The following is a 57,671-nucleotide window of genomic DNA, read 5'->3' as shown; positions in this document are numbered from 1 at the left end:
CACGACCGCTTCCAGGGTGTTGTCGTAGATGTAGAGCCCGGCGACGTCCTTGATCTTCACGTCGCCCTGCGGGAACACCGCGGTACGGCTGAACGGCGCGGCGATGGACAGCACCGGAAGTGACGCGTGAGCGCCGCCGGCCAGCGCCGCCGTGACGATGTCGGTCTGCACCTTGTTGATGTAGTCGAGGATCGGCGTGTCCTCGTACCGGCTGGTCGCCGCGGAGAGCTCCACCGTCGAGGCGGCCACGACCTGGTTGACGTACGCCACGGTCTTGTCGTGCTGCTTCTTCACCACGGCGAGGACCTTGGGGTCGGCCTCGACCGTGTTGGTGTTCAGCGCCGCGGCGGCCTTCGACGTGATCTTCCACTTCCCCTTGACCCGGGTGATGTCGAAGTCCATCTTGGTCAGCCGCTGACCCCACTTCGACGGCTCGGAGAGCAGCACCTGTTCGCCGGTCTTCTGGTTGGTGACGAACCGCTGCGGGACCTCGCGGTGCGCGTGCCCGAAGAGGATCGCGTCGATGCCGGGCACCTGCTCGGCGATCAGCGCTGTCGGGTTCTCGTTGGGCAGCTCGGGGCCGTAGCTGGAGGTGCCGCTGTCGCCGCCGTGCGCCGAGATCAGCACGATGTCGGCGCCCCGGGCCCGCATGATCGGCACCCACTTGGCGGCCGTGGCGATCATGTCGGTGAATTCGATCCGGCCCTCGACGTTCGCGCGGTCCCAGATCGCCGAGCCCGGGTTGGTGAGCCCCAGGATGCCGACACGCAGCGTCGGGGCATGCCGGCCCAGAGAGACCTTCTTGATGATGTACGGGGTGAACGCCGGCCGTCCGGTCTTGGCGCTGATCGCGTTGGCGGCCAGGGCCGGGAAGCCGAGCTGGCGGATCCACAGGTTCAGCAGCGGCAGACCGTAGTTGAACTCGTGATTGCCCAGCGTGACGGCGTCGTAGTGCAGCACGTTCATGGCGCGGGCCATCGGGTGCTTCTCACCGGTCGCGGTGATCGGCTCCTGCTTGGCGTAGTAGGTGGCCAGCGGCGTGCCCTGGATCGTGTCGCCGGCGTCGAGCACCAGGACCGGGCCGTTCGCCTCGGCGCGCAGCTTGTTGACCAGCGCGGCGAGCTTGGCCACGCCGACGTCGTTGTGCGCGCTGTCGTCGTACTCGGCGTCGCGGTAGTAGTCCCAGTTGTAGACGTTGCCGTGGGTGTCGGAGGTGCCCAGCACGGTCAGGCGGTAGGTGGTCGTGCCACCGCCCTGATGGCCGGCCTGCGCCGCCTCGGAGACCATCAACGGCGCGGCGACGCCGGCCGCGGACGCGGCCAGGACGCTCCGCCGCGATATGCCGGTGGGGTTGGTCATAGCGGACCTCTCAGCATGGAATCAGGTGACGCCTCGTGGGCGCGGAAGACTGAACCCTAACGGCCGATAAGTGAATCGGTCGATGGAAGGCGGGTTGCACGGAGGTCAAATCTGCTCAAGGGCCTCGATACCCAGCAGAAACATTCCGGTGTGGAGGGTCCGTGCGGTGAGGTCGGCCAGGCCGAGCCGGCTCGCCCGCACCTCGGCGTCGGCCCGCAGCACCGGGCACCGTTCCCAGAAGACCGAGAACGCCACGGCCAGGCCGTGCAGGTGGACCGCGAGCCGGTGCGGCTCGGCCGAAGCGGCGGCGGCCCGGACGGCCGGCTCGAACCCGAGCAGGGCGAGAGCCAGCGCCCGTTCGGCCGGTTCAGTCACGGTGACGGTGCCCGGGCCGCTGCCGGCTTTCCGGAACAGCGACCGGATCCGGGCGTAGGCGTACTGGAGGTAGGGGCCGGTGTTGCCGGTGCTGGCCAGCATCCGGTCCCAGTCGAAGACGTAGTCGCCCATCCGGTCGCCGGACAGATCCGCGTACTTGATCGCCCCGATGCCGATCGCCGGTTCACTGGCCCGCGCGACCGCCTCGTCGAGCAGGTCGGCGAGTTTGATCGTGTCACCGGCCCGGGACTTCAGCATCTTGCCGTCGGAACCCAGGATCGAGCCGAACCCGATGTGCTCGGCGGTCACGTCGTCCGGCAGCCAGCCCGCCTCCCGGGCGACCGCGAAGACCATCCGGAAGTGGATCCGCTGCGGGCTGCCGACGACGTAGAGCATCCGGTCGGCGCCGAGTTTCCCGACCCTGTGCCGGACCGCGGCCAGGTCGGTCGCCGCGTATCCGAATCCGCCGTCGGCCTTCCGCACGATCAGCGGCAGCGGAGCGCCGTCCCGCCCGGTGAACCCGGCCGGGAACGCGCAGAGCGCGCCGTCGCTCTCGGTCAGCAGATCTTTCTCCAGCAGGTCGGCCACCACGCCGTCGAGGTCGTCCTGATACCGGCTCTCCCCCGCGAAGTCGCCCGGCCCGAGGGTCACACCGAGCCGGGCGTAGACGTCCAGGAAGTACCGCTCCGACTGAGCCACCAGGTCACGCCACAGTTCCCGGGAGAGCGGGTCACCGGACTGCAGGGACACCACCCGCAGCCGGGCCCGGGTCCGGAAGTCGTCGTCGGTGTCGAACTTGGCCCGGGCCGCCTGATAGAACGCGGTCAGGTCGCCGATCGAGTGGGACGCGCCGCCGCCCAGGTCGATGAGGTGCTCGACCAGCATCCCGAACGGGGTGCCCCAGTCGCCCAGGTGGTTCACCCGGATCACGTCGTGACCCAGCCACTCGTACGTCCGGGCCAGCGCGTCCCCGATGATCGTGGACCGCAGGTGACCGACGTGCATCTCCTTGGCCACGTTCGGGCTGGAGTAGTCGACCAGGATCCGCTCGGGTGCGGCGACGGGTGCGACACCCAGCCGCTCGTCGGCGGCCGCGGCCCGCAGCGCCCGGTCGAGCAGGTCGTCGGTGAGGGTGAGGTTGAGGAATCCGGGGCCGGAGACGGTGACGTCGGCGACGCCGTTCAGGTCAGCGGCGGCGGCCACCTCGGCGGCGATCTCCCGGGGCGGCCTTCCCAGCTCCCGGGCCAGCGCCAACGGCGCACCGGACTGGAAGTCGGCGTGCGGCGAGGCCCGGACGGCCGGATCGATCGGATGGCCGGCGACCGCTTCCAGAGCGGGCGCGAGCCGGTCGTGCAGCAGTGATTCGAGATTCATGGTCGGACTCCGTCGTCAGATGAGCGAGACGGGTCGGACCGGTGCCTTCTCCAGCTCCGGCGGGTGTCGACCCGCCGGGTGGAAAGCATGGCTTCAGCGGCGGCCGTGAGGACGCCGGCGTCGCAGGACGCTGAAGCTGGACATGCGGCGACTATAGCCGGGCTGGCACTATTCGCACCATGACCGGGTGGGACGAGGACGGCGACGGGGTGCTGCGGCTGCCGTCCGGGCGACTGATCCGCGGGCGGGGCCTGCGGGCCGCGATGCCGACAGGGCACCCGCCGCAGCTCGGGATCTATCTGCAGGGCGGGGCGCCGCCGGAGTTCGGGTGGGAGAGCCGGTGGGTGCGGTGGCCGGACTTCTGGCTGCCGCGCGATAGGTCGTACACCATCGAGATCCTGAAGGAGGCCCTGCGCCGCGCCGAGGGTGAGCGGGTCGAGATCGCCTGCACCGGGGGTGTCGGCCGGACCGGGACCGCCCTGGCGTGCCTCGCGGTGCTCGACGGCGTGCCCCCGGACGAGGCGGTGGCCTACGTCCGGCGGCACTACCATCGGCACGCGGTGGAGACGCCCTGGCAGAAGCGTTTCGTGAGCCGCTTCAGTTCGCCGGGGGACGCCAGATCGTGAAGTCCTCGATGTGGAAATGGCTGGCCACGGTGCGGAAGGCGAACCAGCCGCTGTCGTACGGGGACGCGTCGGCGTAGTCGAAGACGAGCTGGTCGTCGCTCCAGTACTGGATCTTCGAGCCGTCCACCACGATGCGGACCCTGATCGGGACGTTCGCCTCGATCAGCGGTGACGTGTAGTCGTAGATCAGCGGACGGTTGCCCGGCTCACCGACGTACTTGCGGAACCTCGTGGTGGTGTTGAGGTTCGCGCCCTGACCGACGTAGTAGGTCTTCAGGTGGTCGTACTGCGCGAAGGCCCCGTTCCGCGTGGTGGCGAAGATGTCCTCGGGGGAGCGCACGTCACGGGCGTTCCAGAACGTGTTGAGGTCCGTGACGTGATCGTTCGGTCCGCCGGCCGACACCGGCGTGGCGGTGAACTCGATCTCGTACGGCCCCTCGATCTCCTGCTTGAGCCACACCGTCGCCCCGTTGGGCACGTCGATGTCGAGCACCCCACCGGAAGCCGCCACGGTGCCGCCGCTCTGCAACTCGGAGGACCACCTGCCGGAGTCGCTCACGAAGTTGTCCTCCGCGATGACGGACCAGGCGCTCCTCCTCGCTGTCGTGATCCTCGGCCTGGCGGGCGGGCGGCTGCCGTACCCGAGGAAGAAGTCGGTAAGCGTCGACTGCAGGTAACCGCGGACCGTCCAGCCCAGCCGGTACGCCGGGTTGTGCGCGAGCGTGTAGAGCTTCACGCTGGTCGGGATGTTCGTGGTGAACAACTTCAGCGTGGTGTGGTCGGCGGTCTCGGCGAAGTACTCCTCGCGCCAGTCACCGAGGATGTCGCCGTAGAACGGGACCGCGTTGCGCCACGACGAGACGACACCGGACGGCTCGAAGATCTTGGAGCTGGTCCGCTTCTTCGGGTTCCACTTCTCGACGTACGTGTTGTCGAGCAGCTCGGAACCCTTGTCGCCGTCCCACCAGATACGGAAGTTGACGCTCGGCGTGGTCTTGCTGATCTGGGTGCCGTCCACGCTCCACACACCGGCGCCGGGCAGGTCGGCGTTCGCGGTGGCGGCCCAGAACTCGTAGCCGTCGTGGGCCGGGTCGATGTCCGCGGTCGTGCCGCGCGGGACGTCCCAGAGGGTGGCGTCCTGCGGGATGTCCGGGTGCGAGCCGGTGATCAGGCGCTGCCCCGTCGCGGCGTCGTAGTAGTACCAGGGAAAGCTGGTGAAGACGCCGCCCTCGGTCTGCTGGATGGCGTAGCCCTCGAGGCCCGGCCGCGACGGATCGAGGTCTCCGATGTGGAACCGGTCGCCGTGGGTCGAGCCGTCGACGACGTAACGGAACGTGCCGTCGCTGTTGACGACGTAGTTACCGTCCGCAATGTCGTCTCGGCCGTCCTGGTCGACGTCGACGATCCGCAGCTGGTGGAAGCTGGTGCCCTGGCCGTTCCCACGGGTGAACTTCCATCGCCGGGTCAGATCACGACCGTTGAAGTCCCAGGCCACGAAGAGCACCCGGAAGTCACCGCGCCGCGCGCCGATCCGTACGACCTGCTTGGTGATCAGGCTCGGGTGCACGCCGTCCAGGTACGCGATGCCGTACTGCCCACCGGACGGACCGTCGGCCGTGAAGTCGTCGGCGATCGGGACCCGCTCACGTTCGACGCCGGTGAGGCCGTCGACGACGGAGACGAACTGGTCGAGTGCATTCGATGTCCTGATCACCGCGCCGTCACTGAAGGTGACGCCGTTGGCGGTCTTCACGAAGACCTCGGACCGGCCGTCACCGTCCAGGTCGTACACGGTCACGTTGTCGTCGTTGCGGTAACCGGCGACCTCGCCGTAACCACTGATCGCGGCGAGCGGCGGGTCGTTGGCGGCGTTGCCACCGGCCCGGGCGTACGAGTTGACGCCCAGGTCGACCCGCCACAGGTTCTTCCCGGCGAGGGTGTACGCCTCCAGGTAGCCGGGCTTGTCGAGCGCGTACGACAGCCGGGACACCACGATCTCGTAGCGGCCGTCGCCGTCCAGGTCGCCCGGCCACGCGTGGTGCACGTAGTAGTTCTCGGCCGGCAGCAGCGGGATGTCACCGGGCGTAATCGCCGGGCCGCTGGGCGCCTGCTCCCGGTTCTTCACGACCGCGCGGACGGTGTAGACACCGGTTCCGGGCGTGATGTCGGTGAAGTTCGTCGACTCGTCGATCGGCTTCCGGTTGAGCTTCCTCGCGCCCTTGTAGACGTTGAACTCGACGTTGTTGCCGTACTCGGTGCCGAGCAGACGCCAGCTCAGGAAGGTGCCACCGCCCTTGGCCGGCACGGCGACCAGGCCGCGGTCCAGCGACTCGACGATCCGGCTGTTCGGATGACCGGCCTGCGCCGGTGTCGCAACGAGGCCGACGGCCAGCGTGACGCCGGTCGCGGCTGCGATGATCGCTTTCATCGCCGGACCGTATGGAACGACTGTGTATCGACGGTTGCGGAAGTTTGAATCCCCTCCGCCCGGTAGGACTCGTTTGCTCAGGTGATGGCTTTGCCGCGCTGCAAAATGAGACAGTCGCCACGCGTCCACATCCTTAGATGTCAGGAGTGTGCCATCCCCACCGCACCCTTCCGGGTGATGGCAGAATTTTGACATCGCTGTCCAACGATGATCCCCGCGCTTCCAGGGCATTCGAACGCGAGCCGAGTTGTCGGCTACAGAGTTGGAACAGTCAAGAAATGTCAGAGTAATGACGCGCGGTCAATCTACTCCCACCTGCAGCACACGCCCTCCAGCAGGATCGGAGTTCTCATATATGTCCACCATCAGCAAGCGGCTGCGCTCGCTCACGGCCATGGGCGCCATCGGGACGACCGTGGCCCTCGTGCTCGCCGGCTGTGGCGCCCGAGCCGGCGACGAGGCGGCCGCCGGCGGGACGTCTGCGGCACCCAGCTGTGTCGACACCTCCGGCTCAGCCGTCAAGCTCGGCTTCCTCAACTCCCTCACCGGTGGCATGGCGATCTCTGAGAAGACCGTCTCCAACGTGCTGCACATGGCCGCCGACGAGATCAACGCCGGCGGCGGCATCCTCGGCAAGAAGATCGAGTACGTCCAGGAGGACGGCGCCACCGACTGGCCCACCTTCGCGGAGAAGACCGAGAAGCTGCTCACCCAGGACTGCGTCGCCGCGATCTTCGGCGGCTGGACCTCGTCCTCCCGCAAAGCCGTGAAGCCGGTCGTCGAGAAGCACAACGGCCTCTTCTTCTACCCGGTGCAGTACGAGGGTCTCGAGTCGTCGCCGAACATCTACTACACCGGTGCGACCACCAACCAGCAGATCATCCCGGCGATGGACTTCCTGAAGGCCCAGGGAGTGAAGAGGCTGTTCCTCGCCGGCAGCGACTACGTCTTCCCGCGCACCGCGAACGCGATCATCAAGCTGTACGCGGCCAAGCTCGGCATCGAGATCGTCGGTGAGGAGTACGTGCCGCTCGACAAGGACGACTGGACCAGCCAGGTGGCGAAGATCGTGGCGGCCAAGCCCGACTTCATCTTCAACACCATCAACGGCTCGTCGAACGTCGGCTTCGTCAAGGCGTACTACGACGCCGGCCTCAAGGCCGAGACGACGCCGATCATCTCGGTGTCGATCGCCGAGGAGGAGGCGCCGGCGATGGGCCACGAGGTCACCGGCCAGTACGCGTCGTGGAACTACTTCCAGTCGCTCAAGACGCCCACGAACCCGAAGTTCATCGAGAGCTGGAAGGCCTACCCCAACAGCAGCGGCGTCACCTCCGACCCGATGGAGGCCGCCTACATCTCGCTGTACCTGTACAAGGCCCTCGTCGAGGCCGCCGGCTCGTTCGACGTGGACGCGGTGAACGCCGCGGCGAAGAAGAACGCCATCACCTTCGACGCGCCGGAGGGCAAGGTCACGCTCGACGGCGAGAACCACCACATCTCCAAGCCCGGCCACATCGGAAAGATCAACTCCAGCAACCAGTTCGACATCGTCTGGGCCTCCGACAAGTTCATCGAGCCCGATCCGTACCTCGAGGGCTACGACTGGTTCCCGGCGGACATCCGCAAGCAGCTGGTGGACGCGGCGGGCTGATCACCCGCGGGGTCGCGTGTCACCGACGGCATGCGACCCCTCCCCCTCCATAGAGACGCTAGAGAGAGCGACCGCACGTGGATGCACTGATAGCACCGCTGCTGAACGGCAGCGCACAGGGTGCGCTGCTCCTGCTCGCCGCGCTGGGCCTCTCGCTCACCTTCGGCCAGATGGGCGTGATCAACATGGCCCACGGCGAGTTCCTCATGATCGGCGCCTTCGCCGCCTACCTCGTCCAGCAGGTCATCACCGCCAGCAACCTGTCGATCCCGGTCGCGCTGCCCGTCGCGTTCGTCGTCGCGGGCCTGTTCGGCCTCCTGCTGGAGGTGACCATCATCCAGTGGATGTACCGCCGGCCCCTCGACACCCTGCTCGTCACGGTCGGTGTCGGCCTGATCCTCCAGCAGGCGGCACTGCAGATCTTCCCGTCCCAGGGCGTCCCGGTGGAGAAGCCGGGCTGGCTCGACGGGCAGCTGAACATCCTCGGCTACGAATGGCCGCTCCGGCAGCTGTTCACCATCCTGCTCGCGAGCGTCTGCGTCGCCGCGCTGTCAGCCTGGCTCAAGTACACCTCGTTCGGCCGCCGCATCCGGGCGACCGTGCAGAACCGGGATCTCGCCGAGACCTCGGGAATCTCCACACGCACCATCGACCGCCTCACCTTCTTCACCGGGTCGGGTCTGGCCGGGGTCGCCGGTGTGGCCGCGTCACTCATCGGGGGCACGAACTCCCAGATGGGCGCGCAGTACATCATCCCGGCCTTCCTCGTCGTCGCCGCCGGTGGCATCGGCCAGCTCAAGGGCACCATCATCGCCGCGTGGGCGGTGGGCGTCGCCCTCTCGTACTTCGCCTACTGGACGACCGGCAGCCTGGCGCAGGTGCTCGCCTTCATCCTCGTGATCGTCTTCCTGCAGCTGCGCCCGCAGGGCCTGTTCACGGTGCGAACCAGGAGTCTGGCATGACCAAGCCTCGTACGACCGGGCCGAAGCCTTGGATCTCCCTCAGCGGCATCGGGGTGTTCGCCGTCCTGCTCCTCGCGGTCGCTCCCCTCGTGCTCACCGATCACTGGCTCAACAACCTCGGCAAGTACTGCTGCTGGGCCATCGCCGCCGTCGGCATCGGCCTGGCGTGGGGCCGGGGCGGGATGCTCGTGATGGGACAGGGGGTGTTCTTCGCCCTCGGGGCCTACTCGATGGCCATGCACCTCACGCTGGAGACCGCCGGTGACCGGATTCCGGGGTTCATGGTGCTCTACGACCCGCTCGCGCCGCTCCCGATGTTCTGGGAGCCGTTCCGCAGCGCGGGGTTCACCCTGCTGGCGATCGTGCTGCTCCCGGTGGTCATGGCCGGCATCCTCGGCTACGCGCTGTTCAAGCGCCGGGTGAAGGGCGCGTACTTCGCGATCCTGACGCAGGCGCTCGCCGTCGCGCTGGCCACCCTGATCAGCTCCACGATCCGCGAGACCGGCGGCGACACCGGGCTCAGCGACTTCAAGTACTTCTTCGGCTTCGTGCTGAACGACCCGGCCAACAAGGTCATGGTGTTCCTCATCGCGGCCGGGCTTCTCATCGTGTGCCTGCTCGCGGTCTGGCAGCTCTACCGCAGCCGCTTCGGTGAGCTCCTCGTCGCCACCCGGGACGCCGAGGAACGCGTGCGCTTCCTCGGTTACGACCCGGCCAACGTCAAGCTCGTCGCCTTCGTCGTCTCGGCGCTGATGGCGAGCATCGCCGGAGCGATGTTCGTGCCCATCGTGGGCATCATCACTCCGGCCGAGATCGGCGCCGCCGCCTCGATCCTCATGATCGCGGGTGTCGCCTTCGGCGGCCGCGCCTCGCTCTTCGGCCCCGCGCTCGGCGCGATGGCGGTCGGATGGGGGCAGTCGAGCCTCGGCTCGACCTGGCCCGAAGGCTGGACCTACATCCTCGGTCTGCTGTTCATCGTCGTCATCCTCTTCCTGCCGAACGGCCTGTCGTCGCTGCCCTCCCGGTTCCCGGGACGGACGCGCCCGAAGCCGGATGTACCGCCCACCCCGGCGATCGCCGCCGCAGAACTCGAGGAGGTACGGGCATGACGGACGCCTCGCTCGTCGTCACGGACCTCCGCGTCGAGTTCTCGGGCTTCGTCGCGGTCGGCGGCGTCTCCTTCGACGCGCACCCCGGTGAGGTCAGGTTCCTGATCGGACCGAACGGCGCCGGCAAGACGACCTGCATCGACGCCATCACGGGACTGGCCAAGGGCACCGGGTCGGCGAGGCTCGGCGAGAAGGAGCTGCTCGGCAAGCAGGTGCACAAGATCGTCCGCCTCGGGGTCGGCCGCACCTTCCAGACCGCGAGCGTCTTCGACGAACTCACCGTGCTGCAGAACCTCGACATCGCCGCCGGGCGTCACCGCTCCGCGCTCTCGCTGCTGCGGACCCGGCGTGGCGTCGACCCGTCGATCGAACAGGCACTGGAGGAGACCGGACTCGCCGGCGAACTCACCACGCCGGCCGGCATCCTGTCGCACGGCCAGAAGCAGTGGCTGGAGATCGCGATGCTGCTCGTGCAGGACGCGAAGGTGCTGCTGCTCGACGAGCCCGTGGCGGGCATGAGCCAGGACGAGCGCACCGCGACCGGCGAACTCCTGCGGCGCATCGCGGCGAAGCGGATCGTGCTCGTGGTCGAGCACGACATGGACTTCATGCGCCGCTACGCCACCCGCGTGACAGTGCTGCACCAGGGCAAGGTGCTCTCGCAGGGCACGGTGGCCGACGTACAGGCCGACCCCAAGGTGCAGGAGGTCTATCTCGGCACCGCGGACGCCATCGCGGTCGGGACACCGAACCGGAAGGAGGACTGACATGCTGGAGCTCACCGACATCGAGGCCGGTTACGGGCGCACGCGGGTGCTGCACGGTGTGACGGTGCCGGCCGGCAAGGTGGTGGCCGTGCTCGGTCACAACGGCGCCGGCAAGACGACCCTGCTGCGCCTAGCGATCGGCCTGATCAAGCCGTCGAAGGGCCGCGTGCTGTTCGACGGCGAGGACGTCACCTCGCTCGCCCCCAACCAGCGCGTCGCTCGCGGCATGGCGTACGTGCCGCAGGGCCAGCAGTCGTTCGGCCAGCTCACCACACTGGAGAATCTGCAGCTCGTCGCCGACGGGCGCCGGGGCGGCAAGGCTCTCGTCGACGCACAGATGGCACGATTCCCCGCCCTGGAGCAGTTCGCCGCCCGGAAGGCGGGCCTGCTCTCCGGTGGGCAGCGCCAGCAGCTCGCGATCGCCCGCGCGCTCATCACTCAGCCGAAGCTGCTCATCCTCGACGAGCCGACCGAGGGCATCCAGCCCACGATCGTCGCCGAGATCGAGCAGACCATCGTGCAGCTGGCCGAGGAGGGCATGCACGTGCTGCTCGTCGAGCAGCACATCGGCTTCGCCCTCGAGGCCGCCGAGCGCTACGTCGTACTCGCCTCGGGTTTCGTCACACAGACCGGAGTGGGTGGCATGGCAGCCACCTCCACCGTGCGAGCCGCCATGGCGATCTGAGCCGGCATGACCGACTGCACCGAGCGGCACCATCTCGCGCCGAACCGTGAACCCTGCAGGCGAGGGCCGGGAGGGCATGCCAATGAGGGCACAGCATGACCGACTGCACCGAGCGGCACCATCTCGCGCCGAACCGTGAACCCTGCAGGCGAGGGCCGCGAGGGCATGCCAATGAGGGCACGGCATGACTCACACCCGCAACGCCGTCGTAACACCGGACAGCGAAATTTGCCCTGTGTCGACGGACAACGCGCGGGCGGCCGCAGAGGACAGCCTGGAGGACTACGCCTTCCGCTATGTGCCGCGCACCTTCCGGCGGTGGAGCGCGGCCTCCGTCGGCGCGACCGCCCTCGGGTCCATCGCGTTCCTCGCCGACTTCTCGATCGGCGCGAGCATCGGCATCGACCACGGCACCGCCAACGCCGTGCTCGGCATCGTGTTCGCGTCGGTCATCATCGTCATCGTCGGCGTGCCCGTCGCCTACTACGCCGCCCGCTACAACCTCGACCTCGACCTGATCGCCCGTGGCTCGGGATTCGGCTACTACGGCTCGATCATCACGACGGTGATCTTCGCTGGCTTCACCTGCATCTTCTTCGCGCTGGAGGGCGCCATCATGGCGCAGGGGCTGCAGGTGGCGACGGGGATGCCGCTGTGGCTCGGCTATCTCATCTCGACAGTCGTCGTGATCCCGATCGTCATCTACGGCATGCGTGCGCTGGAACGCCTGCAGTTCTGGACCACGCCCCTGTGGCTCGCCCTCGCCCTGCTGCCGCTGCTGTGGATCCTCGTCTCCGACCCCGAGGTGGTGCGCGCCTTCACGTCGTTCACCGGCGATTCCGACGGCTCGATCAGCATCGGCGCCGTGGTCTCGAGTGCGGCCGTGTGCTTCGCCCTCACCCCTCAGCTCGCGGAGCAGATCGACTACATCCGCGCCATGCCGCCGCGCACGCCGGCGAACGCACGCTCGTGGTGGACCTCGTTCGCGTTCGCCGGCCCGGGATGGGTCGTCTTCAGCGGCACCAAGCAGGTGATCGGGGTGTTTCTCGCCGTCTACCTCCTCGTGAGAGTCGAACCCGCTCTCGGGCATCAGGCGGCCGAACCGGTCAAGCAATTCGTCGAGATGTACCGGACCCTCGTCCCCGACTGGCTCGCGATCGTTCTGGCCCTGGTACTCATCGTGGTCGCACAGGTGAAGATCAACGTGACGAACGCGTACTCGGGCTCGCTCGCGTGGTCGAACGTCTTCACCCGGATGGCGAAGCACTACCCGGGTCGCACGATCTTCGTGCTGTTCAACCTCGTGATCGCCTACGCGCTCATGATGCTGGACATCTTCGCCCTCATCTCCTTCGTGCTGAGCCTCTACGCGAACGTCGTCATGGCATGGCTCGTGACGATCGCCACCGACATCGCCGTCAACAAGTGGGTGCTGCGCATCTCGCCGCGCTTCCCCGAGTTCCGCCGCGGCATGCTGCACGACTGGAACCCGGTCGGGCTCGTGTCGGTGGGACTCGCCTCGGTGCTGTCACTGCTCGCGTTCGCCGGGCTGCTCGGCGCCGCCGTCAAGCCGTTCTCGGTGCTCATCGCGATCGGCGTCGCGTTCGTGGCCACGCCGGTCACGGCCGTCGCCACGCGGGGTCGCTACTACCTGCGCCGCCGCTCCGACGGGATCGACTCCCCCCGGTTCGACGAGCACGGCAACCCCTCGGGCGAGCGGCTCCGCTGTCACGTCACCGGGTACACGTTCGAGCGGCCGGATATGCTGGCCTCGGCCGAGAGAGGACCGCACGGCGAAGTGCAGTACGTCTCGTCGCTGGCGCTCACCCTCGACGATTCCGATCACTACGTGCTCCCGCCGGAAGTCACCGGGCCCCAGCACTGGGCGGCCGCTCGAAAGAGGGAGACGTGATGGAGGAGCCGGTCGACACCGCTACCGCCATTCTGGCGAGCGCCGCGGTGCTGCTGCGCGAACGCAGCTTCGACGACATCTCCTATCGTGCCCTCGCCGACGAGGTCGGCATCTCGGAGCGCACGATCTACCGCCAGTACCCCACGCGCGCGCATCTGCTCGCCGCGCTCTCGAACTGGCTCGAGCAGACCTGCTTCCCGCTGGCGCCGTTCGTGACCGTGTCCGACTTCTGCGCCGCCGTGCACGAGCGCTTCCGCGCCTTCGACGCGTCGCCCGCGTACGCGTACGTCGGCGCGCGGGCGTCCGCGATCTCGCCGACGCTCGACACCGAGCAGGCCTACATCACGCGGGCGATCGAGGCGATGCTCGACGTGTCGGCGCCGACGCTCAACCGGCGGGATCGGCGGCGGGTCTCGGCATCCCTGCGCTACTTCTCGTCGGCGATGTTCTGGGCTCGGCTGCGCACGGGTTTCGACCTCGACGCCGACGAGATCTGCGACGCGTTCGACCGCGCTGTGGGCACCGTGCTCGCGAGGCTGCCCCACACCACGTGGGCGGAGCCGATCGCGGGGCGGCCCGGCGTCACGTGGGCGGAGCCGTGACCGAGCCGGCGGCGGTCCCGGCGCTGAGCGGCACGCAAGGGGCGATCCTCGCCGCCTACGCCGAGCTGATCGAGGAGCTCGGCAGCGACGACGTCTCGTACCGTGTCATCGCACGCCGGGCCGGTATCGCCGAACGCACGGTGTTCCGCAACTATCCCACGCGCGTCGACCTGTTGCTGGCGACCGCGGCCTGGATCGAGGCGACGTTGTTCGCCCGCGAGGAGTCGCACTCGATCTTCGACATCCCCCTCGCGATCCGCGACGCGATGCAGCGGTACGACGCACGGCCGGAGCTCGCGCACGTCGTCGCCGAGACGGCGATGCGCGGCGTGAGCGGCGCGGCGCCGTCGCCCGGCCGGGCACAGCTCGAACGACTGCTGGATGCCGAGGTGCCGTCCCTCGACGCGGCGCAGCGCAGGGCGGTCATCGCGGCGCTGTCGCACCTCGACTCCGTCGGGACCTGGGTGACGTTCCACCGCGAGTTCGGTATGGACCGGCGTGACATCGCCGACGCCGCCGGGTGGGCCGCGGAGGCGGTACTCGACAGCATCCGCGACCGCGTCACCCCGGCCTAGGGCCTGTCACACCTGGTTGGACGGTTCCCCGGCGATCAGCTTGTCGACCTTGCCGTCGGTGTGGGCAAGCTCCTCCTCGATGCGGGCGTGCTCGCCGGGGATGTGCGCGATGATCGAGCCGGCCTCGGCCATGTACGGCGGGCTGCCCGGCTCGAAGTTGATGTTCCACCGGGTCTTCCAGACGCGCTCGGCCGCGGCGGTGGCGGCCTTGTCGATCTGCGCGGCCAGCCACTTCTTGTCGGCTTCGGTCAGTGCCACGGGGATGTCCTCCAGATGCCAGGAAGCGGTCGAGGCTTCGAGCTTGGTCTCGTACGAGGCGGAGAAGTGGGCGTGCTGGGTGTGCGCGTTGTCGCCGCTGTAGGCGCGCTGCCGCCAGCCGTTCGACCCCTCCCAGATCCGCCGGTTGTAGATCACGTAGCGGAGCCGCTTCTCGGCGCCGCTACGGCAGCGGCCGACGACGTGCTGGACCACCATCTCCATCGTCAGATTCGGTTCACGCAGGTTGACGTCGAGGTCGATGGCGTGGACCTCGTGTTTCGAGTCCGCGTCCCGGATCGGTACCCGCCCGACCTCGTCGTCGTTGTGGTCGGAGACCCGGCTCTGGTGCGCCGTGTCACCGATCGTGCCGTCACTGGACTTGTCCCTGTTCGGTGCGAGCCGGTTCAGTTCGGTGCGCAACTGCCCCAGACACGGCACGAGAATCCAGGTGGCCATCGGGCTCCTCTCAGCGTCCGCTGCCGTTCCTGGAGCAGGTATATCTCCCGGACAGGTGTGCTGAAATCACCCGTTACCGCAAAAGGAGGTGCCAGATTCACGAAATGTGATGCCGGTCACCAGGTGAAGCGACCGGGATAGACCACATCGGCCAGTTCCTTCTGACCCTCGGCGTTCGGATGGAAATAGTCGAACTTGTTCAACTGATCCAGATCGAATCGCACCCGATGAGCGGCTCCGCCGTCCCAGCGGCAGCGGTCGCCGTACTCCCGGCATGCCTGTCGCAGTTGGGTGTTGTAGTCGTCGACCCGATCCCGGACCTGTTCCCGTCGTTTCTGATCAGCGTCAGCCGTGGAGGTGGGTGCGGCCAGCATGGACGGGCAGATCCCGCCCTGGCTCCAGATCTCGACCGCCTTCGGGTCCTCCCGGCCCACCTGCCAGAGCCGGTGGAGGTCGGGGATGCTGACCATCAGCACCCGCGCCTTGGGCAGGCCCTTCTTCAGCCGGGCCAGGCCCGCGTCGATCTGCTCGCGGAAGGTCGCCACCGGTGTCATGTCCCGCACCCGGCCGGCGCACGCGTCGTTGGCACCGATCAGGATCGTCACGTACTGCGGTTTCAGGTCGACCGCCCGGCGGGCCTGGGTCTCCAGCGCGTCGGCCTCGGCGCCGGGTGACGCCAGATTGTCGGCGTTGCCCTCGATCTTGTCGTTCTTCTCCAGGATCCGCTGGTAGTGGCTCTGGATCGCGGCGTTGTTCCCGGTGGACCAGGAGTTGCGGGCGCAGGCCACGTACGCGAGGCAGGCGCCGAGACCCGCGGTGATCGAGTCGCCGAGCGCCACCATCGAGGCCGGATAACCGGTCGCCGGGCGGGTCGGCTCCGGCTCACCGGACGGTTTCGGGGTGGCGCGGCCGGCCCCGTCACAGGCCAGGGCGAAGGCGGCGAGCGCTGCCAGAGCGACGACATGCCAGCGATGAATCACGGTCCCCCCATCACGGCCCCGGCCGGGTGCCGCAACAGTACTCGGGGTTCCTAGCTCACTTCGGACATCGGGCGCAGATTGGCAGGGTCCGACAGGATCGTCTCGATCTCGGCGGCGAAGGCCTGTGCGCGCGTGGTGATGGTCGCCTGACGGGCCACCACGGCGTCGACGTTGGCCTGGTCGATCGCGAGGCCGGGCACGTACAGCCAGCCCTGCGGCAGCGCCCTGCCGGTCTTGGCGTGCTCGGCCTGCAGACGGCCGGCGACCGCACCTTTGAGAAAGTTCTCCGGTGAGACCAGCAACAGGTCGCCGGCCTTCACAGCGGCCAGTGACTTGGGGTCGATGTCGAAGGCTCCGGCGATCCAGGAGGCGTCGTCCTTGCGGCGCAGGGCGGCCAGGTTCCAGCCGTCGGCGTCGCCGGTGCCGATGAACGCGAGCGCCGACGAGTTCGCCTTGACCAGGCTCCTCCAGGCCTCCAGGTTCGCCTCGACCTCCTGCTTGGTGTCGAACGGGCCGACCAGGGTCACCTTCGGGAGCTTCTCCTTGATCTCGTCGCGGATGCCCTTGGCCCGGCGGTCGAGGACGGTGACGCCGGGTGAGGAGGTGCCCAGGACGATCTTGCCGGTGACGGTGCCGGCCGGGAGCCTCGCGATCACCTGCCGGGCGAGCAGGCGGCCCAGCGCGTAGCTGTCGTTGCCGATGAACAGCTGGACCCCGGCCGACGGCAGGACCGGGCTGTCCACCGCGATGACCGGCACACCCGCGGCGACCGCCTCGGCCATCGGGCTGACGAACAGGTCCGGGGTCAGGGTGAACACCGAGATGCCGTCCCGTGCGGTCGTGACCATGTCGCGGAACAGGCTGAGCTGCCGCGGCCCGTCGACGATGTTCGGGCCGTCCACCTGGTAAGAGACGTCCCCGACGTGGTCCACGCCGGAGATGAACCCGAGGGACATCTCCTGGGAGAAGTTGAGCTGCTTGTTCGCCACCACGAAGCCCACAGTGAGCGATCTGTCCCGATCGTCCTTCTCCTCGGTGCACCCGGCCGTACCGATCAGCACCAGAGCCAACAGAAAGCCAAAGATCCGATATTTCATGGTCTTCCTATTTTCGCCCCAGCCCGAAGTCAGTATGGGCGATCTCCTTCAATCGGGCGGGTGTTCGACCGATCGGACCGCCGCGAAAGGCCGCCTCGTGGCGGCCGGTGACGGACAGCTCTGGGAGGATTGAGTGCTCGCGAAGGTCGTCCGCAGCAAAGCCGTCGCCCGGGCTGCCGTGATCGGGCTCGCGCTCGGCGTCTTCGCCCTCGCGGTGCTGGCCGCGGTCAGCATCACGACCAACGCGCGCACCACCGCCCACATCGAGCACAACTCGCGCATCAGCGACCACTGGTCCCAGATCGACCTGCACATCAGCGTCGAGACCGAGGCGCTCAACGACTACATGGTCGCCAAGAAGTTCGGCAAGGACCTGCTGGACAGCGCCGTGCACTCGACCCGTCCGGACGTCGAGTGGCAGGCCGCCAACGGCGACAGCCTCGACAAGGAGAACATCGTCCTGGTGCAGGACTCCTACGCGGCCTTCACCGACACCCTCAACGAGCTGCGCCGGACCACCAGCAACCGGGACCGGATGAAGGAACTGGCCGATCAGGCCACCCTCGGCGCCTCCTTCCTGCGCAAGTCGGCCAACGCCAACGTCAACCGGCACCGGCTCGCGATGGACTCGTACCTGGCCGACGCGGCAAGCTTCAACCAGAAGCTCAGCCTCGCCGCCGCGGTGATCTGCGGCGCCGACTTCCTGCTGCTCGTGCTCTGCGCCTCGATCCTGCTCACCCACCAGCGCCGGATCGAGGGCCAGGCCGTGGAGAGCCGCTACCGTGCCCTGCACGACGAACTGACCGGCCTGGCCAACCGCGCCCTGCTCGCCGACGAGATCGAGAAGGCGCTGCGCGTGGCCCAGGAGCAGGACGAGTCGGTCGGTCTGCTCCTGCTCGACCTCAACAAGTTCAAGGAGGTCAACGACACCCTCGGGCACCACGCCGGTGACCTGCTGCTCTCCGAGGTCGCGGCGCGCCTCACCGCCGCGGTCCGCGGCACCGACACCGTGGCCCGGCTGGGTGGTGACGAGTTCGCCGTACTCATGCCGGAGATCCACTCCCCCGAGCACTGCTCCGAGATCGCCCGCCGCCTGCTGGAGTCGCTGGAGGGTCCGGCAGAGCTGGACGGCGTGACCGTGGACATCAGCGGCAGCATCGGCGCGGCGGTCTTCCCGCTGCACAGCTCCTCGGGCCCGGAGCTGCTCCAGCACGCCGACATCGCGATGTACACGGCCAAGCGCAACCGCCTCGGCATCGCCGTCTACGACCCGTCCGCGGACCGGCACAGCTCGCAGGAGCTCGGCCTGATCGGCGAACTGCGCCGGGCGATCGACGAGGACGAGCTGGTGCTGCACTACCAGCCCAAGGTGTCGACCAGCACCGGCCGGGTCGTCGGCGTCGAGGCGCTGATCCGCTGGCAGCACCCGCTGCGCGGGCTGCTCTTCCCCGGCGACTTCATCCCGCAGGCCGAGGAGAGCGAGATCATCGTGCCGCTCACCGACCACGTGCTCGGGATGGCACTGGACCAGCACCGGATCTGGCGGGCCCAGGACACGCTGCTCCCGGTCGCCGTCAACGTGCCGACCGTCTGCCTGCTCGACGACACCTTCCCGGACCGCGTGGCGGAGGCCCTCGCCTCCCGCGGCGTCCCGGCCGGCGTGCTCACCCTGGAGATCACCGAGACCTCGATCATCAGCGACCCGGCACAGGCCTCGGCGATCCTGACCCGGTTGCGCGGGCTCGGGGTCCGGCTGTCGGTGGACGACTTCGGCACCGGGTACTCGTCGATGTCGTACCTGCAGAGCATGCCCCTGCACGAGTTGAAGATCGACCGCAGCTTCGTCCGCACACTGGGGGAATCGCACGGCGGCACCGCGATCGTCCGCGCCGTGCTCGAACTGGCCCGGGCCCTGGACCTCGAGGTGGTGGCCGAGGGCGTCGAGGACGAGGCGGCCCTCGTCCTGCTCGGCCAGCTGGGCTGCGCCAACGCGCAGGGTTACCACATCAGCAAGCCGGTACGGGCGACCGATCTGATGGCGTGGCTGGGCCGGCCGGTGCTGGAGTCGGCATGACGGCCTGAACCGGATTTCCGGCGAGGGGGTTCTCCTGAAGTGAACGCGTCGGAAGCATTCACTTCAGGGGCTGATCGCATGTACACCGAACAATGGCCGTCGTATTCACCGGGCGCCTACGAGCAGGCCTGGACCGACTCGGCCTACGGGACTGCCGGTCAATATGATCACGGCTATTCGACGATCACGGTGACTGCCAGGTATTTTCCGCTCGCATTTCTTCTGGCCCTGGTGAAGCCCGTTCTGATCATTGACGGGCAGCCGGTGAGAATCGGGTGGAACGAGCCCGTCGTGGTGCCGGTCACGCCCGGGCAGCACCACGTGCACGTCCACACTCCCTATCTCCTCCCGCGCCGGATGGGTAAGGCGGATCTCGTGGTCACCGCCCATCCCGGCCGGTCCGTGGATCTGGAGTACAAGTCGCCGCTGGTGGTCAACGCCCGCGGCGCGCTCGGATCACCGCCGCAGAAGTACCCGGGCATGGCCGCCTTCATCATCCTGATGGTGCTCACGCTGGTGCTGGCGCTGTGCAGCGCCGCATCGACGTTCTCGAGCCTCGGCCTCCTCTCCGCCCGGCAGACCGCCGGGAGCACCGCCACCCCCGCTCCGTCGGAGGATGGCGTCGTCCCCGCCCTGCCGCCGCTGCCCACCGACGGGCCCGGCCTGCCGACATCCGTCCCGGACCGGACCCGACCGGCCGAGGCGGCCGGCCGTCCCGAGCTGCGGACCGGTGTTCCCGCGCGCCGACTGGCCGGGCCCTCCTTCACGGCCGGCGACGAGACCACGACCAAGGCGTTCACCGGCTGGCCATTCGCCTTCCGGACCCCCGACGGCTGGGACTGCCGCCCGCAGAACGACAAGCGGGTCGCCGACGCCAAGCTCTACGGATGCAGCGACCCGAACGCCGGGAACGGCCGCGGGCTGATCGTCGTCATGCTGCGGCCCTGCCCGTCGGGGTGCGGCACGGCGGTGCAGTCCGCGTTGAACGGATTCTGGTTCGCGCCCACCGACCGGCTCCGCCGCGAGGACGCCACCACGGTGTTCACCGAGTCCGCCAGGGGCACCACCACCGGCGGCTACGAGCTCTACCTGAGCCACTTCTTCGTCGCGGGCGGCCGCTCCGGCGAGCCGGAATGGCAGGTGGCGGTCGCCGCGGTCGCGAAGTCCAAGGACGGTCGCGCCCAGGCACAGAAGGTCCTCAATGACATCCTGAGTCAGACCTCCTGAAAGTCGTCTACAACCGATCCCCGCGGGTCGCCGTCGGACAGGGAGAGACAGCGACAGGGAGCGAGGACATGCCGGAACGAACTGACCGTGACTATCTGGCGTTCGTGCACGCGCGCGTGGCCGAGTTACGGCGTACCGCCTATCTGCTCTGCGGCGATCCACATCAGGCCGACGACTTCGTCCAGGAGACGCTGACGAAGCTCTACGCACGCTGGCCACGGATCGGCCGGGTGGAGAACGTGGACGCGTACGTGCACACGATGCTGGTCCGGGTCTTCCTCGACGACCGCCGGCGCGGCTGGTGGAAGGTGCGGCTGCTGAGCGGGTCGCCCGAGCCGCCACCGGCCGACCAGAACCCGGAGGACGGTCCGGTGGTCCGGGCCGCGCTGGCCAAGCTGCCGCCCCGGCAGCAGGCCGTCCTGGTGCTGCGCTACCTGTGCGACAAACCGGTCCGTGAGGTGGCCGATCTGCTGCGGTGCTCGGAGGGGACCGTGAAGAGCCAGACCGCTCACGGGCTCACCAGGTTGCGCGCCCTGCTCGGTGTACCGGCCCTCGCTCCCGCTGTCTCCCGGGAGAAACGATGAGAGGTGAGGACGAGATGACCGACGAACGCGCCGTCCGGCTGCTGACCCCGCTGCGTGGGGAGCCGGAGGGACCGGCGCGGATCGACGTGGGCCGGGCCATGGCCGAGGGCCGCCGGCGCCGGGTGCTGCGCCGCTGGTCCGGAGGCCTGGCCCTGGTGGCGGTGACCTCGGTCACGGCCGCGGGCGGGACGCTGGCCGCCACCGCCCTGCGGGAGGGGACGCCGGTTCCGTCACCGACGCCCGTCGCCACCGCGTCGGCGGCCGTCAGCGCGGTGCCCGCGGGTCCGGCCGGGCCGAAGGACTGCAGGGTCGACCGGCTGCCCACCGGCCGGGTGACCAAGGCGCTGGTGACCGCGGGTGACCCGAGCGGGCGGTATCTGACCGGCCGCCTCTACAACAACCCGAGCGCCAACACGATCATCTGGCGGGACGCCCGGATCCTCGCCCGGCCGACGGTGCCCGGTGACGACGGCCGGTGGTCCGACATCAACCGGTCCGGAGTCGCGGTCGGGTCCGGTTTCGTCACCGACGATCGTGAGCAGGCCTACGTCTACCGCGACGGGAAGGTCACGGCCCTGAACGGGCGGGCCACCGCCGCATACGCCATCAACGACGCGGGCGTCGTGGTCGGTTCCATCGGCGAGGTGCTGAACGAGGCACCGGTCCGGTGGAACTCGGTCGACGCCAAGGTGACCAGACTGCCGCTGCCGGACGGCGTCACGCTGGGCAGGGCGGAGGGCATCAGCGAGGACGGCACCGTGGTCGGCAGCGTCGAGCCTCCCGGCAAGCGGGAGAGCACCGGATACCTGTGGCTGCCCGACGGCACCGCCAGGATGATGCCGCTGCCGAGCGTCGGCAGGAAGAAGGCCGACCTCTTCTGGCCGGAATCGATCATCGACGGCTGGGTGGCCGGCCGGGCCGTCTTCGACGAGAAAGACGTCAGGACGTTCGCGTCCTTCCGCTACCGGATCGCCGACGGCACCTATGAGCTGCTGGCGCAGAACGTCATCCCGGCCCTGATCTCCGAGAACGGCTGGCTGGCCGGTGACCTCGGCGGACCCGTCGTGCTGGCCGGGAACGAGACGGTGAAACTGCCGCGCCACCCGACCGGCGGCGACTACCAGATCAGCAGCATCAGCGTGGACGGACGGGTGATCGGCGGGTCGAGCTCCTTCAGCCTGCCCGGTGACAAGGTGGGCAACGACCCCCTGATCTGGACCTGCCGATAACGAGGAAGGGGGGCCGGCCGGCCCCCCTTCCCCACCCCGGCCCCTTGCCTCTAGGAGATGGCGACGTCGTCGAACCACACGGCGCCGGTGTTGTCACCCGACTTCAGGTGCAGCTGGACGCTGGTGGCACCGGCCGGGGCGACCGTCTCGACGACCAGCTTGGTCCAGGTGGTGTTGCCTGCCGGCAGGCGGTTCGAGGTGCTCTGGCCGATCCACTTGCCGTTCACGTCGAACCAGCTCAGCGCGATCTCGGTGACACCGGTGGCGGCGGCGCCGCGGGCGTACGCCTCGGCGCGCCAGCGGTAGCCGGCCTGGACGGGGGTGATCGGCGAGGTGACCAGCGAGGGCAGACCGGCGGCGGTACGGGTGGTCCCGGCGAACTTGACCGACTTGGCTCCGCTGCGGACGACGTCGGTGCCGACGACGGGAACACCGGCGTCGGTGTTTGCCAGGCGCCACGGCGAGTCGGACGCGGCCGCCTCGAAGCCGAGGTTCAGCAGTGAGTTCGGGACGGCGCCGGTGGTCCACCAGGTACGCACGACGGTGGACGCGAACTTCGGGGCGCCGTCGGCACGGTAGAGGCCGAACTTGTACTGGGCCGGCATCTGCGACACCTGCGAGTTGGCGGGGATGGCGCCGTTCGAGAAGTCGTTCAGCGTCCACGGCGACACCGAGCCGACACCCGCCTCGGAGGCGGCGCGGAACACGCGGGCCAGGTAGACGCCCTGCTCGCCCTCGCTGACGACGGCGCTGCTGACACCGGTCTCGCCGATCACGATCGGGGCAGGAGAGACGGCCGCCTGCGCTTTGCGGATCTCGGCGAGCGCCCGCTCCGAGGAGCCGTAGAAGTGGAAGTCGTAGTAGTCGAGCGGGGTGCCGCCCAGCTCGGACCTGATCTTCGCCATGCCGGCCGCGCCGGTGCCGCCGTCGACCGAGAGGGTCAGCGGCATGGTCGGGGCGTACGCCCGGATCGCCGGGATGAGCTGCTTGACCCAGGTGACCGCGGCCGCGTCGCCGGGCTGGAACTCGTTCTTCAACTCGACGGCGAGGATGCGGGGGTCGTCCACGTAGGGTGCGAGCACCGACTTGGCCCAGTTGACGCTGTTGGTGACCTCGTTGTAGCCGGACCACCAGTCGAACAGGGTGATCTTGACGGTGAGGCCGTGCGCGTCGGCGATGCTCACGAACTTACGGAGCTTCTCGGTGTACTCCGGCTTCGGCGCGGGCCAGCCGAAGGCCTGCGGGAAGACGATCACCCGGACGTTGTCGGCGCCCAGCTCCGCGATCTTCGCGAGGTCGGCGTCCACCCTGACCGCGTCGAAGCCGGTCCACATCGCCGACCAGCCGGCGTCCGAGGGGTAGTAGTTCATCGACTTGGCGGTCTGCACCGCGGCCATCCGGTCGGCCATGGAGGAAGTCTGGCCGGTAGCGAGGGACGGGGCGGAAGTAAGGCCGAGCGTCATCAGAACGGAGGAGGCAAGGGCTGCGGTGCGAACGCGGAAGCTGCTCATGGGGGGATGGATGCCTCTCGCAAGTTGCTTTTCGGGGGTGACCTCTCATTCGGCGGCGGCGTCGGTCCCTGCAGGGTCCCGCTGATGGCAAAGGGGTTGCAAACGGGGTGTCGTCCCCTTTCTAGCGTTGCGGTCCGGTTGCCGCCGGGCCCGATCGCCGCAGTCCCCCTTCAGCGGTACCCGGCCCCCGGGTTGCCGGACGGTTACCGACTTGCATTGATCCACAGCTCGCGATTCGATGGGCGTCGACGCGCGCATCGACCAAGGCACGGGGGCTGACTGACATGCGGCTGCTGGACGACCGGCCGAAACGGCTGGCGACGCTCCCGTACCGGGCCGCGGGTCCCGGCGGCGCCACCCGGAACCTGCAACTCGCCGTCGAGACCCTCCGGGTCGACACGCTCCCGACCGGCTGTGCGGCCCTGCTCGCCACCGGCGACCTGCAGGGTGTCGCGCCCGCGCCGACCGGCGGCGGCCCGGTCCTGCTCGGCGCCGCGCTGGCCGGCTATCTGCGCCTGTGGGCCGAGGGCGGCCTGGTGCCCCCGCCCGGCGAGATCGGGGTGCTGCTCACCGGCGACTTCTACTCGGCGCCGAACGCCGACCGGCGCGGCGTATCGGGCGACGTGTACGACGTGTGGGCGGCCTTCGCGGCGGCCGGCTGCCCGGCGGTGCTCGGCGTCGCCGGCAACCACGACGAGGTCTCCGCCGGCCGCGTCGCCGCCCTCGGACCGAGTACCGCCCTTCTGGACGGCTCCCGGCACCGTTTCGGCGACCTCACGGTCGCCGGGGTCAGCGGCGTCATCGGAGACCCGGCAAGACCTTTCCGTCGTACGGAGGACGCGTTCCTGGCCGCGGTCGGCGAGGTCACCTCGCCCCCGCCGGACGTCCTGCTCCTGCACGAGGGCCCACGCGGGACGGGCCCCGACCAGCCCGGCCGGGTGGCCCTGCGCGACCTCCTGGAGCGGCGGACCCCCTCGATCACCCTGTGCGGTCACGTTCACTGGAACCGCCCGGCCGCTCCACTCGGCACCGGTCACATCGTCAACGTGGACGCCCGGGCCGTGCTTTTCACCAGGTGAGCCCGGTCTCCGTCGGCCGGCGGTCTCCGTCAGCTGGCGGTCTCCGTCAGACGCCGCCAGAGGAACTCGAGGACCAGGGCATCCATGGTGGCGGCCTGGCTGTTGTCGGCGGCGCCGGCATGGCCGCCCTCCACGTTCTCGTGGTACGTGACGTCGTAGCCGAGCTCCAGCATCAGGGCGGCCATCTTACGGGCGTGCCCGGGATGGACGCGGTCGTCGCGGGTCGAGGTCGTGAACAGGACCGGTGGGTACGCTCGTCCGGGCCGGACGTTCTGGTAGGGCGAGTACTGCCGCAGGAACTCCCAGTCGGCGGTGACGTCCGGGTCGCCGTACTCGGCCACCCACGACTTGCCGGCCAGCAGTTTCGTGTAGCGACGCATGTCGAGCAGCGGTACGGCCGCGACGACCGCCCCGAACAGCTCCGGGTATCGGGTCAGCATGACGCCCATCAGCAGACCGCCGTTGCTGCCACCGCGGATGCCCAGCCGCTCCGGCTTGGTGATCCCCCGGGCGACCAGGTCGGTCGCGACGGCCGCGAAGTCCTCGTACGCCCGTGGCCGGTTCTCCCGCAGCGCGGCGCGGTGCCACGCGGGGCCGTACTCGCCGCCGCCCCGGATGTTGGCGAGCACGAAGGTGCCGCCGCGCGCCAGCCAGCCGCGCCCCGCGACGCCGCTGTAGCCGGGGACCATCGGCACCTCGAAGCCGCCGTACCCGGTGAGCAGCGTGGGACCGGCGTCGTCGCGGCCGACGACGAAGTACGGCACCCGGGTGCCGTCCGCCGAGGTGGCGAAGAACTGCCGGACCGTCAGACCGTCGGCGTCGAAGAACTCCGGCTGCCGTTTGAGGACCTCGACCGGACCGCCGACCGTGCCGAGACTGAGCGTCGCGGGGCTCAGGAAGCCCTCAGAGCAGATCAGGAAGGCGTCGCCGTTGTGCGGGTCGGTGTCGACGATCCGGACCTGGTCGAACTCGCCGGCGCCCGGCAGCGGCTCCCGCCGCCACTGCGGCGTGTCCGGGGTGAGGATCTCGATCCGGGTCCTGACGTCACTCATCGTGACCAGCAGCAGGTGGTTACGGGTCCACGCCCAGCTGGTGAGCGACGTGTGCTCGTCCGGGCGGAACAGGACGGTGAACTCGCGCCGGTCGAGCTCGGTGACCAGCAGCGCGCCGGCCGGATGGGTGACCCCGCCGACCGTCCACGGTGACCTGAGCAGGACCAGCAGCCGGTTGCGATGCGACTCGACGGCGGCGTCGTCGGGCACGTCGATCCGCACCAGCTCGCCCGACGACGTGACCAGATGACGCTCGGTGTGGTGGAAGTCCCGTCTCCGGATCACCACGTCCAGCTCGTGGCCCTCGGTCGGGTCGTGCACCGCATGGACCAGCACGTCGTCGGCGTCGCCCTCGAAGACCGTCTCCGCCTCGGCGAGCGGGGTCCCCCGCCGCCACCGTTTGACGACGCGCGGGTAGCCCGAGGACGTCAGGGAGCCCGGCCCGAAGTCGGTGGAGACCCAGAGGTGGTCGGCGTCGATCCAGCTGAGCCAGGTCTTCGCCTCGGGCAGGGCGAACCCGCCGGCCACGAACTCGCGGCGGACCAGGTCGAACTCGCGCACCACCACGGCGTCGGCGCCGCCCCGGGACAGACTGATCAGGCAGCGGTCGTGACCGGGCCGCAGGACGGTCACGTCGTTCCACGCCCAGTTCTCGCGCTCGGCCTCGTTCAGGGCGCCGACGTCGAGGAGCACGTCCCAGTCGGGTTCGTCGTGGCGGTACTGCTCGGCGGTGGTCCGTCGCCAGACGCCGCGCGGGTGGTCGGCGTCTTTCCAGAAGTTGTAGTACCAGCCGTCGCCGAACCACACCGGGAACGGGATGCGGTCCTTGCTGTCGTGCACCTCGCGGATCGCGTCCCTGGTCCGGGTGAACCCCTCGCCGCCCAGTGCGGTCAGCGTCTCGCTGTTGCGATCCGCGACCCACCGGGCGGCGGCGGGCTCGTCGAGGTCTTCCAGCCAGAGGTAAGCGTCGTCGATCACCGCTCGACGATGGCATCAACCTCCGTTGTTGCCAAGGCCATCCTTGGGCCGGTCGTTGCGCTCGGCGGCCGGCAGCGCGACCGTCCGTGGCAGCAGCTGAGCCGCGAGCAGCGTGGCCAGCGCCGATGTGTCGGCACCACCGTCGCCGTCGGTACGCACCACCACCGGCTGCGGTGCCTGACCGGCGAGCTCGGCGCCCACCTCGAGCCGGCGCAGGGCCAGTTCGTACTGCAGGACGGCCCGGTTGTCGCGGTAAGCCTGGGCGAGCCGCCGCTGGGCCTTCGCCTCGTTCTCGGCCGCGATCAGGCCGCTGCGACCCCGCGTCTCGATCTCGAACCGGACCCGCTGCGCGTTGGTCTCCTGCTCCTCGAGCAGCTGGGCGACCTGCTCGCGGGCCTTGTTGAGCGAAGCCTTGACCTCGACGATCCGGGCGTCGCGCACCTTCTTGGCCCGCTCGATGTCCATCTGGAGCTGATCGATCCGGCGCTTGCGGGTCAGGCCCCACTCCTGCTCGTAGGCGGTGCTCTCCTTGGCGACCCGCTCGCGGGTGGCCAGGTGCTGCTGGTACTGGGCCGGCAGCTGCACGTCCGGGATGTTGCAGCCGGTGATCCGGACGCCGTACCGGTCGAGCTGGCGGTTCAGCAGGTCCTGCATGTCGGCGACGTCGGAGCCGCGCAGGTCGTACGCCCGCTCGGTCTGCACCAGACGGGCACGCTGCCGGATCGCGTCCTGGACCGCGCTGGAGAGCACCAGATCGAAGTTGCCGGCGCCGATCGTCCGCACGAACAGCACGGCGTCGGTGATCCGCAGCTTCATGAAGAACTCGATCGAGCGCAGCGGCACGTTCTCCCTGGTGGGGCATGCCATGACCGGCGCCGAGTACGGGATCTCGGTGGCCACGTCGACCACGAACGCGACCCGCGACCACGGGTGCCACAGGTAGTGCCGGCCCGGGTCGAGGGTGCGGGTGACCGCGCCGTACCGGGTCAGCACGCCGTTGGTGCCCTGCTCGATCTCCACGATCGACGACCGCCACCACCAGAGCACGCCGACCAGCAGGAAGAAGACCCCGGAGAGGTACGCCAGGACGGACAGCACGCCGTCGTCGCCGTCGATTGTGAACATCACGCCGGACAGCAGCGCGAGCAGGCCGAGCCAGAGCGGGGCGAGCCAGCCCTGCCGACGGCGATGTTTCGGGATGACGACCGGGACCAGGGTGCCGGCGTCACCACCACGGAGCAGCCGGGCGACGTCGCTCCACGGGGCCACCGCCTCCGAGATGGACGAACTGCGGTTCTTCGCCGGGGCGCTCATGCCTGCTCCTCGTCGTCCTCAGCCGGAACCACCACGACGGCCGGGACCGTCGGGGCGTCGCCGTCGCGCAGTGCGTTGATCTCCTGCTCGCGATCGGCGATCCGGGCCGCGACCTCGGTCAGCCGGGTCCGCATGGCGGCCATGTCGGCCTCGGTGAACAGCTCGTTGCCGCGCTCGCCGACCATCTCACGGGCGAGTTGCAGCAGGTCGACGCCGACCGCGCCGTTCGGGTCGGAGGAGCCGCCGATCCGGATCAGCCGGGGCAGATGACCGGCCACCTCCTCCAGCCGGTCGAGGACCTCACGCTGGTAGCGGTACTCCAGGATCTCCGGCGCCTCGGCAGCGGTCACCGCGCGGATGTCCAGGGCCTGTGCGTCCAGCAGCGCGGCGTTCGCCTTCGCCTCGGACTCGGCCAGGATGTAGCGCTGCCGGGCCGTCGCCTCGGCGCGGTTGGTCTCGCGTTCCAGGGCGGTGTCCATCTGCGCCTGGTACTGGGCGATGTCGGCCTGGATCGCGGACAGCGTCTCCTGCAGGCTGGCGAGTTCCTTGATCAGGTCGCCCTCGTCCTGCTCCTTGCGCAGCGTCAGCGCGTACTCGTGGGTGTAGGCGTCCTTGGCGACCCGGACCATCTCGGGCGCGGCCAGGTCCATCCGGTACTTGCGGTCCGACGGCTCGGCGTGCGTGATGTTGGCGTTGGTCAGCTCGACGGCCGGACGGAACTGCTGGTTGAGCTGGTCCAGCAGGCGGCCGGTGTCCTCGCCGACCATGTTGTAGATGTCCGCGGCCGCCTGCTCGTAGATCAGGCTCCGGATCGTCTCGCTGACCGCGTTGCTCAACTTCTCCTGGAAGCCGCGGACCGCGCCGAGCGTGTAGACGAACTCGACCGGGTCGCTGATCCGGAACTGGATGAACAGGTCGATGGACGCCTTCACCCCGCCCTTGGTGGGCGCCTCACGGACCGGGGCGTTGAACGGGTACTCACGGGTGGTGTTGACGATGTACGACACCCGCTTCCACGGGTTCAGCAGGATGATCCGGCCGGGACCGACCACCTGCTCCAGCTTGCCGAAGCGGGTGATGAGGGCGGCGCAGCCGTCCGGCACCATCACCATGCCCTGCCGCCACCAGACGAAGCCGACCGCCAGCAGCGACAGCACCCAATAGTGAACGCCGAAGTACGGGTTGGTCAGCACGTCCCGGCCGGTCACCCCGAGCCCGGCGGCCGCGATCAGCCCGATCACCGGGAGCAGCAGGACCGGGAGCATGGTCACCAGCGACCGGCCGCGCGGGATCACCATGGGGCAGATGACGTGCGCCTGCTCGCCGCCCTCGCGGCGCAGCTCGCTGCGGTTGAGGACCTCACCGGCCTCGTCCAGCGCGACCATCCGCTGTTCCATGACGGTGTCGACGCTGCCGCCGAGGTCGCGTGCCGCCGGGAAGTCGACCGGGTCGACGCCCGGGTTCGATCCCTCGGTCAGGGCGCCGCCGAGCCGGCGAGCCTCCTCGATGGCCACCGCGCGCGGGTCGCCGCCCTCGGCGACCGCATTGGCGGCTCTGCGTAATCCCTGCTGGAGACGTGTCACGGGTTCCTCTCCCGAAAGCCTGGCGGTGCCGAAATGCTATCGAGCCCCATCAAGCCGAGCAGCCCCGTCAGCGACGGGGTCGCACATTTTCCAACATCCCATCCGCCACTTAGATCCCTGGTTGACATCGATCGGGAATGTTGCGAATGTGCGTCTACCACGTTTCGTGTGTGAACCTGTGAACATGCCCTCTAGGAGAGGCTCTATGTCACCGAAACCTCACTCCGCCCGCCGCGCGGGCGCCGCCCTGCTGGGCACCATACTCCTGACTTTTGCGTCTGTGAACGTTCCCACATCGGCTTCAGCAGGGCCTAAGCCCGGCGACACGTCCTGCGCCACGACCGGTTCCGTCGACTTCGGTGTGGACCTGGCCGGGGACGGCTGGAAGTTCACCACCGGCGACGACCCCGCCTGGTCGGACCCGGCGTTCACCGACGGCGCCTGGCGTGACTGGACCGTCCCGGACAACTGGGGCGCGCACACCGACCTGGCCTCGTACGACGGGTTCGCCTGGTACCGGAAGACGTTCACCCTGCCCGAGCGCCCGGCCGGGGTCACCGACTCGGCCGTGGTCGCCGCGCTCGGCAAGATCGACGACGCGGACCAGGCCTTCCTCAACGGATCGGAGATCGGCCGCACCGGCGGCTTCCCGCCGAGCTTCGACTCCACCTGGGAGGTGCCACGCGAGTACTACCCGGCCGACGGGCTCCTCAGGTGGGGCGGCACCAACGTGCTGGCAGTCCGCGTGTACGACGGCACCGGCGGAGGCGGCTTCTACCAGGGGCCGGTCGGGCTGTTCTCCAAGGCCCGGCTGCGTGCCCTGGCCGGCACCACCGGGACCGCCGCGACCCGTACCCAATTGGCCCATGCCTGTGCCGTCCTGAACCGGCAGCACCGCGCCGTGGCCGCCGGGGACGTCCGTGGCTACGCCGCGACCCTGGCACCGGGCTTCTTCCACCAGGGCGACACCGCCGACCGCCGCCTCACTGAGCTGAAGGCCCTGCTCAAGACCGGGAAGGTCACGCTGACCGACACGCAGGCCGAGGTCTTCGTGGACAACCGCGGCCGGCTCGTCGTCGACACCATCCGCACCTGGACCGGGCTGCCGCCGACCCGCGAGCTGCTCTACATCGACCCGCGCAAGCAGCTCGAACTCGGCGACCGGTCCCGGTTCTTCCGCGACGACTACGCCTCCGCGGCGATGGGCCGCCGGGCGCAGTTCAACGTGTACCTGCCGAAGGACTACACCCGGACCGGCGCCAAGCGGTTCCCGGTCGTCTACATGCTCAACGGCTTCAACGGCAGCAACATCGAGTGGGAGGCACGGAAGATCGACACCGTGCTGGACACACTCGGCGTCGAGGCGATCGTCGTGTTCCCGGACGGCGGCAGCGGCTGGTACGTCGACACCTCGGCCGGCAACTACCGCACCATGATCGTCGGCGAGATCGTGCCGCTGGTCGACAGGGTCTACCGCACGATCCCCGACCGGGACCACCGTGGCATCAGCGGCGTCTCCATGGGCGGGCAGGGCGCCTTCACGCTCGGCCTCAAGAACCCGGACGTGTTCAGCTCGATCGCCAGCCACATGGGCGCGCTCAGCCTGCCGCCGCTCGTCGGCACCCCCGCCGAGCAGGCCGCCAACGCCGGGCTGCGGCCGCTCACGCTGGTCGCCGGCATGACCGCGGCCGACCTGAACCGGCACCGCTTCTACTTCGACGGCGGCGACTCCGACGAGTACCGGTTCGGGGCGGCAGCGCAGCAGATGAGCACCGCGCTGGCCGCCAAGGGCGTCCGCCACGACTACCAGCTCGGCCCGGGCCGGCACGACGACGCGTACTGGATGCCGAAGCTCGAGCGGTCGTTCGCGCTGCACGTCGAACAGTTCCGGCGTTAGAGAGGACGCTCAGTCCAGGACCCGGAGGTCGTGGACCAGTTCGGAGAACACCACCGGCGGCAGATCGCCGAAGGTGAGCGCGCCGCCGCGGACCAGGGACACCCGTTCCACGGTCTGCGGCGGCGCCGTGTCCACGGTGTCCGAGGCGTGCCAGCCCGGATCAGTCTCCAGCAGCGCCCAGACACCACCGCCGAGCGGCTTCGCCATCTGGACCGCGGCGTCGTACCAGCGGGTCCAGCCGTGCCGCTCCAGCCCGCGCAGCACCGCGTACGTGGTCTTGCGGCCGGCCACCCGGGCAAGATCCTCCGGGTCGCGATGGACCGGCCGGTTCAGCTGCTCGAACGGCTGCAGCAGCTCGTAGTCGGCGAACACCTCACCCCAGGCGGCCAGCTCCTCACCGGTCAGGTGCAGCGGGTGCGGCACGTCGACGGTCGCGCCGTCCGGCAGCGTCACCGGGTCGTCCCCGGCCGAGGCGAGCGTGCCGTCCTCGGCGACCCGGACCGTGCCGGTACGGACGTCGCCGTCGAACACACCCCACACCAGGCGCTGTGCCAGGTGCGTCATCCACGGGTGCCCGGCGAAACGGTCCAGGAAGATCGCGGACGGGATCCGCCGTTCCGAGCACATCGCCCGCTCCAGCCGCGCCACGTGCAGCGACGCCGACACGCGGGCCTCCTTGCGCAGGGCCGCCAGCCGCGTCTTGCCGGGCCCTTTCGGCAGGTCGGCACGGATCCGGCCGCCGGCGTCCCGGGCCACCGGCATCAACCGGTGGTCGAAGACGATCCGGAACGTCCCGGCCGGGATCTCCACCACGTCACCGCCGTCCTCGTCGAGGCCCAGCGACGGCACCAGCCGGTCGGCGAGCTCGTCCGTGGTCAGGCCGCGCAGGTCGGCGATCGTCTCGATGTGCTCGCGGGCCCGCTTCCTGAAGACCGGGAACCGCGACTTCTCGGCGAGCAGGCTCAACTCGATCAGGGCGGCGTCGGTGCCGCGCTGGCGCAACGCGTCGAGAACGGCCTGGGCGCGGGCGCTCGCGTTGGTGCCCGCCCACTGCCGGGCGTGCGCGGCCAGTTTCCGGGCGCCGGCGTCGTCACCGATCAGGCCGACCGCCTGCATGCACCAGCCCTCGGACGCCGGCGCACCCGCGGCGACCCAGCGGTCGAACAGCGCGCCGGCGAACGCGGCCCGCGAACCGGCGGTCCAGCGGTCCCGTGCGGCAAGCACGCCCGGATGGACCTCGTCGGCGTCGGAGCTTGCCAGCCGTACCAGAAGATGGTCTTGATCTCCAAGGGTCGCCGTGTCGCCGGAAGCGCTGGTCAGCGGTGGTAGCGGCTCGTCGGTGAGGTAGGCGGGGATCTTGGGCCGTTTCGCCTTCGGGGCGTCCAGCGGATCCTGCTCCAGCAGCGCCACCAGGTCAGCCGCCCGGTCACCCGCCTGGGCCGTGAGCAGCTCGCGGTGACCCTGCGCGGCCAGGTAGCGCAGCACCCGGCCGGTCGCCGGGTCCGCCGGATCGGCCCGCCAGAGCGCGACCGCCCCGGCCGCCGCGTGGTCCGGATGCCGCAGCAGCCACGACCGGGCCGGACGGCGGTGCTTCTTGCCGGTGAACGCCCGCACCATCGGCCCGGCCAGCGCCGGATGCCCGACCGGCTGCGCCGCCGTCAGCGCCGCGTCGACGCTTCCCGGATCCTGGAAAGCGGCCACCAGCGGCGCGACGTGACCCGTCCCGTGCCGCAGCAGCAGCAACGGGTTCAGCCTCACCCAGTAGTGGAACTGCGTGAAGCCGAGCGCCATCAGCCGCTCATGCGTCCATCGTGGCGCCAGGGCCAGCGCGGTCGGCGAGGTCGGGATCGCCCAGTGCTCGCGGTGTTCGAGCCAGGCGGTCACCTGCGCGGCGTCACACCGGCTGATCGGCACGCCGTCCCACTTCTCGGCGTCCTCGTAGACCCCGGACCGCTCGGCCGCCTCGCGTTCCTCGTCCCGCCAGCGAAGACGCGGCTCCACCGGCACGGCCGGGTTCAGCCACACGGGGTGCGCCGCCTTCGGCGGCTGATAGGCGACAGGCGATCCATCGGGTACGGCCTGCGCGGCGGCCGTGAATCCGAAGGTCCACGCGTGCCCCGCGGCCCGCTCCTCCGCCAGCGCCGCCCGTGCGGTGTCGTCGTCGGCGCACGCCAGCAGGGCGCACCACATCCCCTGGTAGTACGGGTCGTCCTCGTGCGGGTAGGTCGGCCGCATCCGTGCCAGCACCGGCCCGGCCGCCGCACCCGCGATGTCCAGCATCCCGGACAGGTAGATCCGCCCGCCCGAGGTGGAGAAGAACTCGTGCCGTACCCGGGGCTCGGTCCTGAGATAGCGCTCCAGGGTGTCGAGATCACCCGAGGCCAGCCCCGACGGGTGCACCGCCGAGTTGCCGAACCGGCCGACGTACAGCATGGCCTCGGCGTGCGCGGCCCGCTCTTCACCACCCGCCCGCGGGCCGACCGGCAGCAGGTAGGTGACCGCCCAGAACAGGTCCGCCCGGGTGTTGCCGGTGAGCTTCGTGGCCCGCCGGTCACGGGTCTCCAGCAGCACGTCCCGCGTCCGGGCGTAGGTGCTCTCGTCCGCGGCGACGAGCAGCTGCCGCAGCCGCCCGAACACCCCGACCCCGGTGTACGGCAGATCGGTGTGGAAACCCTCGAGGAGTCGCCGGCACGCCTCCGGCAGTCCGTGCGAGGCGACCAGGAAGTCGGCCAGCCACTCGTCGACGGCCTCGTGCAGGTACTGGAACCGCTCGCGGACCGCCCGGATCAACGCCATGTCCTCGGACTCCGACCCCACCCGCGCCTCCGGATCGAGAAGCCGCCGGCCCAGCGCCCGGTCGCCGGCCTCGTAGGAGGTGACCAGCTGCCAGACCCGCGAGGGCTCCCTGCCCGCTTCGCGGATGGACTCCCTGCCCGCTTCACGGATGGCGCGGTCCTGTCCCCAGACCGCGTTCCGGAGGCCCGCCCAGGCGTCCTCGAGGCCGGCGAGCGGCCGGATCCCGGTGGTGATGCCACCGCGTCGCGGATGCAGCACCGATCGCAGCCAGTCGCTGACCTCCGGCCCGTCCCGCTGATCCGTGAGAACGGCAGGATCGGGTGCCCATACCGCCGGGGTGGGCGATGGGGGCGGAGCGCTCCAAGACGTCATCGCGACACCCTAGCCACGTACGCGGTCGCCTTCCGCCTCCGGCCGGTCACGACATCGCCGCCCGGAAATCGCCCAGTGACCTGCGGCTCGCCGGCGGCCAGAACCACCCCGCGTGGAGACCTACGGCTCGCCGGCGGGCACAAGTCACCACACCACCCGACGAAACCACCCCGCGTGGAGACCTGCGGCTCGCCGACAGGCACAACCACCCCTGCGTGGTGACCTGCGGCTCGCCGACAGGCACAAGTCACCACACCACCCGACGAAACCACCCCGCGTGGTGACCTGCGGCTCGCCGACAGGCACAAGTCACCACACCACCCGACGAAACCACCCCGCGTGGTGACCTGCGGCTCGCCGGTGGGCGCAAGTCACCACACTGCTGAGGCCGCGCCGGCGCTCAGTCGACGGAGACAGGCAGGACCTGGTCGTCGCGGGACAATCCGGCCGAGCAGGTCGGCCAACGCGTCGCGCCTCCTCGATGGGCCAGGTCCAGCAGAAACCTGCCAGCCGAAACCGCCGGCCGAACGAGACCGCCGGCCGAACGAAACCGGCGGCCGAACGACACCGCCCGGCTAAACGAGACGGCCCGCGCGGGCGGAATCAGCCCACTAAGAGCGACAACGGTCCCGACCTGCGCGCGGACCACGCCGACCGGGAAGGAGGTCTATCGTCAAGCGGGTGGGAGCCCGTCCGGTGATCATCGACTGCGATCCGGGGCACGACGACGCGCTGGCTCTGCTGCTGGCCGTCGGTGATCCGCGGCTCGACGTACGAGGCGTCACCACCGTCGCCGGCAATCAGACGCTGGACAAGACCACGACGAACGCGTTGCGGATTCTCGGCCTGGCAGGCGTCGCCGACGTTCCGGTCGCGGCCGGCCACGACCGGCCGCTGAGCGGCGAACTCACCGTGGCCGAGGACATCCACGGCGCCTCCGGGCTGGACGGGCCGGACCTCGACGTGCCGGTGGGGGCGGTGGCCGGGATCCACGCCGTGGAGCTTATGCGCCGGCTGATCGCGGGGACGGCCGAGCCGGTCACACTCATCGCCACGGGCCCGCTGACCAACGTCGCGTCGCTGCTGCGTGACCATCCGGAGGTCAGGCCCGGCATCGACCGCATCGTCTTCATGGGCGGGTCGACCGAACGGGGCAACACCACGCCGTACGGCGAGTTCAACATCGTCACCGACCCCGAGGCGGCCGACATCGTGCTCCGGTCGGGGCTGCCGGTCACCATGATCGGGCTGAACGTCACGCATCAGGCGCTCGCGACACCCGAGGTGATCGCCGAGTTCCGCGCCATGGAAACCCGGCTCGGCGATGTCTGCGCCGAGTTGATGGTGTTCTTCGCGGGCGCGTACCGCAGGGTGTTCGGTTTCGATCATCCGCCGGTCCATGATCCGATCGCCGTGGCCCAGGTGATCGACCCGGCGATGGTGCGGACCGTGACGGTCGGTGTGGCCGTCGAGCTGACCGGGACGTACACCCGTGGGGCCACCGTCGTCGATCTTCATGGCCGAGCCGGAGACGACCGAACCGGAGACGACCGAACCAGAAACGGCCGAACCGGAGACGACCGAGCCGGAGACGGCCGAACCGGAGACGGCCGAACCGGAAACGACCGAACCGGAAACGACCGAACCGGAGACGGCAACGCCGGAAACGTCCCCCGCGCGGACGTCGCGGTGGGTCTGGACGTGGACGCCTTCTGGCGGCTGCTGATGTCCGCGGTGCGGCGGCTGAGTGGGTAGCATGCCGCCATGCAGCCTGTCACCAAACTGGAACGACGGGTGGTGACCGCGGCTGAACAGGCGCTGTCGAGGCAGCGTCACGTGAGCCCGCTGGACGTGCTGACCGGTATCGGCTGGGTGCCACCGGGCCTGGTGACGAACTGGAGGCAGGGCCGCGCCCCGCATCTGGAGGCGGTCGCAGCGGTCTCCGCCGATCGGATCGCCGACGTGCTGGAGATCTTCCACCGCTGGGCGGGCAGCCGGGATCTGCGCCCGAGCGAGGTCGACTACCCGGCCGCCACCCGTGACCGGCGGCCGCTGCTCTTCACGGCCGCCGGTGATCCGGTTCGGGAGCGGGCCTTCCGGACCCATTGGATGCCCGCCGACCTGCCGGAGCAGCAGCGGGAGCGTCTGACCACCCGGCAGAGCAAACCACCGGACCTGGTGGTGATGCAGGCGTTGAAGCCGTTCACCTGCGCGGCCTGTGCCCGCACCGACGCCGATCTGCTGATGATGGAGGACGCCGGCCCGCACTGTCTGGACTGTGTGGACCTGGGTCACCTGGTGTTCCTGGCGGCCGGCGACGCGGCGCTGACCCGCCGGGCGAAGAGGGCGAGCCGGCTGTCCGCGGTGGTGGTGCGGTTCAGCAGGAACCGCGGGCGCTACGAGCGGCAGGGCCTGCTGGTCGAGGAGTCCGCGATCGATCAGGCCGAGCAGGAGTGTCTGTCCGATGAGGATGCTCGCGCCCGCCGCCGCGAACGCGATCGTGAGCGCCGCGAGGTCGCGGACGTCCGGTTCCAGGAGGAGCTGGCCGAGCAGATCGGGCGGTTGTTCCCCGGCTGCCCGCCGCAGCGGGCCGCCGGGATCAGTCTGCACACCGGCACCCGGGGCAGCGGCCGGGTGGGGCGCAGCGCCGCCGGGCGGGCCCTCGACCCGGACGCCGTGACCCGTGCCGTGATCGCCTCGATCCGGCACGAGGACACCGAGTACGACGCGCTGCTCATGGCGGGTGTGCCGCGTGAGGAGGCCCGGCAGCGGATCCGTGACGACATCGATCGGGTGCTGGAGCGATGGCGAAGCTGACGCAGCCGCTGGCCGCCCAGCTCGCGCCGTTCGTGTCAGGGATCCGCCGCCCGGGGAGACGTGGCCGGCCGCCGGCTGTCTCGTGGCGATCGCCGTGCCGCTGCCGGTGATCCTGCGACGCCGGTTCCCGTTCGCCGTGCTGCTGGTCAGCGAGGACGCCGCGGCGTCGTACGACCCGGCCGCCGGGCACCGGATCGACGCCCGGGCCGGCGGCGACATCCTGCTCGTCCCGGTGGGCGGGTCAGTCGCGTTCGATGGGGATGCAGTTGCCGGTGTGGTAACTGCCGTCGGCGGCGAAGGCCAGGCCGTGCCCGCTCTTGGCGATCCGGGCGCACACCTTCTTCGCGTCGCCGACCGCCCCGTAGTCGCCGTCACCGATCTTCCGGACCGAGGGTTCGGAGTCCTCGTAGTAGTACTTGCCGTGCGCGGTCACCTGGCTGCCCATCGTGGACTCGTCCGGCGTCAGGCCATCACCGCCGTAGATGTGCAGGTGGAAGCCCTTCGCGGTGTCCGGCTTCTCATCGTTCCAGTCGGCCTCGTACCAGAGGGTGAACTTTCCGTCCCGGACGGTGGCACGGGTGAGGCAGACCCAGCGGGTGCTCTGCTTCATCTGGTCGGTGCACGCCTCGTCAGCCGGCACCGGCCCGGCGGCCGCGCTCGCCGAGGCGGCCGGCGCACCCGCCGCGCCACTCGGCGCTCCGGCCGCGCCACTCGCCGCGTCCGGATCGTGCCCGGCAGGGTTCTGGCTGTTCTGCATGCCGTGCTGCCCGGCCCCGGCCCCGATCGTCGTGCCGTCGGGCTTCTCGTCGCTGAACTTGCCGAGCGCCCAGGCGGTGCCGGCGATGCCGATCAGCACGGCCGCCACCACCGAAGCGACCAGCACCGACGCGAGAGACCGGCCGGGTACGGCGGCCGGAGTCCGCTCGGCGCCGGCGGGCAGCGCGATAGCGGCGGTGGGCTCAGCCTGGTCCGGAGCTGGGGCTTGGGACCGGGCGGGGTCCGGAGCTGGGGCTTGAGACTGGGCCGGGTCCGGAGCTGGGGCTTGAGACTGGGCCGGGTGCAGGAGCGGGACGGGCGGCGGGGCCGCGTCGCCGGGCCAGCCCGCGGCGACGGCCTCGGCGGCACCGGTCGCCCACGGGTCGACGGCCTCGGGCAGCACCAACGCCGTACCGGCGTCGGAGATCACGGCACCGGCCTGCCAGGCGGCGCCGAGCGCGACGGCGTGCTTGGGGTGCGCGTCCACGGCCACCGGGCGGCCCAGCTCGGAGCCGACCATCTGGGCGACCAGCGGAATCCGTGACGAGCCGCCCACCAGCAGCACCGAGTGCAGGTCGGCCGCCTCGATCCCGGCGGACCGGATGGCGCGGCGCAGGGCCTCGATCGGCCCGTGCAGCACCGGGCGGACCATGGCCTCCAACTCGGACCGGGTCAGCCGCACCTCGGTGCTGAGCTCGGGCAGCAGCACCGGGATCGTCACGTCGGTGTCGGCCGACAGCGCCTCCTTGGCCTGCACGCAGTCCTCACGCAGCCGGGCGACCGCCGCGGTCACCGCTGGATCATCCTCGTCCAGGTCGTCCAGCGCGCCGTCGAGCGACCGGGCCACGTGCGCGTAGATCGCGGCGTCGAAGTCGATGCCGCCGAGCCGTTCGATGCCCTCGGGTTTGCCGATCAGCTCGAAGCCGTCCGGCGTCTTGCGCAACACCGCCGCGTCGAAGGTGCCACCGCCCAGGTCGTAGACGGCCACCGCCTCGCCGGGCTCCAGTCGCTGCTGCTGGGCGTAGAAGACCGCGGCGGCCTGCGGCTCGGTGGTCAGCTGGACCGGCTGCTCGATACCGGCCAGGCGGATCACCTGATACATCAGATCGATCTTGTACGGCCCCCAGTTCGCCGGATGCGAGACGCAGATCCGGTCCGGCTCACCGCCCTCGCGCGACGACACCTCGTCCACGACGGCGCGTAGCATCCGGGCCATCAACGACTCGGCCGAATACGGCACGCCGCCAAGCAGGATCGGTGTCGGGTCACCGAGACGCCGCTTGAACTCCCGGGCGACCCGGTGCGGTTCGGTGAGCCCGCGCCGGCTGGCGATCTCACCCGTCAGGACGGTCTCGTCGGCGCGCAGCAGCACGACTGACGGGATGGCCGCCGACCGGCTGCCGAGCGAGGCGATCTCGGCATGGCCGGAACGCCACACGGCCGCCGCAGTGTAGGTGGTTCCCAGATCGATACCGAGCGCATACATCGGCGTTCACTCCGGATCCGGTCGGGGCCGCAACGGCGGGCGCAGGGGGCTCCCAGGATAGGGCCACGCCGGGTCGGATCGTTTTCGGGCGAACCCCGGCGCGCGCCGGTTCACCCCCGGCCCGCTCACGGACAGGAGTACTCCGACCTCATCGATCCCCGTCCCGATCAGGAGAACAGCGACGCCAGGACCCGCTTGAGTGGCCCGTCGTCGCGTTCGTCGGCCCACGTCACCGCGGTGATCGGCCGCCCCTGCTCGCGCGCGCCCGCGCAGTAACGGCGCACCTCCGGGTCGATCGGCCGATCGGAGACGGACAGCGCCGCGTGGGTCCGTAGCCAGTAGGCCGCGTTCTCCGCCTCCTGCACGCCGAGCCGGCCGTCGTCACCCAGGTGCGCCGCGATCGCGACCGCACGGTGGTAGGCCGTGACGTACATGATGCCCGGCGGGGCGTTTTCGGGCACCGTGACCTCGGCATTGGCACGGCGCAGCGCGTCGGTGACCGCACGGATGTAGAGCCTTGCCCGTACATCCATCGCATGCCCTTGATCCATGTCACCGAGAAGGCCGTCGCGCTGATCGCCCGGAAGGCTGGTCAGCAGGGCCGACCGGACCCCTTCGGGCAGCTCGCGGAACACGTGCCGCAGCCGATCCGCCGGCAGCTCGGCGAGCATCGAGGCCGCCTGCCCGGCCGGCACCGCGGTGGCTGCCCGGACGACGTCCTTGTCGGCGAACATCTTCAGCACCGTGCCCCGGCTGCCGGGTTTACCGGCCGTCATCAGACGTGCCAGGTCAGCGGGCCGCAGAGCCTCGGCCACCGCCACGAACCGATCCTCGGGCAAACCGTTGAGCATGCTGACGGCCGACTGCGGCGGCGTCTGTCGAATCATCGCGGCAAGCTGAGTTATCGGCATCATCCCGCCGGGCAGCATGACCTCACCTCTCGCAGTCGGTTGAACACGTCCGACAGGATTAGCACCGAACACGCCCCACGAACATCAGCTTTCCCGCCGCCGTCCCGGCCCGGACGGTCATCCCGTTGCGGGCCCGGCCCGCCCGTCCTCCTCGCCGGTCGACCGGGCCACCGTCGGCCTCCACAGTGGGGATAGCTGGAATCGGCTCAGTGGAATGGCTGATTCCGGCGTCTCGGCCGTCTTCCTAGACTGCACGCAGCAATGGGCCGGAACAGATATCCGGACTCCCGGACCGGGAAGGAACCTTGCGATCATGTGGACCGCCGAGGAAATGGACAGGCGCAGCGCCGCTCTTCGTGACGACGAGATCACCACCGAAGAAGGACGCGTCGACGACGATCTTCTGGACGAGATCGAGCGCAACATCGACGAATACCGCGACGAGTTCGCCAAGTCCCGGGGTACCGATTCCCTCGAGGAGATGATGGAACCGTCCGAGGATCTCGCCGACCGATTGTGGTCAATGGGGTGGCTCATCTACGAAGCGAGCTGGCAGATCCTCCAGGACATGCCACCGGCAGATCTCCGAGCCGAGACCGAGCGTGCCGCGCGAAGGATCCGCCGGCTGGCCGAAGCCGCCCGCGCGCTGCCTTGGCCCCACTTCGCGCCGCGGGCGCTGGGCGCGATCCGGGCCGATGCGCTGGTCGCCTCCAAACGTGACACGCAACAGGGCTTCCTGGAGGCGTTCGACCTGCACGAGCAGGCGCGTAACCGGCACGCCGACTTCGTGCTGGCGCACGGCAGCAAGCCCGGCCGTGAGCTCTACCTGCTCGGTCTGCAGGAGATCCTGCTCCAGTTGGTCCTGGCCGAGACCGGAACCGCGTGCCGGACGGCGGAACGGGTCATCGGCCGCTGGGCCGAGGGTCTGGCGGACGACGACCGCCAATGGACGACCGACGACGAGGATCATTGGGTGCAGTTGATGTTCCGGCAGCTCCTGATCGGTGTGCAGATCGGAGTCCGGGCACTGGAGGTGGCGGCGGAGATCGAGAGGGCGTACGGATTCATCGACGTGCCCACCCGCGATCGGCTGGCCAAGCGGACGGCTTTCCAGAACCCGGGGATCATGACCGCCCGGGCGGCACTGCTCGCTCTCTCCCTGGCCGCCGAGATGGAGGAACTCCAGCCGCGTCCGGGTGGAACATACGAGACCTGGTCGGCGATGCGGGACGCCGCAGTGGATGCCTTCCTCCAGGGCTATCGCGCCATCGAGAAGCCCGTCCTCGACGCCGATGGGCGACCGACGCCGATGAACGCCAGTCACCGGCGTTCCCTGGTGCAGATCCGTCTGCACGCGGCTATCGTGCTGCCCGGCCTCGAACTGCCGTCCGAGTTGGACTTCACGCCCGCACTCACGCTCGATCGTCTCGACGACGAGACCGCCGAGGCACTGTCCGGCTGGCTGGCCGAGAAGGTGTCGGGCCAACGGCGGGGTGACGCCAACGTGGTCGGCAGCGCCACGATGCCGGCCTTCATCAGGTCGGTCGACGCCTGCCGGCGGAGCAAGGGCGTTACCGGCGGATATCGGGAGTGGCGTGATCGCTGGTTCGAGCTCGACCGCTACGCCGAGGAGCCCGGCCGCCGCGAGCACGTGCGTTCGGCACTCGGGACGACCGGGCCCGCGTGATCATCGGCCGTACGCGGTGATCAACGACCACGCCTGCTCGGGCCCCCCGCTGAAGGCCTCGACCGCGTCACGCAGGGCCACCCGCAGGGGCACCGTGCCATCCCTGATCTGCTTGACGACATGCTCGGCTATCGCTCCGGTGAACTGATCGTCAACCTCGTCGATGCAGGCGACGACGCTGTCGCTGCCCCCGGCGAGTAGTGCCATCACGAAGTTGATCGGTTCGCCGTCGTCGATGTTCATCAGGCGGCCGACGTCACACGAGGCCATCAGGACCGAGGCCGGCCACGGCAGGGTCAGTGCCTGACCGGCGCTGACCCTGCCGCCCGGCAGGTCCAGCGATTGATCGAGGCCACTTCCTTGGCCGTGCGCGGCGACGTGGGCGAAGCCCCAGCCGGTCTCGCTCAAGGCGGCGGCGAAGGTGCCCGTCAGCTCGACAGGCGGCGCGTCATCGCCGATCGAGCACCGGCTCAGCGGCACCTGGCCGTCGACCGCCGCCGCCAACCGCCACGAACGGCGTTCACGACCCACGTCGACTCCCCCGGCGCTGCGCGCGACCAGCTGGACCACCGCGGGACCCGTGACCGCGCCCGCGACGTTTCCGGACAGGGCGGTGAGGACCGGCGTCTGCATCAGGACCGCACGGTGCACGAGGCGGATCCCGTCGTCGAGTTCCAGTGCCGCCCACGGCATCAGGCTGAGAGCCGAGTGCGCGGACACGACGAGCTCGGCCGACGGCTGCTCAGGTGCCGCCGTCAGACGGTTCACGAGCGTCGCGGGCAGCAGGACGGCGGCGAGCCCGCGCCAGTCCGGGTCACCGAGGAAGAATTCGGCCAGCCGGGTGCCCGGTCGGCTGACCGCACCGATGAACGCGCCGAGATCCGAGCCGACGACAAGGCTGTCGAACGAGATCGCACCGCTCGGCTCGATCAGGGTCCGGAACCACATCGTCGCCCCGTCGAGGGAGTCGGGGAGCGCGACGTAGTCGATCGCGTACCTGTCGCCCACCGCGTCGATCACCCGGGCGACGTTCGGTGGCACCGGCAGGACCAGATCGGCGAGCATCGGCGAAACCACCTCCACGATCTGTTGCCGCAGGCCGGCCAGGTGGCCATCGGTGTCCCGCAGATCCTCACCACCCAGGGACGGCTTGACCGCCTCGTTCTCGGCAGCCACGGCCTGTTCGATCAGATTCCGCAGCCGCCGCCCCGGCACGTGCGTCCGGCCCGCCCGCATCAGACCGGCGAAGCCCGTCTGCTTGGCCGAGAGGACCGCCCGCAGGCCGATCTCGGCGGCCTGGCGGCCCGTCAGAACAGCCGCGACCCGCGCGATGTCGCCGTAGATCCGGCGGAAGGCCACCGACAGAGGACTGCGTGACCGGGAGACCACACCCCACCGCTGGCGGATCCGCTCGGTCAGCCGCAGGGCGTCCTCGAGCCGATCCACCACCTCGTTGACGACGGAGACCGACCGGTCGCCGAACGAGGCCAGCAGGTCGGCCCGGGCGAGCGAGACCACCAGGTCCTCGATGTCGTAGGCCGCCGATCCCCCACCGGTTCGCCGGAGATGGCGATGTGCTCGCTCGAGCAGGCCGGCAGCGGTGGTGAGGTCACCGTCCGCCCAGGCGCCCAGGCCGTCGGCGTAGTGGAACCGGTGCTCGCTGGGATACCGGTAATCCTTCGCCGCCTTCCAGAATCCCGACCCGGCGAGACGTTCGCGGGCATCCCCGGCCCGGCCGTCGAGCAGGAGGGCGAACATCAACTCGACCTGGTACTCCGCCCGGTGGTGATCAGCCCCGACGCCGGCGAACTCCCGGTCGTCGCGGTCGGCCTCGTCTGCCGCCGTCGTGAGGTCGCCGTCGCACCGGATCTCGCGGATGGCCCGCCGCCGCGCGATGACGGCGGTATAGACGTCGCCGTCGATCTCCTCGCCCGCCCGGGTCTCGCGGACATCGGCCAGCTCCCGCAGCAGTGCCGGCCCGAACCGCGCCGTGGAGTCGGATTCCGTTGACCACTCCAGGTCGATTTCGGTCAATCGCGAGAAAAGTGCGATGACACAGGCAGCACCCAGGGAATCAATCTTGATAGAAAGATCATCGGTGGCGGACGCGCTGTCCAGATGCATACCCAGGGCGGCGGAGAACAGAGCGGACTCGTCACGATAGACCGGTTTCTCTCTCGCCTTGCTGGCATTCACCACACCCACCGCGGTCTCCACCTCGCGGGCAAGAAGCAGAAGATCGTCACGCGCAAGGACCCGTCGCACCTCAGGCGTCGGTTCCCACTTCCCGGAAGCGCCCATCGGACGATTGTCTTTCGCGTCCCCGAACAATTCGATCGTTCGAACGGTGGAGGCGTTCCACGTGCTGTCCACAGTGCTGACATGCCAGAATCGGGAGCCCCGGCGAGAGGTTCACCGTGTCCGATCCCGAGAAGGAACAAACGCTGACGACCGCGGTCGCGCGGCTCTGGCCCGAACTCCCGGCACTGGTGACCGGCGACTGGGAGGCCTTCGAGAGCGCGGTCCTGGATGGGCTGCGCCGGATCTCGGCAGCCGAGGCCGACCTGGCTGACGCCGTCGACGACGAAGCGGCCGACCTCGCTCAGGCCGACCTCGACGATGCCGTCCGCGACCTGCCGAAGGTGTTCAAGCCGTACCCGGAAGCGGCTCGACGACTGAACCGGCTGTGGACGGAGGCGCTGACCGACACCCGCGACACCCGCGGCACCGAGACCACCGGGCCTGCCGGCAGTGTCCGCAATCATCGGTACCTCGAGGTGCCGGTGTTCTACGCCACCGACCGGCGGCCCGCTCCGGTGGCCGGCGATCGCGACGGCGGCGGCTACTACACCGGCGAGGCCGCGGACGAGCTGTCATTCGGCGTGCTGAGGGTGAGTATCCCGGACCGCCGGCGCCGGGGACGGCTGCCGAAGCCCCGGTTGTGGCACCTCGGCTTCAACCCGCGACGATTCGTCGAGGTGATCGGCGGCGACCCTCTGGACGAGACCGCCTTCTTCGCGGATCCCCGGCTGGCACTGCCGGATGCCGGGCCCCCCGGGCCCGCCGACGTGGCGGACCAGCGCGACGTCCTGCTCTTCGTGCACGGCTACAACGTGACATTCACCGACGCCGTCCGCCGCGCTGCTCAACTCGCCTACGACATCAACTTCCTCGGCATACCGATGCTCTACAGCTGGCCGTCCAAGGGAATGACCCCGGGCTACGTCGCGGACCGGGAGAACGCCTACGCAAGCGTCGACCACCTGGTCACGTTCCTCGAGTCGGTCATCGCCCGGCTCGGCCCGCGCCGCATCCACGTGATCGCCCACAGCATGGGCAATCACGTGCTGGTGGAGGCGCTCCAGCTGCTCGGCCGGACCCAGAATCCACGACTCGGGCATGTGGTCATGGTGGCGCCCGACGTTTCCGAGCAGATGTTCAAGCGACGCGCGGCCGTGTTCGCCGCGCTCGCCGCCCGGTGCACGGTCTATGCCTCGGCTCGCGACCGAGCCTTGCAACTGTCGGAGTGGCTGTCCGGCAACCTGCGTGCCGGCCAGACCACGCCGCAGGCGACACCGGCCGCCACCGTCGACACCATCGACGCCAGCAACATTCCCGGCGATCTGCTCAACCACTCGACGTTCGCTCAGAACCAGCGCTTCCTCGACGACATCGAATCATTGGTACGGCTGGGCCACCCACCCGAGAAACGACCCGGACTGCGGCGAGGCCCGGCATCGCCCTACTGGGTATTCGAAGCATGAAACGCGAGACGACGATCGAGGTCCGGCTGACCGAACTGCACGACCTGGACGGACTGCGCTATGCCGGTGCGCCGATCCCGCCCACGGTGGCCGAACCCTTTCTGGCGGCGCTGGCCCGGCATGTCGGAGCGGATGCGGCCGCAGAACTGGCCGCATGCAAGGCCCGGCGTGACGGCGCGGACAGTTTCCATCTGACCGCCGTCCCTCCCCCGCTGTTCCACGGAGAGGTCGACCGCGCCTGGACGGACATCATCCGGCACGGCGGGCCGCTGACCGTACACCTGCTGGGCATCGGCTCGGTGCGGGACGGACCGGCGGTCACCTACTACATTGTCGCCGATTCCCCCGAGATCCAGGCGCTCCGGGAACAGACCGGGCTCCCTCCGGCGAACCTGCATGTGACGCTGGGATTCGCCCCGCACGACATCTACCACCTGGCCAAGGACCTGAGCACTCTGCTCGCCGTACCCGAGTAGCGGCCCGCGTGTGACCGCTCGCACACCCGCGTACGGCTGACCGCCACCGCCTGGCCCGATACCCCGGCTTCCGCGAGCAGGACGACGACTCCGGGGTCCTTGAGACAGCGGTGAGGCACAGCCGGTTCACTGCCGGACGCGCGTCGGCGCCGCTCCCCGGTGGGGAACGGCGCCGACGCGAACCGGCGTCAGTACGTGGTACCGGTGGTCGTGCTGGTGCTCTTGGAGCTGGTGAGCGTGTCGCTCGGGGCGATCAGCTCGTCGGTGCTGTCCGTGCTGCTGGTCGTATTCAGCTTCTCGCCGAGCTTGGACGACTGGAGCTTGTCCTTGCCCTCGGTGTACAGCTTGTTGGCCTGCGCCTGGGCCACACCGGCCGCCTCCTGGACGGTCGGGTGCTGCCAGACCTTCTGAGCGTTCGCCCGGATCTCTTCGTACTTCTCCCGGCCGGCACGGCTGCCCAGGACGAAGCCCGCCGCGAGACCGGTGATGAACATCAGCTTTCCGCGCATGGTGGCGGCTCCTTCCGTAGTTCGACGCGCGTGCGTCTGTTGGGGTGCATACCCATCCTGCCGGGGCGATACTCCCCGCATCCGGGTTTCACCCCGCTGTCGGGCCACCGCGCGAACGGGGGGATCCCGTTCGCGGGGCGTCCCTGCGGTCATGTAGTCTGTTGTCCGTCGCCAGGGAGACCGGGCGACGAAGCGGTGAGACGATCCCCGATAGCTCAATTGGCAGAGCAGCCGGCTGTTAACCGGCAGGTTATTGGTTCGAGTCCAATTCGGGGAGCAGACCTTCGACCCCAGGCCACTAGGCCTGGGGTTTTCTGTTGTGCACCTCCTGTCTACCAACCCGCGGTCCTCGATCGGAAGGGCCTGACACACCGCCGTCTCGGCGCTTGAGGCAGCGGTACGGCGGGGTTGGCGGGGCGGGGTGGGTGCTTCGCCTGAGGTTTCGGGGCTGACGAGCGGAGATCCGCCTGTATCGGGTGGGCGGAGAGCGTACCGCCGGATGGTCTTGATCTTCGAGCCTTTGGTGGCCTGGCTCTTTCGCCTCCGGCGCGGCAGTTGCCCAGTTACGCTGAGCATCGCGTTGATTGCAGCCTGTGAGGTGTACATGTCGCAGCCGGTAGAGGTGGACGTCGTCATCATCGGCGGCGGGCTCGCCGGGCTGTCCGCTGCCCGACGGCTCGACCGCGCCGGCGTCGAATGGCTCCTCGTCGAGGCCTCGGACCGGGTCGGCGGGAGGGTCGCCACCGACGTGATCGACGGCTGGCGGATGGACCGCGGATTCCAGACGATCAACACCGCCTATCCACGCCTGCCCGCGCTCGTCGACGTCGACGCGCTCGACATGCGCTACTTCACTTCGGGCGTGCTGGTACGCCGCGGCGGCGAACTGCATCGGCTGGAGAACCCGCTTCGCGAGCCGCTCGCCACGCCGCAGACCCTGATCTCCGGTATCGGAACCCTCGCCGACCGGCTCAAGTTCGCCGCGCTCGCCACCCGCTGTGCCACCCTGCCCGTCCAGCGCCTGCTCGACATGCCGGAGACCACCACCCAGGAGATGCTGCGCGGCGCCGGGCTGTCCCACCGGATCATCGAGGAGGCGCTGCGGCCGTTCTTCTCCGGCGTGTTCGCCGACCGGTCGCTCGAGACGTCCAGCCACGTCGCCGCCATGGTGCTGCGCTCCTTCACCCGCGGCCGGATCGGGGTGCCGGCCGCCGGGATGGCCGCGCTGCCGGCCGCGATCGCCGGGCCGCTGCCGTTCCCGCAACTGCTCATCGGCGCCCGTGCCCTCGCCCTCGGCTCCGGCATGGTCGTCACCGAGGGCGGCGAGATCCGCTGCCGGGCCGTGATCGTCGCCACCGATCCGGTCACCGCGGCCACCCTGCTGCCCGACCGCCTGCCGCGGCCCGACGTGCACGGGCTCACCACGTTCTACTTCGGCGCCGACCGGGCGCCCATCGCCGAGCCGATCCTCCTGCTCGACGGCGACCGGCGCGAGATCATCGCCAACACCGTGGTGATGAGTAACGCCGCCCCCGAGTACGCGCCGAGTGGCCGGAGTCTCATCGCGGCCACCGTGGTCGGCGTCTCGGCGCCCTCCGGTGCCTCGGAGACCGTCATTCGGGTCGAATTGTCCAGGATGTACGGCGTGCCGACCGACGACTGGGAACTTCTCAACGTGGTCACCGTGCCGCAGGCCCTCCCCGCGGCCCGCCCACCCCAGGCCCGGCTGCGCAGCCCCGTCAACCTGGGCGACGGCCTGTTCGTGGCCGGCGACCACCGCGACAGCCCGTCGACACAGGGCGCGATGGCCAGCGGCTGGCGCACCGCCGGAGCAGTCCTGGCGTCACTCGGCGCCCGGGTCGGGGTTTAATGCCCGTTTCAGGGGGTTTCAATGAGCGACATCAACCCGGAGAACTACGCTGAATTCACCACCCAGGACGGCCCGGAATGTCCCAGCTGCTGTGACGAGGAGACGACCCGGGTGGAGGATCTCCAACCACCGGACATGGTGGAGGATCCCCGGCTGCAGATCATCCTTCTGCCGAAATCCCTGGTGCGGTGATAGATCGCTAGGCTTGGGAGCAGGGCACGGGATAGGATCGCCGCCGGTACGGGGCGGTAGCTCAGTGGGTTAGAGCAGTCGACTCATAATCGATCGGTCACGGGTTCGAGTCCCGTCCGCCCCACTCTTACCAGCCGGTACGGCTGATCGGGCTGCCCGATACAGCAGCGCGTTCAGGGTGCGGTGCACGGCTGTTGTTCGGGGACGAGGCCGAGGGCGGTCAATTCGTCCAGGACGTACGCGAGCGCCGTCCCCCGTTGCTCGTCGGTGCCGGGCACGTCGACGTCCACGTACTCGGTGCGCGCCGTGTCGGCGGCGAGCAGGTGCCGCAGGAGCGGCTGCCAGGCGACGGCCGGGTCGGTGATGCGGGCGGTGATGACCGAGAGCCCCGCGTCGGTGATCCGGTCGATGCCGGCTTCCGGGCCGGGCCAGTCGCGGAGCACGGTGGCCAGGTCGAGACAGACGCCGAGCCGGTCCTTGTCGATCCGGGTGAGCGCCGCGACGGTCTGCTCCGGGCTGTCCAGGACCTTGCCGGGGGCGGGCTGGAACCCTGCGCGGACCGCGCGTCCGACCCGCCAGGCCAGGTCGGCGAGGCCGCCGGAGAGCCGGGACAGGTGACGGGCGCCGGCCTTGCGGTGCTCGTCGTCCCAGTCGTCGGCACGACCGAGTCCGCAGGTCGCTATCGCGCCGCGGACCTCCTCGAACGGGAGCAGGTCGACGAGGATGCGGGCGAGGTCGAGGGTGTGCCGGACGCGGGCGGGATCGCTCCAGTCGGCGGGGTCGTCCCCGTCTGGGCAGGGTGCGCCGCTGAGTGTGACGACCTCGAGGCCGCGGGCGTCGAGTTCGGTGCGCAGCCGGGTACGGGCGCGGGAGCCGTCGGCGAGGGCGCTGGCCAGCCGGTACGACAACCGCAGCGCCACATTGAGGGTGCCGGTGCCGAAGTGTCCGCGCAGCGCCGTGTTGGTGGCGTCGAGGCGTTCGACGGCGGCGGACACTCCTTCGGCGTGGTCTAGGCTTATGCCACAGCTGAGGTGCACGATTCGGCCGGACGGATGTCGAAGCCGCATCAAAGTCCTCCCCGGACGAGGCCACCCGTGCAGGTGCACGTGCATTCGCACGGGCTTTGGCTTCCAGTATGGACCATGCCGGAGCGGGTTCCCGATCGTCCGATCTCGCGCTTCCGGGGTGCCATCGGCGCCTCCATCCGTGGAATGTCTGCCCTCGGATACGAGCCTGTGCCGCACAGCGGATCACCGGCGCACCCACCGTGCGACGTGGCGACCAGCGTGAACATGATCGAAAGCAGCCTGATCCATTGAAGCATGCAGATACGTTCGCCAGGGGTGACCAGCGAGTAGCGTTCGGCGGACGGTCACGGAGAGGCATAGTCGGACAGCCCGGATATTCATATTCTGCGTATACGGACATGCAAAGTTCGGCTGCGCGTGCGCCTTGCACGTGCCGAAGCACCACGGTGCGGATGCACGGGAAAGCAGCCCGTGCATCCGCACCGTGAAAAGCGACAGCGGAGTGTCTTGATCAGTTCTGGCTCAGGCCGTGCTCACTGCCCTTCTTGATCTTGCGGGTGTCGCGCAGCTCCAGGAACGGCTCGTCGTCGGCCGGGTGCCCGGCCGCGATGGCCCGGCCCCGCTCCAGCTCCGCGTCGAGCTCCGCACCGAGCAGGATCGCCATGTTCGAGATCCACAGCCAGACCAGGAACGCGATGACGCCGGCCAGCGTGCCGTACGTCTTGTCATAGCTGGCGAAGTTGGCCAGGTAGAAGGCGAACCCACCAGACGCCACCACCCAGAGCACCACCGCGAACATGCCCCCCGGCGTGATCCACCGGAAGCCGCCGGTCTTGGCGTTCGGTGACGCCCAGTACAGCAGCGCGAACATCAGGCTGACCAGAACGACGAGGACCGGCCACTTGGCGATGTTCCACGCCGTGACGGCGGCACCGCCGAAGCCGAGCCGTTCACCGACCACCTGCGACAGCTCGCCGGTGAAGATGACGATGGCCGCAGAGGCGATCAGCATCAGGCCGATGACCGCCGTCACGCCCACCCGGATCGGCAGCGTCTTCCACACCGGCCGGCCCTCGGGGACGTCGTAGACGGCGTTGGACGCGCGCATGAAGGCGGCCACGTAACCGGACGCCGACCAGAACGCGACGACCAGACCGATGATCGCGGCGAACCCGGCCGCGCCCGAGTCACCCACCTGGGTGAGCACCGTGTCGACGAGGCTCCGCAGCTGCGCGTTCGGCGTGAGGTCGTTGAGCGCGTCGGTGACCGTGGTCTTGCCGTCGTTGCCGAGCAGGCCCAGCAGCGACACCAGCACCACCGCGGCCGGGAAGATCGACAGAACGCCGTAGTAGGTGAGCGCCGCCGCCCAGTCCGAGATGTTGTCCTCGGAGAACTGCTTGAAGGTGCGCTTGAGCGCGGCGAAGATGCCCTTGCCCTTCAACTGGGACGGCTTGTCCGGACCGGCGTCCGGCGACGGCGCGTTCAGGTCGACATCGCGGTCCTCACCGGTCCGGGCGGTGGCGGCGGACTCCACGTCGTAGTCGGAACCGCCGCGGCGGCGGGCCTCGGTGGTGTCACGGTCCTCCGTGCCGGTGGCCCGTGGTGGCTGTTCGTCAGCCTTGTGGCGAAGTTTCATGGCGGGGTTCCCTCCGGGCGTGAGCAACGGCTCCCGGCCGATCCGCCCACCGTGCCCTCAGCCACGTTGCACACGGACGACCTGCGATTTTGGTTGCCCGCCGGACGCGTTCCCTAACCTCACTCGAAGGCCTACTTGCAGAGCAGGCGCTCCATCCGGCGGCCAGCGACCATCAGGCCCACGATCAGCATCGCGAGCAGATAGAGGACATCGAGCAACTGGACGAGACCGGCCGTGCCGAGGCTGAGACCCCGGATCAGGTCGACCGCGCGGTAGAGCGGGGTGATCTCGACCAGCCAGCGCAGCACGTCGGGATAGGCCGTCGCCGGGACGAACGTGCCGGAGAACAGGAACAGCACGAACATCCCCGCGCCGATCATGTCGAAGTCCTGCCAGCCCCGCATCAACGTGGAGATGGTCATCCCGAGCGCGCCGAAGGCGAAGCCCACCAGCATGCTCGCCGGGAATGCCACGAGCGCCCGCGCCGGCGTGGTCAGGTCCATCGCGACCATGATGGCCAGGAAGGCGCCCGAGTAGAGACTGCCCCGGGCCATCGCCCACGACAGTTCGCCCAGGGCGATCTCGATCGGCCGCACCGGGGTGGCGAGCATCCCCTCGTACAACCGCATGAATTTCATCTTGCCGAAGAAGTTGAAGGTGGTCTCCGACAGCGCACCGCTCATCGCCGACGACGCGAGCATGGCCGGTGCCACGAACTCGGCGTAGCCCACCACCCGGCCGCCGGGCAGCGGGATGTCACCGACCAGGGCGCCGACGCCGACGCCGATCGAGAACAGGTAGAGGACCGGCTCCAGCAGGCCACCCACCATGACCAGCGCGTAGGCGGTCTTGAGCGCGGCCACGTTGCGCTCGGCGACCGCCGCCGAGCGGCGGCCCATCGCCTGGACGGCCATCAGCCGCCGGGGGATCGTCAGGGTCAGCACGTCAGATCACCAGCCGTCGCCGATAGCGCCAGGTCGCCAGGAACCACCCGGCGACACACCAGAGCAGCAGGTAGAGGACCTGCCAGACGGCGCCCGGACCCGGATCGAGCCCCAGCGTGGCGGCCCGGCTCAGGTCGACGCCGTGCCAGAGCGGCAGCACCCACGCCACCCATCGCAGCACCTCCGGCAGCGACTCGATCGGGAAGAACACCCCGGAGAACAGCGACATCGGCAGCACCGCGAACCGGATCAGGATCGCCAGGTAGCTGTCGCTGGACACCGACGCCGTGTAGGCCGCCACCGGCGCCGCGACCGCCGCACCGATGAGCAGCGCGATCAGCGGCACGAGCACCGCCCACGGTGACCGCAGCGCGCCGAAAAGGAACGCCACCAGCAGGAACGCGGTCGTGGTGGCCAGCACCCGGAACAGCATGAAGGCCAGGTGCCCGCCGAGGATGTCGGCGATCCGCAGCGGCGCCGCCGCCTGCGCGAAGTAGATCTTGACCCAGGTGAAGCAGCTCATCACCGGCCAGGTCGACTCGGCGACCGCCGTCTGCAGGGCGGTGCTGGCGATCAGGCCCGGCACCATCCACTGCAGGTAGGAGACGCCCTGGACGTCGCCGGTCACCAACCCGCCCACGCCGAGGCCGAAGCCCAGCATCGTGAGCAGCGGCAGCACCAGCGACGAGAACACGCTGGCACGCCACGTCCGCCGATAGTTGACCAGGTGGTATTCCAGAACATAGGCCGAGGGGGTCATCAGTCCACCAGGGTCCGGCCGGTGAGGCGGAGGAAGACGTCCTCCAGGCTGCTGCGGCGTGCCAGCGAGCTCGCCGGGCTGAGCGACCGCCGATGAACCTCGGCCAGGGCGTCGTCGCCGTCGGCCACGTAGAGCAGCACCCGGTCGGGCAGCACCTCGACGCGCTCGCCGATCCCCGCCAGTTTCTCCGCGTAGGCACCCTGGTCCTGGGTGGGGAACCGCAGCTCGACCACCTCCCGCGTGGAGTGCGCCTCGATCAGCTCCCGCGGGGAACCCTCGGCCACGATGCGGCCGCCGTCCATCACCACGAGCCGGTCGCAGAGCTGCTCGGCCTCGTCCATGTAGTGGGTGGTCAGCACCAGCGTCACGCCCTGCTGCTTGAGCCGGAACAGCCGCTCCCACACCAGATGCCGGGCCTGCGGGTCGAGACCGGTGGTCGGCTCGTCGAGCAGCACCACATCGGGCTCGTTGACCAGCGCCCGCGCGATCGTGAGCCGCCGTTTCATGCCACCGGACAGTGGTTCCACCTTGCTGCCGGCCCGCTCCCCCAGCTGCACGAAGTCGAGCAGCTCGGCGGCGCGGTCGCGGGCCGTCTTGCGGGAGATGCCGAAGAACCGGGCGTAGGTGGTCAGGTTCTCCAGAACGGTCAGCTCGGGATCGAGGTTGTCGAGCTGCGGGCAGACCCCGAGCCGGGCCCGGATCCGGGGACCGTCACGCCGCGGATCCATCCCGAGGATCTGCAGCACCCCGCCGCTGGGTGGGGACACACAGCCGATCATGCGCATGGTCGAGCTCTTGCCGGCACCGTTCGGCCCGAGGAAGCCGAACGCCTCCCCGGCCCGCACGTCGACGTCGATGCCGTCGACCGCGGTGAAGTCGCCGAACCGCTTGATCAGACCGCGCGCGTGGATGAGGGAGTTCACCCCTGCGACCCTACGGGCGGGGTACGACAGTTTCGTCAGTCCACGGTCTCGGTCGCCGACCGAGCCGCCCCGACCAGCTCGTCGGTCACCTCGGTCACCTCGTCCTGCTCGACCGGCGTGCCCGAGTCGTACCGCACCGCCCAGCTCAGCCCGTTCCGGCCGCTCACTCGCCGGCCGACCACCCGCACGGCGCCCTCCGGCAGCGGGTGGTGGGTCGTGTACGCCACCGACCGGGTCACGCGGGCGCGTACCTGATCCGGCAGCTCCCCCGGCTCCAGCAGCAGGAACGACACCACCGGGCCGTCCACCAGCACGGTGTAGCCGTCGCGCTCCTCGGCCACCTCGGCCGGTGTGATCCGCAGCTCACGCCCGGACCAGGCCGCCTTGTGGATCTCGTGCCAGCCCAGCCGCTCGACCGCGGACGGCAGCCAGATCCCGTGATTGGTCGCGACCACCACGTCGTCCGCCGACTCCGCGACCGTGCACCAGGCCACCACCCGCTCCTCCGGACCCAGTGGGGGCCGGAGCGCCGCCGGAAGGGAGGGACGTCGCCGGAAGAGCTTCACAGTTCACCTGCCGCCTGCTCGCGCAGGGCACGTGCCTGCTGTTCGAGTGAGAAGAGTTCCCCGGCGAGAGCGAGGTACTGGTCCTTGTTCGCCACCGGGTTGAGTCGCTGGACCTTGGACTTGAGATCGCGGATCCGGGTGGCCAGCGCCCCGCCCTGCAACCGGGCCAGCGTGACCTGCACGTACCGCGGATCGACCTGTCCGTCGACGTAGAGCGGCTCCACCGCCAGCTCGCCGACCAGCATCTGACCACCCATGTCGGGGCAGCAGTCACGGACCTTCTCGATCCACACGACGCCACCGGTCGACGAGGACACCCCGCCCGCGTGCGCGATCGAGTCCCGCACCGACTGGAGCAGCGGATCGCCGTAGTTCTCGGAGCCGACCGCGTCGAACATCGGCCCGGCCAGCACCGGCTCCTGCAGGGCTAGTTTCAGCGCCTCGCGCTCGACCAGCCGCTGCGGCGAGTCGGGAGCCGTCCGCGCCTGTGGCGCGCGCTGCTCGGCGGCCTCACCGCGCAGCGCGTTGTTCACCGCCCGCTGCACGGGGTCCAGGTCCATGCCGAGATCTCCGGCGAGCTTCCGGGCGTACTCCGGGCGTTTCTCCCTGTCCTTGATCTTGGCGACCAGCGGCGCCGCACGCCGCATGGCCTCCACCCGGCCCTCCACCGTGTCCAGGTCGAAGCGGGAGATGGTCTGGCGCAGCGCGAAGTCGACGAGCGGCTCCCGTCCCGCGATCATGTCCCGGACGGCCAGGTCGCCGCGGGCCAGCCGCAGCTCGCAGGGGTCCATGTTGTCCGGCGAGACGGCGATGAAGGTACGCCCGACGAAGCGCTGGTCCTCCTCGAACGCCCGCAGCGCCGCCTTCTGCCCGGCCGCGTCCCCGTCGAAGGTGTAGATGATCTCGCCGGTGAAGCTGTCGCTGTCCATCAGCAGGCGCCGCAGCACCTGGATGTGATCCACGCCGAACGCCGTGCCGCAGGTGGCCACCGCGGTCGGCTCGCCCGCCTCGTGGCAGGCCATCACGTCGGTGTACCCCTCGACGATCACCGCCCGCCCGCGCTTGGCGATCTCCCGTTTCGCGTGGTCGATGCCGTAGAGCACGTGCGACTTCTTGTAGATCGGCGTCTCCGGCGTGTTCAGGTATTTCGGGCCGTCGTCGTCGTCGAACAGCTTCCGCGCGCCGAACCCGATCACGTCACCGCTCAGATCGCGGATCGGCCAGAGCAGCCGCCGCCGGAACCGGTCGATCAGCGACCCGGAGCGCGCCGGCTTGCACAGGCCCGCGGTGGTCAGTTCCTCGGCGGTGAAGCCCTTCAGCCGCAGGTGCTTGGCGAGGGCGTCCCAGCTGTCCGGGGCGAAGCCGCATCCGTACTTCTCGGCGGCGTCGCGGCCGAACCCGCGCTCGGCCAGGAACTCACGGGCCTTGCGCGCGCCCGGCGAGCCGAGCTGGTCCCGGTAGAACTCGACGGCGGCCGCGTGCGCCGCGATGAGCCGCTGTTTCTGACCCACCTGTGGGCGCGGGGTGGCCGGGGCGCCGGTCTCGGTGTCGTAGCGCAACTGGAGCCCGGCCTTGCCGGCCAGCCGCTCCAGCGACTCGATGAACGACAGATGCTCCGCGTCCATCAGGAACTTGATGGCATCGCCACCCTGGCCGCACCCGTGACAGAAATAGACATTTCGGGCAGGTGAGACGTTGAACGACGGCGTTTTCTCGTCGTGGAAGGGGCACAGCCCCTTCAGGTTCCCGCCGCCCGCCGACCGCAGCGTGACCGTCTCGCTGATCACGTCGACGATCGAGGTCCGGTCACGGACCAGTGCGATGTCCTCGTCCTTGACCCTGCCCGCCACCGCTACATCCTGCCTCGCGCGATCGGTCACCCGCCAGCAGGGTCCGGCTTGTCACCGTCGTGTCCCGACCACCGCCTGATGCCACGCCACCGCCGCGTGATCGGTCAGCGACGCGACCTGGTCGATCACCACCCGGAGCGCGGCCGCGTCGTCGGCGGCGGCGGCGTGCAACGGGCGGAAGAGAGGATCCAATCTCTCCGGCGTACGGGTGAGCGCCTCCACCAGGTCCACGAGGATGGTCCGCTGCTGCTCGTACCACGTCTCGGCGGCCCGGGAGCGCATCACATAGCGCAGCGCCATGCCCTTGAGCAGCGCGCAGTGGTTGCGGACGGTCCGCGGGACGATCAGGTCGGCGGCGTACCGGCGCAGCGGCTCGGTGCCGTATCGGCTCTGCGTGGCGCCGACCGCGGACGCGACGAAGCGGCCGGTCAGCACGCTGGTCATCCGTTTGAGTGCGACCAGGGAGTCGTAGCCGCCGTCGTAACCGGCGACCGCGATGACGGCCGGGTCGGACAGCAGCAGGTCAAGGGCCGCGCCCAGTTCGTCGCGGCTCTCGGTGGAGTAGGTGGCGGCCACGTCGC

45 protein-coding genes and 2 tRNA genes (2 of these 47 running past the window's edge) are annotated in these 57,671 nt (G+C 69.7%); 24 read left to right on the top strand and 23 right to left on the bottom strand.

Annotated elements, in window-relative coordinates; genetic code table 11:
- A protein-coding gene (locus CLV67_RS08430; RefSeq protein ID WP_106316621.1) for a bifunctional metallophosphatase/5'-nucleotidase crosses the window boundary here: on the bottom strand, positions 1-1,359 show its 5' portion. 426 nt of this gene lie to the left of the window's left edge; only the first 1,359 of its 1,785 coding nucleotides appear in the window; it begins with the start codon at positions 1,357-1,359; its stop codon lies off the left edge, out of view.
- A 105-nt stretch (positions 1,360-1,464) separates the two neighbouring features.
- A complete protein-coding gene (argS, locus tag CLV67_RS08425) occupies positions 1,465-3,108 on the bottom strand; it encodes an arginine--tRNA ligase (protein ID WP_106316620.1) in 1,644 nt (547 codons plus the stop codon).
- A 179-nt stretch (positions 3,109-3,287) separates the two neighbouring features.
- Between argS and CLV67_RS08420 the strand changes: the two genes are divergently transcribed.
- Positions 3,288-3,734: a protein-tyrosine phosphatase family protein gene (locus CLV67_RS08420; RefSeq protein WP_106316619.1), complete on the top strand. Its 447-nt coding sequence runs from the start codon at positions 3,288-3,290 to the stop codon at positions 3,732-3,734.
- On the opposite strand, the gene CLV67_RS08415 is transcribed toward CLV67_RS08420, so the two are convergent.
- Positions 3,706-6,162: a rhamnogalacturonan lyase family protein gene (locus tag CLV67_RS08415; RefSeq protein ID WP_170153782.1), complete on the bottom strand. Its 2,457-nt coding sequence runs from the start codon at positions 6,160-6,162 to the stop codon at positions 3,706-3,708. The two genes, CLV67_RS08420 and CLV67_RS08415, sit on opposite strands and share 29 nt — an antisense overlap.
- A gap of 355 nt (positions 6,163-6,517) precedes the next feature.
- On the opposite strand from CLV67_RS08415, the gene urtA reads away from it, so the two are divergent.
- From urtA to CLV67_RS08375, 8 genes are all read left to right on the top strand, one after another.
- Positions 6,518-7,816 (top strand): urea ABC transporter substrate-binding protein, encoded by a 1,299-nt coding sequence (urtA, locus tag CLV67_RS08410; protein ID WP_170153781.1) that lies wholly within the window; start codon positions 6,518-6,520, stop codon positions 7,814-7,816.
- Positions 7,817-7,893: 77 nt separating this feature from the next.
- Positions 7,894-8,778, top strand: coding sequence for an urea ABC transporter permease subunit UrtB (gene urtB / locus CLV67_RS08405; protein ID WP_106316618.1), 885 nt, complete (start codon positions 7,894-7,896; stop codon positions 8,776-8,778).
- On the top strand, positions 8,775-9,887 hold the full coding sequence (urtC, locus tag CLV67_RS08400; protein WP_106316617.1) for an urea ABC transporter permease subunit UrtC: 1,113 nt from the start codon (positions 8,775-8,777) through the stop codon (positions 9,885-9,887). Before urtB ends, urtC begins: the two co-directional genes overlap by 4 nt.
- The gene (gene urtD, locus CLV67_RS08395) at positions 9,884-10,654 is read left to right on the top strand and encodes an urea ABC transporter ATP-binding protein UrtD (protein WP_106316616.1); all 771 of its coding nucleotides are present in this window, start codon (positions 9,884-9,886) and stop codon (positions 10,652-10,654) included. The genes urtC and urtD overlap by 4 nt, the downstream gene beginning before the upstream one ends.
- A 1-nt stretch (position 10,655) precedes the next feature.
- On the top strand, positions 10,656-11,339 hold the full coding sequence (locus CLV67_RS08390; protein ID WP_106316615.1) for an ATP-binding cassette domain-containing protein: 684 nt from the start codon (positions 10,656-10,658) through the stop codon (positions 11,337-11,339).
- Between the two features lie 184 nt (positions 11,340-11,523).
- Positions 11,524-13,251: a purine-cytosine permease family protein gene (locus tag CLV67_RS08385; protein WP_106316614.1), complete on the top strand. Its 1,728-nt coding sequence runs from the start codon at positions 11,524-11,526 to the stop codon at positions 13,249-13,251.
- Positions 13,251-13,853: a TetR/AcrR family transcriptional regulator gene (locus tag CLV67_RS08380; RefSeq protein WP_106316613.1), complete on the top strand. Its 603-nt coding sequence runs from the start codon at positions 13,251-13,253 to the stop codon at positions 13,851-13,853. Before CLV67_RS08385 ends, CLV67_RS08380 begins: the two co-directional genes overlap by 1 nt.
- Positions 13,850-14,428, top strand: a complete 579-nt coding sequence (locus tag CLV67_RS08375; protein ID WP_106317092.1) for a TetR/AcrR family transcriptional regulator — start codon at positions 13,850-13,852, stop codon at positions 14,426-14,428. Before CLV67_RS08380 ends, CLV67_RS08375 begins: the two co-directional genes overlap by 4 nt.
- Positions 14,429-14,434: 6 nt before the next feature.
- On the opposite strand, the gene CLV67_RS08370 is transcribed toward CLV67_RS08375, so the two are convergent.
- From CLV67_RS08370 to CLV67_RS08360, 3 genes are all read right to left on the bottom strand, one after another.
- Complete coding sequence (locus tag CLV67_RS08370; protein WP_106316612.1) at positions 14,435-15,142, bottom strand: hypothetical protein; 708 nt, start codon at positions 15,140-15,142, stop codon at positions 14,435-14,437.
- Between the two features lie 116 nt (positions 15,143-15,258).
- Positions 15,259-16,122 (bottom strand): GDSL-type esterase/lipase family protein, encoded by an 864-nt coding sequence (locus CLV67_RS08365; protein ID WP_106316611.1) that lies wholly within the window; start codon positions 16,120-16,122, stop codon positions 15,259-15,261.
- Between the two features lie 50 nt (positions 16,123-16,172).
- Complete coding sequence (locus tag CLV67_RS08360) at positions 16,173-17,183, bottom strand: sugar ABC transporter substrate-binding protein (protein ID WP_170153780.1); 1,011 nt, start codon at positions 17,181-17,183, stop codon at positions 16,173-16,175.
- A gap of 169 nt (positions 17,184-17,352) precedes the next feature.
- Between CLV67_RS08360 and CLV67_RS08355 the strand changes: the two genes are divergently transcribed.
- The 4 genes from CLV67_RS08355 (at position 17,353) to CLV67_RS08340 (ending at position 22,333) form a co-directional block, all read left to right on the top strand.
- The gene (locus tag CLV67_RS08355; RefSeq protein ID WP_106316609.1) at positions 17,353-19,293 is read left to right on the top strand and encodes a putative bifunctional diguanylate cyclase/phosphodiesterase; all 1,941 of its coding nucleotides are present in this window, start codon (positions 17,353-17,355) and stop codon (positions 19,291-19,293) included.
- Between the two features lie 78 nt (positions 19,294-19,371).
- Positions 19,372-20,520 carry a hypothetical protein gene (locus CLV67_RS08350; RefSeq protein ID WP_106316608.1) on the top strand — a complete coding sequence of 383 codons (1,149 nt, stop codon included), beginning with the start codon at positions 19,372-19,374 and terminating at the stop codon, positions 20,518-20,520.
- Positions 20,521-20,588: 68 nt separating this feature from the next.
- On the top strand, positions 20,589-21,104 hold the full coding sequence (locus CLV67_RS08345; protein ID WP_106316607.1) for a SigE family RNA polymerase sigma factor: 516 nt from the start codon (positions 20,589-20,591) through the stop codon (positions 21,102-21,104).
- On the top strand, positions 21,101-22,333 hold the full coding sequence (locus CLV67_RS08340) for a hypothetical protein (protein ID WP_106316606.1): 1,233 nt from the start codon (positions 21,101-21,103) through the stop codon (positions 22,331-22,333). Before CLV67_RS08345 ends, CLV67_RS08340 begins: the two co-directional genes overlap by 4 nt.
- Before the next feature lie 50 nt (positions 22,334-22,383).
- Here the strand turns inward: CLV67_RS08340 and CLV67_RS08335 are convergent, their stop codons facing one another.
- Positions 22,384-23,742: a glycoside hydrolase 5 family protein gene (locus CLV67_RS08335; RefSeq protein ID WP_239166244.1), complete on the bottom strand. Its 1,359-nt coding sequence runs from the start codon at positions 23,740-23,742 to the stop codon at positions 22,384-22,386.
- A gap of 386 nt (positions 23,743-24,128) precedes the next feature.
- Here CLV67_RS08335 and CLV67_RS08330 point away from each other — a divergent pair, with 386 nt between their 5' ends.
- Positions 24,129-24,923, top strand: a complete 795-nt coding sequence (locus CLV67_RS08330) for a metallophosphoesterase family protein (RefSeq protein WP_106316604.1) — start codon at positions 24,129-24,131, stop codon at positions 24,921-24,923.
- A gap of 29 nt (positions 24,924-24,952) precedes the next feature.
- Here the strand turns inward: CLV67_RS08330 and CLV67_RS08325 are convergent, their stop codons facing one another.
- The 3 genes from CLV67_RS08325 to CLV67_RS08315 are packed head-to-tail and all read right to left on the bottom strand — an operon-like array spanning position 24,953 to position 29,850.
- Entirely contained in the window at positions 24,953-26,953 is a 2,001-nt protein-coding gene (locus CLV67_RS08325) for a prolyl oligopeptidase family serine peptidase (protein WP_106316603.1), read from the bottom strand.
- A gap of 15 nt (positions 26,954-26,968) precedes the next feature.
- On the bottom strand, positions 26,969-28,267 hold the full coding sequence (locus CLV67_RS08320) for an SPFH domain-containing protein (protein ID WP_106316602.1): 1,299 nt from the start codon (positions 28,265-28,267) through the stop codon (positions 26,969-26,971).
- Positions 28,264-29,850: an SPFH domain-containing protein gene (locus CLV67_RS08315; RefSeq protein WP_106316601.1), complete on the bottom strand. Its 1,587-nt coding sequence runs from the start codon at positions 29,848-29,850 to the stop codon at positions 28,264-28,266. Before CLV67_RS08315 ends, CLV67_RS08320 begins: the two co-directional genes overlap by 4 nt.
- 280 nt (positions 29,851-30,130) lie before the next feature.
- Here CLV67_RS08315 and CLV67_RS08310 point away from each other — a divergent pair, with 280 nt between their 5' ends.
- Positions 30,131-31,747, top strand: a complete 1,617-nt coding sequence (locus CLV67_RS08310) for an alpha/beta hydrolase (RefSeq protein ID WP_170153779.1) — start codon at positions 30,131-30,133, stop codon at positions 31,745-31,747.
- Positions 31,748-31,756: 9 nt separating this feature from the next.
- Here the strand turns inward: CLV67_RS08310 and CLV67_RS08305 are convergent, their stop codons facing one another.
- Positions 31,757-34,915, bottom strand: coding sequence for a DUF4132 domain-containing protein (locus tag CLV67_RS08305; protein WP_146169013.1), 3,159 nt, complete (start codon positions 34,913-34,915; stop codon positions 31,757-31,759).
- 681 nt (positions 34,916-35,596) lie between these two features.
- Here CLV67_RS08305 and CLV67_RS08300 point away from each other — a divergent pair.
- Positions 35,597-36,670 carry a nucleoside hydrolase gene (locus CLV67_RS08300; RefSeq protein WP_239166243.1) on the top strand — a complete coding sequence of 358 codons (1,074 nt, stop codon included), beginning with the start codon at positions 35,597-35,599 and terminating at the stop codon, positions 36,668-36,670.
- A 9-nt stretch (positions 36,671-36,679) separates the two neighbouring features.
- Complete coding sequence (locus CLV67_RS08295) at positions 36,680-37,732, top strand: DUF2293 domain-containing protein (RefSeq protein ID WP_106316598.1); 1,053 nt, start codon at positions 36,680-36,682, stop codon at positions 37,730-37,732.
- A 241-nt stretch (positions 37,733-37,973) separates the two neighbouring features.
- Here the strand turns inward: CLV67_RS08295 and CLV67_RS08290 are convergent, their stop codons facing one another.
- Positions 37,974-39,974, bottom strand: a complete 2,001-nt coding sequence (locus CLV67_RS08290; RefSeq protein WP_106316597.1) for an Hsp70 family protein — start codon at positions 39,972-39,974, stop codon at positions 37,974-37,976.
- 167 nt (positions 39,975-40,141) lie between these two features.
- A complete protein-coding gene (locus CLV67_RS08285) occupies positions 40,142-40,861 on the bottom strand; it encodes a magnesium and cobalt transport protein CorA (protein WP_106316596.1) in 720 nt (239 codons plus the stop codon).
- A gap of 337 nt (positions 40,862-41,198) precedes the next feature.
- Here CLV67_RS08285 and CLV67_RS08280 point away from each other — a divergent pair, with 337 nt between their 5' ends.
- Positions 41,199-42,572 (top strand): hypothetical protein, encoded by a 1,374-nt coding sequence (locus CLV67_RS08280; RefSeq protein ID WP_106316595.1) that lies wholly within the window; start codon positions 41,199-41,201, stop codon positions 42,570-42,572.
- On the opposite strand, the gene CLV67_RS08275 is transcribed toward CLV67_RS08280, so the two are convergent.
- Positions 42,573-44,606: a CHAT domain-containing protein gene (locus CLV67_RS08275; protein ID WP_146169011.1), complete on the bottom strand. Its 2,034-nt coding sequence runs from the start codon at positions 44,604-44,606 to the stop codon at positions 42,573-42,575.
- Positions 44,607-44,989: 383 nt separating this feature from the next.
- Here CLV67_RS08275 and CLV67_RS08270 point away from each other — a divergent pair, with 383 nt between their 5' ends.
- Both CLV67_RS08270 and CLV67_RS08265 read left to right on the top strand, forming a co-directional pair.
- Positions 44,990-46,336, top strand: a complete 1,347-nt coding sequence (locus CLV67_RS08270) for an alpha/beta hydrolase (RefSeq protein WP_146169010.1) — start codon at positions 44,990-44,992, stop codon at positions 46,334-46,336.
- The gene (locus tag CLV67_RS08265; RefSeq protein ID WP_106316592.1) at positions 46,333-46,812 is read left to right on the top strand and encodes a hypothetical protein; all 480 of its coding nucleotides are present in this window, start codon (positions 46,333-46,335) and stop codon (positions 46,810-46,812) included. The genes CLV67_RS08270 and CLV67_RS08265 overlap by 4 nt, the downstream gene beginning before the upstream one ends.
- A gap of 188 nt (positions 46,813-47,000) precedes the next feature.
- Here the strand turns inward: CLV67_RS08265 and CLV67_RS08260 are convergent, their stop codons facing one another.
- Positions 47,001-47,321: a hypothetical protein gene (locus tag CLV67_RS08260; protein ID WP_106316591.1), complete on the bottom strand. Its 321-nt coding sequence runs from the start codon at positions 47,319-47,321 to the stop codon at positions 47,001-47,003.
- A gap of 204 nt (positions 47,322-47,525) precedes the next feature.
- On the opposite strand from CLV67_RS08260, the gene CLV67_RS08255 reads away from it, so the two are divergent.
- The 4 genes from CLV67_RS08255 to CLV67_RS08245 all read left to right on the top strand — a co-directional run bounded on the left by CLV67_RS08255 (position 47,526) and on the right by CLV67_RS08245 (position 49,507).
- A tRNA-Asn gene (locus CLV67_RS08255) sits at positions 47,526-47,598 on the top strand.
- A gap of 327 nt (positions 47,599-47,925) precedes the next feature.
- Positions 47,926-49,191, top strand: a complete 1,266-nt coding sequence (locus CLV67_RS08250) for an NAD(P)/FAD-dependent oxidoreductase (RefSeq protein WP_106316590.1) — start codon at positions 47,926-47,928, stop codon at positions 49,189-49,191.
- Positions 49,192-49,212: 21 nt separating this feature from the next.
- Positions 49,213-49,383 carry a hypothetical protein gene (locus CLV67_RS51725; RefSeq protein ID WP_170153778.1) on the top strand — a complete coding sequence of 57 codons (171 nt, stop codon included), beginning with the start codon at positions 49,213-49,215 and terminating at the stop codon, positions 49,381-49,383.
- Between the two features lie 50 nt (positions 49,384-49,433).
- Positions 49,434-49,507 (top strand) — tRNA-Ile (locus tag CLV67_RS08245).
- Positions 49,508-49,556: 49 nt separating this feature from the next.
- Here the strand turns inward: CLV67_RS08245 and CLV67_RS08240 are convergent.
- From CLV67_RS08240 to CLV67_RS08205, 8 genes are all read right to left on the bottom strand, one after another.
- On the bottom strand, positions 49,557-50,378 hold the full coding sequence (locus CLV67_RS08240) for a sugar phosphate isomerase/epimerase family protein (protein WP_239166242.1): 822 nt from the start codon (positions 50,376-50,378) through the stop codon (positions 49,557-49,559).
- A 544-nt stretch (positions 50,379-50,922) separates the two neighbouring features.
- Positions 50,923-52,047: a YihY/virulence factor BrkB family protein gene (locus CLV67_RS08235; protein WP_106316588.1), complete on the bottom strand. Its 1,125-nt coding sequence runs from the start codon at positions 52,045-52,047 to the stop codon at positions 50,923-50,925.
- Positions 52,048-52,178: 131 nt separating this feature from the next.
- Positions 52,179-52,961, bottom strand: a complete 783-nt coding sequence (locus tag CLV67_RS08230) for an ABC transporter permease (RefSeq protein WP_373873145.1) — start codon at positions 52,959-52,961, stop codon at positions 52,179-52,181.
- Positions 52,962-52,992: 31 nt separating this feature from the next.
- Positions 52,993-53,751 (bottom strand): ABC transporter permease, encoded by a 759-nt coding sequence (locus CLV67_RS08225; protein WP_106316586.1) that lies wholly within the window; start codon positions 53,749-53,751, stop codon positions 52,993-52,995.
- Positions 53,751-54,674, bottom strand: coding sequence for an ABC transporter ATP-binding protein (locus tag CLV67_RS08220; protein WP_106316585.1), 924 nt, complete (start codon positions 54,672-54,674; stop codon positions 53,751-53,753). Before CLV67_RS08220 ends, CLV67_RS08225 begins: the two co-directional genes overlap by 1 nt.
- A 35-nt stretch (positions 54,675-54,709) precedes the next feature.
- Complete coding sequence (locus CLV67_RS08215) at positions 54,710-55,240, bottom strand: hypothetical protein (protein ID WP_106316584.1); 531 nt, start codon at positions 55,238-55,240, stop codon at positions 54,710-54,712.
- Positions 55,237-57,090: a DNA primase gene (gene dnaG, locus CLV67_RS08210; protein WP_203737037.1), complete on the bottom strand. Its 1,854-nt coding sequence runs from the start codon at positions 57,088-57,090 to the stop codon at positions 55,237-55,239. The genes CLV67_RS08215 and dnaG overlap by 4 nt, the downstream gene beginning before the upstream one ends.
- Positions 57,091-57,141: 51 nt before the next feature.
- A protein-coding gene (locus tag CLV67_RS08205) for a deoxyguanosinetriphosphate triphosphohydrolase (protein WP_106316582.1) crosses the window boundary here: on the bottom strand, positions 57,142-57,671 show its 3' portion. The gene runs 685 nt beyond the window's last position; the window shows 530 of its 1,215 coding nt (coding positions 686-1,215); its start codon lies off the right edge, out of view — the gene reads right to left on this strand; it ends in the stop codon at positions 57,142-57,144.

This window comes from Actinoplanes italicus, from assembly GCF_003001815.1.
Lineage (GTDB): Bacteria > Actinomycetota > Actinomycetes > Mycobacteriales > Micromonosporaceae > Actinoplanes > Actinoplanes italicus.
This window is presented reverse-complemented; position numbering and strand designations above follow the sequence as displayed.

Excerpts from the sequence above, each read along its gene's own strand:
- CLV67_RS08320 (WP_106316602.1), bottom strand. The coding sequence starts at position 28,267 with ATGAGCGCCCCGGCGAAGAACCGCAGTTCGTCCATCTCGGAGGCGGTG.
- CLV67_RS08305 (WP_146169013.1), bottom strand. The coding sequence starts at position 34,915 with ATGACGTCTTGGAGCGCTCCGCCCCCATCGCCCACCCCGGCGGTATGG.
- urtC (WP_106316617.1), top strand. The coding sequence starts at position 8,775 with ATGACCAAGCCTCGTACGACCGGGCCGAAGCCTTGGATCTCCCTCAGC.
- CLV67_RS08295 (WP_106316598.1), top strand. The coding sequence starts at position 36,680 with ATGCAGCCTGTCACCAAACTGGAACGACGGGTGGTGACCGCGGCTGAA.
- CLV67_RS08290 (WP_106316597.1), bottom strand. The coding sequence starts at position 39,974 with ATGTATGCGCTCGGTATCGATCTGGGAACCACCTACACTGCGGCGGCC.
- CLV67_RS08280 (WP_106316595.1), top strand. The coding sequence starts at position 41,199 with ATGTGGACCGCCGAGGAAATGGACAGGCGCAGCGCCGCTCTTCGTGAC.
- CLV67_RS08330 (WP_106316604.1), top strand. The coding sequence starts at position 24,129 with ATGCGGCTGCTGGACGACCGGCCGAAACGGCTGGCGACGCTCCCGTAC.
- urtD (WP_106316616.1), top strand. The coding sequence starts at position 9,884 with ATGACGGACGCCTCGCTCGTCGTCACGGACCTCCGCGTCGAGTTCTCG.
- CLV67_RS08265 (WP_106316592.1), top strand. The coding sequence starts at position 46,333 with ATGAAACGCGAGACGACGATCGAGGTCCGGCTGACCGAACTGCACGAC.
- CLV67_RS08335 (WP_239166244.1), bottom strand. The coding sequence starts at position 23,742 with ATGGCCGACCGGATGGCCGCGGTGCAGACCGCCAAGTCGATGAACTAC.
- CLV67_RS08420 (WP_106316619.1), top strand. The coding sequence starts at position 3,288 with ATGACCGGGTGGGACGAGGACGGCGACGGGGTGCTGCGGCTGCCGTCC.
- CLV67_RS08415 (WP_170153782.1), bottom strand. The coding sequence starts at position 6,162 with ATGAAAGCGATCATCGCAGCCGCGACCGGCGTCACGCTGGCCGTCGGC.
- urtA (WP_170153781.1), top strand. The coding sequence starts at position 6,518 with ATGTCCACCATCAGCAAGCGGCTGCGCTCGCTCACGGCCATGGGCGCC.
- CLV67_RS08350 (WP_106316608.1), top strand. The coding sequence starts at position 19,372 with ATGTACACCGAACAATGGCCGTCGTATTCACCGGGCGCCTACGAGCAG.
- CLV67_RS08225 (WP_106316586.1), bottom strand. The coding sequence starts at position 53,751 with ATGACCCCCTCGGCCTATGTTCTGGAATACCACCTGGTCAACTATCGG.
- CLV67_RS08250 (WP_106316590.1), top strand. The coding sequence starts at position 47,926 with ATGTCGCAGCCGGTAGAGGTGGACGTCGTCATCATCGGCGGCGGGCTC.
- CLV67_RS08285 (WP_106316596.1), bottom strand. The coding sequence starts at position 40,861 with ATGATTCGACAGACGCCGCCGCAGTCGGCCGTCAGCATGCTCAACGGT.
- CLV67_RS51725 (WP_170153778.1), top strand. The coding sequence starts at position 49,213 with ATGAGCGACATCAACCCGGAGAACTACGCTGAATTCACCACCCAGGAC.
- CLV67_RS08385 (WP_106316614.1), top strand. The coding sequence starts at position 11,524 with ATGACTCACACCCGCAACGCCGTCGTAACACCGGACAGCGAAATTTGC.
- CLV67_RS08370 (WP_106316612.1), bottom strand. The coding sequence starts at position 15,142 with ATGGCCACCTGGATTCTCGTGCCGTGTCTGGGGCAGTTGCGCACCGAA.
- CLV67_RS08380 (WP_106316613.1), top strand. The coding sequence starts at position 13,251 with ATGGAGGAGCCGGTCGACACCGCTACCGCCATTCTGGCGAGCGCCGCG.
- CLV67_RS08345 (WP_106316607.1), top strand. The coding sequence starts at position 20,589 with ATGCCGGAACGAACTGACCGTGACTATCTGGCGTTCGTGCACGCGCGC.
- argS (WP_106316620.1), bottom strand. The coding sequence starts at position 3,108 with ATGAATCTCGAATCACTGCTGCACGACCGGCTCGCGCCCGCTCTGGAA.
- CLV67_RS08390 (WP_106316615.1), top strand. The coding sequence starts at position 10,656 with ATGCTGGAGCTCACCGACATCGAGGCCGGTTACGGGCGCACGCGGGTG.
- CLV67_RS08235 (WP_106316588.1), bottom strand. The coding sequence starts at position 52,047 with ATGAAACTTCGCCACAAGGCTGACGAACAGCCACCACGGGCCACCGGC.
- CLV67_RS08230 (WP_373873145.1), bottom strand. The coding sequence starts at position 52,961 with ATGGCCGTCCAGGCGATGGGCCGCCGCTCGGCGGCGGTCGCCGAGCGC.
- CLV67_RS08260 (WP_106316591.1), bottom strand. The coding sequence starts at position 47,321 with ATGCGCGGAAAGCTGATGTTCATCACCGGTCTCGCGGCGGGCTTCGTC.
- CLV67_RS08340 (WP_106316606.1), top strand. The coding sequence starts at position 21,101 with ATGAGAGGTGAGGACGAGATGACCGACGAACGCGCCGTCCGGCTGCTG.